The organism is Arthrobacter sp. CMU6 (assembly GCF_059090205.1).
Window position 1 is genome coordinate 1 of sequence record NZ_JBNHFL010000011.1, and the last position, 54,916, is coordinate 54,916.

The 54,916-nt window shown below is 65.7% G+C and carries 57 protein-coding genes and 1 pseudogene (1 of these 58 cut by a window edge); 21 read left to right on the forward strand and 37 right to left on the reverse strand.

All coding sequences use genetic code 11. The annotated features are described in order from the left end of the window. Positions 1-207: 207 nt before the first annotated feature. The 6 genes from pdxS to AC5RWD_RS09475 all read right to left on the reverse strand — a co-directional run bounded on the left by pdxS (position 208) and on the right by AC5RWD_RS09475 (position 8,708). The gene (gene pdxS / locus AC5RWD_RS09450) at positions 208-1,134 is read right to left on the reverse strand and encodes a pyridoxal 5'-phosphate synthase lyase subunit PdxS (RefSeq protein WP_494019769.1); all 927 of its coding nucleotides are present in this window, start codon (positions 1,132-1,134) and stop codon (positions 208-210) included. A 138-nt stretch (positions 1,135-1,272) separates the two neighbouring features. Continuing rightward, positions 1,273-1,893 carry a phosphatidylinositol phosphate synthase gene (gene pgsA, locus AC5RWD_RS09455; RefSeq protein ID WP_494019770.1) on the reverse strand — a complete coding sequence of 207 codons (621 nt, stop codon included), beginning with the start codon at positions 1,891-1,893 and terminating at the stop codon, positions 1,273-1,275. Then, a complete protein-coding gene (locus tag AC5RWD_RS09460; protein ID WP_494019771.1) occupies positions 1,883-2,470 on the reverse strand; it encodes an HIT family protein in 588 nt (195 codons plus the stop codon). Before AC5RWD_RS09460 ends, pgsA begins: the two co-directional genes overlap by 11 nt. Before the next feature lie 19 nt (positions 2,471-2,489). Beyond that, positions 2,490-4,454, reverse strand: coding sequence for a threonine--tRNA ligase (thrS, locus tag AC5RWD_RS09465; protein ID WP_494019879.1), 1,965 nt, complete (start codon positions 4,452-4,454; stop codon positions 2,490-2,492). A gap of 265 nt (positions 4,455-4,719) precedes the next feature. Next, a complete protein-coding gene (locus AC5RWD_RS09470) occupies positions 4,720-8,346 on the reverse strand; it encodes a DNA polymerase III subunit alpha (RefSeq protein ID WP_494019772.1) in 3,627 nt (1,208 codons plus the stop codon). After that, positions 8,343-8,708 (reverse strand): DUF6504 family protein, encoded by a 366-nt coding sequence (locus tag AC5RWD_RS09475; protein WP_494019773.1) that lies wholly within the window; start codon positions 8,706-8,708, stop codon positions 8,343-8,345. The genes AC5RWD_RS09470 and AC5RWD_RS09475 overlap by 4 nt, the downstream gene beginning before the upstream one ends. A 143-nt stretch (positions 8,709-8,851) precedes the next feature. Between AC5RWD_RS09475 and AC5RWD_RS09480 the strand changes: the two genes are divergently transcribed. Then, positions 8,852-9,238: a hypothetical protein gene (locus tag AC5RWD_RS09480; protein WP_494019774.1), complete on the forward strand. Its 387-nt coding sequence runs from the start codon at positions 8,852-8,854 to the stop codon at positions 9,236-9,238. A gap of 119 nt (positions 9,239-9,357) precedes the next feature. On the opposite strand, the gene AC5RWD_RS09485 is transcribed toward AC5RWD_RS09480, so the two are convergent. After that, positions 9,358-9,684: a chorismate mutase gene (locus AC5RWD_RS09485; protein WP_102972334.1), complete on the reverse strand. Its 327-nt coding sequence runs from the start codon at positions 9,682-9,684 to the stop codon at positions 9,358-9,360. A gap of 14 nt (positions 9,685-9,698) precedes the next feature. Between AC5RWD_RS09485 and AC5RWD_RS09490 the strand changes: the two genes are divergently transcribed. Continuing rightward, entirely contained in the window at positions 9,699-10,121 is a 423-nt protein-coding gene (locus AC5RWD_RS09490) for a VOC family protein (RefSeq protein WP_494019775.1), read from the forward strand. Between the two features lie 76 nt (positions 10,122-10,197). Here AC5RWD_RS09490 and AC5RWD_RS09495 read toward each other — a convergent pair whose 3' ends face one another. Then, complete coding sequence (locus tag AC5RWD_RS09495; RefSeq protein ID WP_494019776.1) at positions 10,198-10,947, reverse strand: SOS response-associated peptidase; 750 nt, start codon at positions 10,945-10,947, stop codon at positions 10,198-10,200. A 102-nt stretch (positions 10,948-11,049) separates the two neighbouring features. Between AC5RWD_RS09495 and AC5RWD_RS09500 the strand changes: the two genes are divergently transcribed. Further along, complete coding sequence (locus tag AC5RWD_RS09500; protein ID WP_078028863.1) at positions 11,050-11,307, forward strand: mycoredoxin; 258 nt, start codon at positions 11,050-11,052, stop codon at positions 11,305-11,307. Between the two features lie 110 nt (positions 11,308-11,417). Here AC5RWD_RS09500 and AC5RWD_RS09505 read toward each other — a convergent pair whose 3' ends face one another. Beyond that, entirely contained in the window at positions 11,418-11,669 is a 252-nt protein-coding gene (locus tag AC5RWD_RS09505; RefSeq protein ID WP_494019777.1) for a hypothetical protein, read from the reverse strand. Between the two features lie 160 nt (positions 11,670-11,829). On the opposite strand from AC5RWD_RS09505, the gene AC5RWD_RS09510 reads away from it, so the two are divergent. Next, a complete protein-coding gene (locus AC5RWD_RS09510) occupies positions 11,830-12,192 on the forward strand; it encodes a VOC family protein (RefSeq protein ID WP_314192090.1) in 363 nt (120 codons plus the stop codon). A gap of 5 nt (positions 12,193-12,197) precedes the next feature. Here AC5RWD_RS09510 and AC5RWD_RS09515 read toward each other — a convergent pair whose 3' ends face one another. Further along, the gene (locus AC5RWD_RS09515; RefSeq protein ID WP_494019778.1) at positions 12,198-12,947 is read right to left on the reverse strand and encodes a lipoate--protein ligase family protein; all 750 of its coding nucleotides are present in this window, start codon (positions 12,945-12,947) and stop codon (positions 12,198-12,200) included. Positions 12,948-12,963: 16 nt separating this feature from the next. Here AC5RWD_RS09515 and AC5RWD_RS09520 point away from each other — a divergent pair, with 16 nt between their 5' ends. Continuing rightward, the gene (locus AC5RWD_RS09520; protein WP_494019779.1) at positions 12,964-13,347 is read left to right on the forward strand and encodes a DUF2177 family protein; all 384 of its coding nucleotides are present in this window, start codon (positions 12,964-12,966) and stop codon (positions 13,345-13,347) included. A 22-nt stretch (positions 13,348-13,369) separates the two neighbouring features. On the opposite strand, the gene AC5RWD_RS09525 is transcribed toward AC5RWD_RS09520, so the two are convergent. Next, positions 13,370-14,173, reverse strand: a complete 804-nt coding sequence (locus tag AC5RWD_RS09525; RefSeq protein ID WP_494019780.1) for a thioesterase family protein — start codon at positions 14,171-14,173, stop codon at positions 13,370-13,372. A 764-nt stretch (positions 14,174-14,937) separates the two neighbouring features. On the opposite strand from AC5RWD_RS09525, the gene AC5RWD_RS09530 reads away from it, so the two are divergent. Continuing rightward, a complete protein-coding gene (locus AC5RWD_RS09530) occupies positions 14,938-15,645 on the forward strand; it encodes an endonuclease/exonuclease/phosphatase family protein (RefSeq protein ID WP_494019781.1) in 708 nt (235 codons plus the stop codon). Positions 15,646-15,667: 22 nt separating this feature from the next. Here AC5RWD_RS09530 and AC5RWD_RS09535 read toward each other — a convergent pair whose 3' ends face one another. The 4 genes from AC5RWD_RS09535 to AC5RWD_RS09550 all read right to left on the reverse strand — a co-directional run bounded on the left by AC5RWD_RS09535 (position 15,668) and on the right by AC5RWD_RS09550 (position 18,755). Beyond that, positions 15,668-17,518 carry a DUF5671 domain-containing protein gene (locus AC5RWD_RS09535; RefSeq protein WP_494019782.1) on the reverse strand — a complete coding sequence of 617 codons (1,851 nt, stop codon included), beginning with the start codon at positions 17,516-17,518 and terminating at the stop codon, positions 15,668-15,670. 85 nt (positions 17,519-17,603) lie between these two features. Continuing rightward, positions 17,604-17,795 carry a DUF1918 domain-containing protein gene (locus AC5RWD_RS09540; protein WP_494019783.1) on the reverse strand — a complete coding sequence of 64 codons (192 nt, stop codon included), beginning with the start codon at positions 17,793-17,795 and terminating at the stop codon, positions 17,604-17,606. An 83-nt stretch (positions 17,796-17,878) separates the two neighbouring features. After that, positions 17,879-18,229, reverse strand: a complete 351-nt coding sequence (locus tag AC5RWD_RS09545; RefSeq protein WP_494019784.1) for a TraR/DksA family transcriptional regulator — start codon at positions 18,227-18,229, stop codon at positions 17,879-17,881. Next, positions 18,219-18,755: an NUDIX domain-containing protein gene (locus AC5RWD_RS09550; protein WP_494019785.1), complete on the reverse strand. Its 537-nt coding sequence runs from the start codon at positions 18,753-18,755 to the stop codon at positions 18,219-18,221. The genes AC5RWD_RS09545 and AC5RWD_RS09550 overlap by 11 nt, the downstream gene beginning before the upstream one ends. A 14-nt stretch (positions 18,756-18,769) precedes the next feature. Here AC5RWD_RS09550 and AC5RWD_RS09555 point away from each other — a divergent pair, with 14 nt between their 5' ends. After that, on the forward strand, positions 18,770-19,270 hold the full coding sequence (locus tag AC5RWD_RS09555) for a metallophosphoesterase family protein (RefSeq protein WP_494019786.1): 501 nt from the start codon (positions 18,770-18,772) through the stop codon (positions 19,268-19,270). 114 nt (positions 19,271-19,384) lie between these two features. Here the strand turns inward: AC5RWD_RS09555 and AC5RWD_RS09560 are convergent, their stop codons facing one another. The 3 genes from AC5RWD_RS09560 to AC5RWD_RS09570 all read right to left on the reverse strand — a co-directional run bounded on the left by AC5RWD_RS09560 (position 19,385) and on the right by AC5RWD_RS09570 (position 20,379). Further along, a complete protein-coding gene (locus AC5RWD_RS09560) occupies positions 19,385-19,561 on the reverse strand; it encodes a CsbD family protein (protein WP_003800599.1) in 177 nt (58 codons plus the stop codon). A 96-nt stretch (positions 19,562-19,657) separates the two neighbouring features. Beyond that, positions 19,658-20,098: a DUF1810 domain-containing protein gene (locus AC5RWD_RS09565; RefSeq protein WP_494019787.1), complete on the reverse strand. Its 441-nt coding sequence runs from the start codon at positions 20,096-20,098 to the stop codon at positions 19,658-19,660. Positions 20,099-20,106: 8 nt separating this feature from the next. Continuing rightward, positions 20,107-20,379 carry a hypothetical protein gene (locus AC5RWD_RS09570; RefSeq protein ID WP_494019788.1) on the reverse strand — a complete coding sequence of 91 codons (273 nt, stop codon included), beginning with the start codon at positions 20,377-20,379 and terminating at the stop codon, positions 20,107-20,109. 403 nt (positions 20,380-20,782) lie between these two features. Here AC5RWD_RS09570 and AC5RWD_RS09575 point away from each other — a divergent pair, with 403 nt between their 5' ends. Continuing rightward, complete coding sequence (locus AC5RWD_RS09575; protein WP_494019789.1) at positions 20,783-22,153, forward strand: ammonium transporter; 1,371 nt, start codon at positions 20,783-20,785, stop codon at positions 22,151-22,153. 28 nt (positions 22,154-22,181) lie between these two features. Here the strand turns inward: AC5RWD_RS09575 and AC5RWD_RS09580 are convergent, their stop codons facing one another. Continuing rightward, on the reverse strand, positions 22,182-22,853 hold the full coding sequence (locus tag AC5RWD_RS09580) for a DNA alkylation repair protein (RefSeq protein ID WP_494019790.1): 672 nt from the start codon (positions 22,851-22,853) through the stop codon (positions 22,182-22,184). Between the two features lie 247 nt (positions 22,854-23,100). After that, a complete protein-coding gene (locus AC5RWD_RS09585) occupies positions 23,101-23,355 on the reverse strand; it encodes a hypothetical protein (protein WP_494019791.1) in 255 nt (84 codons plus the stop codon). Positions 23,356-23,573: 218 nt separating this feature from the next. Between AC5RWD_RS09585 and AC5RWD_RS09590 the strand changes: the two genes are divergently transcribed. The 4 genes from AC5RWD_RS09590 to AC5RWD_RS09605 all read left to right on the forward strand — a co-directional run bounded on the left by AC5RWD_RS09590 (position 23,574) and on the right by AC5RWD_RS09605 (position 26,916). Continuing rightward, positions 23,574-24,467, forward strand: coding sequence for a ribonuclease Z (locus AC5RWD_RS09590; RefSeq protein ID WP_494019792.1), 894 nt, complete (start codon positions 23,574-23,576; stop codon positions 24,465-24,467). A gap of 45 nt (positions 24,468-24,512) precedes the next feature. Next, positions 24,513-25,637 (forward strand): 23S rRNA (uracil(747)-C(5))-methyltransferase RlmC, encoded by a 1,125-nt coding sequence (rlmC, locus tag AC5RWD_RS09595; RefSeq protein ID WP_494019793.1) that lies wholly within the window; start codon positions 24,513-24,515, stop codon positions 25,635-25,637. A 145-nt stretch (positions 25,638-25,782) separates the two neighbouring features. After that, entirely contained in the window at positions 25,783-26,169 is a 387-nt protein-coding gene (locus tag AC5RWD_RS09600) for an Hpt domain-containing protein (protein WP_494019794.1), read from the forward strand. A 126-nt stretch (positions 26,170-26,295) separates the two neighbouring features. After that, positions 26,296-26,916, forward strand: a complete 621-nt coding sequence (locus tag AC5RWD_RS09605) for a DoxX family protein (protein ID WP_494019795.1) — start codon at positions 26,296-26,298, stop codon at positions 26,914-26,916. Positions 26,917-26,923: 7 nt separating this feature from the next. On the opposite strand, the gene AC5RWD_RS09610 is transcribed toward AC5RWD_RS09605, so the two are convergent. The 3 genes from AC5RWD_RS09610 to AC5RWD_RS09620 all read right to left on the reverse strand — a co-directional run bounded on the left by AC5RWD_RS09610 (position 26,924) and on the right by AC5RWD_RS09620 (position 29,339). Next, a complete protein-coding gene (locus AC5RWD_RS09610; RefSeq protein ID WP_494019796.1) occupies positions 26,924-27,898 on the reverse strand; it encodes a dienelactone hydrolase family protein in 975 nt (324 codons plus the stop codon). Positions 27,899-27,978: 80 nt separating this feature from the next. Next, positions 27,979-28,491, reverse strand: a complete 513-nt coding sequence (locus tag AC5RWD_RS09615) for a mycothiol transferase (protein ID WP_494019797.1) — start codon at positions 28,489-28,491, stop codon at positions 27,979-27,981. Positions 28,492-28,499: 8 nt separating this feature from the next. After that, a complete protein-coding gene (locus tag AC5RWD_RS09620; RefSeq protein ID WP_494019798.1) occupies positions 28,500-29,339 on the reverse strand; it encodes an aldo/keto reductase in 840 nt (279 codons plus the stop codon). 360 nt (positions 29,340-29,699) lie between these two features. Here AC5RWD_RS09620 and AC5RWD_RS09625 point away from each other — a divergent pair, with 360 nt between their 5' ends. Then, positions 29,700-30,227, forward strand: a complete 528-nt coding sequence (locus AC5RWD_RS09625; RefSeq protein WP_494019799.1) for a DUF2087 domain-containing protein — start codon at positions 29,700-29,702, stop codon at positions 30,225-30,227. Between the two features lie 2 nt (positions 30,228-30,229). Here AC5RWD_RS09625 and AC5RWD_RS09630 read toward each other — a convergent pair whose 3' ends face one another. After that, entirely contained in the window at positions 30,230-30,655 is a 426-nt protein-coding gene (locus tag AC5RWD_RS09630; RefSeq protein WP_494019800.1) for a ChaB family protein, read from the reverse strand. Between the two features lie 1,009 nt (positions 30,656-31,664). Here AC5RWD_RS09630 and AC5RWD_RS09635 point away from each other — a divergent pair. Then, a complete protein-coding gene (locus tag AC5RWD_RS09635) occupies positions 31,665-35,069 on the forward strand; it encodes an Ig-like domain-containing protein (protein ID WP_494019801.1) in 3,405 nt (1,134 codons plus the stop codon). 90 nt (positions 35,070-35,159) lie between these two features. Further along, positions 35,160-35,978, forward strand: coding sequence for a hypothetical protein (locus AC5RWD_RS09640; protein WP_494019802.1), 819 nt, complete (start codon positions 35,160-35,162; stop codon positions 35,976-35,978). A 56-nt stretch (positions 35,979-36,034) separates the two neighbouring features. Here the strand turns inward: AC5RWD_RS09640 and AC5RWD_RS09645 are convergent, their stop codons facing one another. Together AC5RWD_RS09645 and AC5RWD_RS09650 are read right to left on the reverse strand one after the other, a co-directional pair. Next, positions 36,035-36,601, reverse strand: coding sequence for a hypothetical protein (locus AC5RWD_RS09645; RefSeq protein ID WP_494019803.1), 567 nt, complete (start codon positions 36,599-36,601; stop codon positions 36,035-36,037). A gap of 33 nt (positions 36,602-36,634) precedes the next feature. Continuing rightward, positions 36,635-37,471, reverse strand: a complete 837-nt coding sequence (locus AC5RWD_RS09650; protein WP_494019804.1) for a hypothetical protein — start codon at positions 37,469-37,471, stop codon at positions 36,635-36,637. A 367-nt stretch (positions 37,472-37,838) separates the two neighbouring features. On the opposite strand from AC5RWD_RS09650, the gene AC5RWD_RS09655 reads away from it, so the two are divergent. The 3 genes from AC5RWD_RS09655 to AC5RWD_RS09665 are packed head-to-tail and all read left to right on the forward strand — an operon-like array spanning position 37,839 to position 39,877. Next, complete coding sequence (locus AC5RWD_RS09655) at positions 37,839-38,531, forward strand: MSMEG_4193 family putative phosphomutase (protein WP_494019805.1); 693 nt, start codon at positions 37,839-37,841, stop codon at positions 38,529-38,531. Positions 38,532-38,555: 24 nt separating this feature from the next. Then, a complete protein-coding gene (locus tag AC5RWD_RS09660) occupies positions 38,556-39,110 on the forward strand; it encodes a DUF3090 domain-containing protein (RefSeq protein WP_494019806.1) in 555 nt (184 codons plus the stop codon). Beyond that, positions 39,110-39,877 (forward strand): SCO1664 family protein, encoded by a 768-nt coding sequence (locus tag AC5RWD_RS09665; protein WP_494019807.1) that lies wholly within the window; start codon positions 39,110-39,112, stop codon positions 39,875-39,877. Before AC5RWD_RS09660 ends, AC5RWD_RS09665 begins: the two co-directional genes overlap by 1 nt. Before the next feature lie 105 nt (positions 39,878-39,982). On the opposite strand, the gene AC5RWD_RS09670 is transcribed toward AC5RWD_RS09665, so the two are convergent. Both AC5RWD_RS09670 and AC5RWD_RS09675 read right to left on the reverse strand, forming a co-directional pair. After that, positions 39,983-40,816 carry an aldo/keto reductase gene (locus AC5RWD_RS09670; protein WP_494019808.1) on the reverse strand — a complete coding sequence of 278 codons (834 nt, stop codon included), beginning with the start codon at positions 40,814-40,816 and terminating at the stop codon, positions 39,983-39,985. A gap of 245 nt (positions 40,817-41,061) precedes the next feature. Continuing rightward, positions 41,062-41,172: pseudogene (locus AC5RWD_RS09675) on the reverse strand (NAD-dependent dehydratase); the annotation flags it as partial. Positions 41,173-41,478: 306 nt separating this feature from the next. Here AC5RWD_RS09675 and AC5RWD_RS09680 point away from each other — a divergent pair. Continuing rightward, positions 41,479-42,066 (forward strand): RBBP9/YdeN family alpha/beta hydrolase, encoded by a 588-nt coding sequence (locus AC5RWD_RS09680; RefSeq protein ID WP_494019809.1) that lies wholly within the window; start codon positions 41,479-41,481, stop codon positions 42,064-42,066. A 135-nt stretch (positions 42,067-42,201) separates the two neighbouring features. Here the strand turns inward: AC5RWD_RS09680 and AC5RWD_RS09685 are convergent, their stop codons facing one another. The 8 genes from AC5RWD_RS09685 to AC5RWD_RS09720 all read right to left on the reverse strand — a co-directional run bounded on the left by AC5RWD_RS09685 (position 42,202) and on the right by AC5RWD_RS09720 (position 51,582). After that, a complete protein-coding gene (locus tag AC5RWD_RS09685) occupies positions 42,202-43,248 on the reverse strand; it encodes an MsnO8 family LLM class oxidoreductase (RefSeq protein WP_494019810.1) in 1,047 nt (348 codons plus the stop codon). A gap of 328 nt (positions 43,249-43,576) precedes the next feature. After that, positions 43,577-44,551, reverse strand: coding sequence for a class 1b ribonucleoside-diphosphate reductase subunit beta (gene nrdF, locus AC5RWD_RS09690; protein ID WP_494019811.1), 975 nt, complete (start codon positions 44,549-44,551; stop codon positions 43,577-43,579). A 96-nt stretch (positions 44,552-44,647) separates the two neighbouring features. Then, positions 44,648-46,804, reverse strand: a complete 2,157-nt coding sequence (gene nrdE / locus AC5RWD_RS09695) for a class 1b ribonucleoside-diphosphate reductase subunit alpha (protein ID WP_494019812.1) — start codon at positions 46,802-46,804, stop codon at positions 44,648-44,650. A gap of 26 nt (positions 46,805-46,830) precedes the next feature. Beyond that, a complete protein-coding gene (nrdI, locus tag AC5RWD_RS09700) occupies positions 46,831-47,337 on the reverse strand; it encodes a class Ib ribonucleoside-diphosphate reductase assembly flavoprotein NrdI (protein ID WP_494019813.1) in 507 nt (168 codons plus the stop codon). A gap of 55 nt (positions 47,338-47,392) precedes the next feature. Continuing rightward, positions 47,393-47,638, reverse strand: coding sequence for a glutaredoxin-like protein NrdH (gene nrdH / locus AC5RWD_RS09705; protein ID WP_076802586.1), 246 nt, complete (start codon positions 47,636-47,638; stop codon positions 47,393-47,395). Positions 47,639-48,137: 499 nt separating this feature from the next. After that, complete coding sequence (locus AC5RWD_RS09710; RefSeq protein WP_494019880.1) at positions 48,138-49,412, reverse strand: class I SAM-dependent methyltransferase; 1,275 nt, start codon at positions 49,410-49,412, stop codon at positions 48,138-48,140. Between the two features lie 80 nt (positions 49,413-49,492). Further along, positions 49,493-50,218, reverse strand: a complete 726-nt coding sequence (locus tag AC5RWD_RS09715) for a DUF1365 domain-containing protein (RefSeq protein WP_494019814.1) — start codon at positions 50,216-50,218, stop codon at positions 49,493-49,495. Then, positions 50,215-51,582, reverse strand: a complete 1,368-nt coding sequence (locus AC5RWD_RS09720) for an NAD(P)/FAD-dependent oxidoreductase (protein WP_494019815.1) — start codon at positions 51,580-51,582, stop codon at positions 50,215-50,217. Before AC5RWD_RS09720 ends, AC5RWD_RS09715 begins: the two co-directional genes overlap by 4 nt. A gap of 125 nt (positions 51,583-51,707) precedes the next feature. On the opposite strand from AC5RWD_RS09720, the gene AC5RWD_RS09725 reads away from it, so the two are divergent. Both AC5RWD_RS09725 and AC5RWD_RS09730 read left to right on the forward strand, forming a co-directional pair. Beyond that, on the forward strand, positions 51,708-52,625 hold the full coding sequence (locus AC5RWD_RS09725) for a LysR family transcriptional regulator (protein WP_494019816.1): 918 nt from the start codon (positions 51,708-51,710) through the stop codon (positions 52,623-52,625). A 45-nt stretch (positions 52,626-52,670) separates the two neighbouring features. After that, positions 52,671-53,180 (forward strand): DUF2004 domain-containing protein, encoded by a 510-nt coding sequence (locus AC5RWD_RS09730; protein WP_494019817.1) that lies wholly within the window; start codon positions 52,671-52,673, stop codon positions 53,178-53,180. A gap of 102 nt (positions 53,181-53,282) precedes the next feature. Here the strand turns inward: AC5RWD_RS09730 and metE are convergent, their stop codons facing one another. Then, positions 53,283-54,916: the 3' portion of a 5-methyltetrahydropteroyltriglutamate--homocysteine S-methyltransferase gene (gene metE / locus AC5RWD_RS09735; RefSeq protein WP_494019818.1), read on the reverse strand. It continues 712 nt past the right edge of the window; the window shows 1,634 of its 2,346 coding nt (coding positions 713-2,346); its start codon lies off the right edge, out of view — the gene reads right to left on this strand; its stop codon occupies positions 53,283-53,285.

Genomic DNA, 54,916 nt, shown 5'->3' on the forward strand with positions numbered 1-54,916 from the left:
CCGGCCAACCCTCAACCTCGAGACCCCAGCCAACCGGCTCAACCAGCTGCTACAAGCGGCATAACCCCCCGCGTTGCACCGACCAGTTGATTTTGCCGGCGTTAACCCCCATTATCTGGACAAAACTCCAAGAGTTGGGGGAAAGTACGACGACGGCCGGTCACCTGGGAAGGTGACCGGCCGTCGTCGTTAATGCAGAAGCGCGTATTACCAGCCGCGCTCGGCGAGGCGGTGCGGCTGCGGGATCTCGTCCACGTTGATGCCGACCATGGCCTCACCCAGGCCGCGGGAGGCCTTGGCGATGACGTCCGGGTCATCGAAGAAGGTGGTGGCCTTCACGACGGCGGCGGCGCGCTGGGCCGGGTTGCCGGACTTGAAGATGCCCGAGCCGACGAACACGCCGTCCGCGCCGAGCTGCATCATCATCGCGGCGTCGGCGGGGGTGGCGATGCCGCCGGCGGTGAACAGCACCACCGGGAGCTTGCCGGTGGCGGCAATTTCCTTGACCAGTTCGTACGGGGCCTGCAGTTCCTTGGCCGCGACGTACAGCTCGTCCTCGGGCAGCGCGGCAAGCTTCTTGATCTCGGCGCGGATCTGGCGCATGTGCGTGGTGGCGTTCGAGACGTCGCCGGTGCCGGCCTCGCCCTTGGAACGGATCATGGCCGCGCCCTCGTTGATGCGGCGCAGCGCCTCACCGAGGTTGGTGGCACCGCAGACGAAGGGAACGGTGAAGTTCCACTTGTCGATGTGGTTCGTGTAGTCGGCCGGGGTCAGGACCTCGGACTCGTCGATGTAGTCGACACCGAGGGACTGCAGGACCTGGGCCTCGACGAAGTGCCCGATGCGGGCCTTGGCCATGACCGGGATGGACACGGCGTCGATGATCTGGTCGATCATGTCGGGATCGGACATGCGGGACACGCCGCCCTGGGCGCGGATGTCGGCGGGGACGCGCTCGAGAGCCATAACGGCAACGGCACCGGCATCTTCGGCGATGCGGGCCTGCTCGACGTTGACGACGTCCATGATGACGCCGCCTTTGAGCATCTCTGCCATGCCGCGCTTGACGCGGTTGCTGCCCGTCACGCTGTTGGCGGACGAGCCGGCTTCGTTGCTTACATCAGGTGTAGACACAAAAACCCCTATGGGTAGCTAGATGACCTTCGCCGGCAGTGCAGGCGGAACGGACATGCCGTTTTTGCACACACCGGATTACCGGATCCATTGACCGGGCAGTCCTAATACTAGTCCCACGGCGGCGGCCCGGCTTAATCAGGTCTGTTCGGAGTCTTCCAGCGACTGGACGCGCACGGCCAGGATGCGCTGCACCACCGTGACGAGGCTTGCCGCGGCCAGCAGCACAAGGGTCGCCAACAGCACCACGGACGGCAGCCCGGCACCGGTGAGGCCGGTGATCACCAGGACTGAAACCAGCCGTTCAGCACGTTCGGCAATGCCCACGTTGGCCTGGAAGCCTAGGGATTCGGCCTTCGCCCGGACATAAGAGACCACCATGCCAAGAACCAGGCAGACGATGGCGGCAATGGCTATGGGGGCATCCGCACCGCCGGTGAAAAACCAGATGGCGAGGCCGGCAAAGAGGGCACCGTCAGCCAGTCGGTCCAGACTGGAGTCCAGAAAGTTGCCCCAGCGGCCGCCGAGGTTCTGCATCCTGGCCATGATGCCGTCGATGACGTCGGAGAAGATGAACGCCGTGATGAACACGGTTCCCCAAAACAGCTGGCCCAGCGGGTAGAACACCAGGGCGCCCACCACCACCCCGGCAGTTCCTACGATGGTGATGGCGTCCGGCGAGACGCCGATTTTCAGCAGCCAGCGTGCAAGCGGGGTAAACAGCGCGGTGAAGAACCCGCGGGCATGCCTATTCAGCATACGTCTCCCCGGGCCAGGCATCGGCAACCTGCTGGCGGACCTCGTGGAGCGTCTGGGTGATCGCCTTGGTCTGGGCGATGATCGGGAAGAAATTTCCGTCCCCGCCCCAGCGCGGAACGATGTGCTGATGCAGGTGGCCTGCGATGCCGGCCCCGCCCACAACGCCCTGGTTCATGCCCAGGTTGAAGCCGCCAGGATTCGCCACCTTCCGCAGCACGCGCATGGCGGTCTGCGTCAGGTCGGCGAATTCGGCGGTCTCCTCGACCGTCAGGTCCGTGTAATCGGGGACGTGGCGGTACGGGCACACCAGCAGGTGGCCGGGGTTGTAGGGGAACAGGTTGAGCACCACGTAGCTCGTGCGCCCCCGGTACACGATGAGCGACTCCTCATCGGTGCGGGCGGGCGCGATGCAGAACGGGCAGTCGTCCTGGTTCTTGAACTGGTGCTGCCCGCCCTTGATGTAGGCCATGCGGTGCGGAGTCCACAGCCGCTGGAAGGCATCCGGAACGCCGGCGAGGCCAAAATCGTCGGTCACTTCCGCGTCGCCCGGATAGCCCGACCCTGTGTTGTCCTGCACGTGTTCCCCTTCGCCGCGGCTAGCTGGTCCGGTTGCGGACGGCGTCCACGATCCGCTGGACGGCCTCGGCCACGGGCACGCCGTTGTCCTGGCTGCCGTCCCGGAACCGGAAGGACACCGCGCCCGCCTCGGCGTCCTCACCGCCGGCAATGAGCACGAACGGGATCTTGTCCTTGCTGGCCGTGCGGATCTTCTTCGGGAAACGGTCCGAGGAGATGTCCACTTCAGCGCGGATGCCGGCGGCCTTGAGCTTGTCGACGACGTCGAACATGTAGTCGTTGAAGGCCTCCGCGACAGGGATGCCCACCACCTGCACGGGAGCGAGCCAGGCCGGGAAGGCGCCGGCATAGTGCTCGGTGAGGACGCCCATGAACCGCTCCACCGAACCGAAGAGGGCACGGTGGATCATGACGGGACGCTGGCGGGTGCCGTCGGCGGCCTGGAACTCAAGTTCGAAGCGCTCAGGCAGATTGAAGTCGAGCTGGATCGTGGACATCTGCCAGGTGCGGCCCAGGGCATCCTTCGCCTGGACCGAGATCTTGGGCCCGTAGAACGCCGCTCCGCCCGGGTCCGGAACGAGCTCCAGCCCGGAGGCCTCGGCAACTTCGGCCAGGGTGCGGGTGGCTTCCTCCCAGGTGGCGTCGTCGCCGACGAATTTGTCCTCATTCTTGGTGGACAGCTCGAGGTAGAAGTCATCCAGGCCGTAGTCCTTGAGCAGGCCGAGGACGAAGTTCAGCGTGGTGGTGAGCTCGTCCTTCATCTGCTCGCGGGTGCAGTAGATGTGGGCGTCGTCCTGTGTCATGCCCCGCACGCGGGTCAGGCCGTGGACCACGCCGGACTTTTCGTAGCGGTAGACCGAGCCGAATTCGAAGAGCCGCAGCGGCAGTTCGCGGTAGGACCGGCCGCGCGAGCGGAAGATGAGGTTGTGCATCGGGCAGTTCATCGGCTTCAGGTAGTAGTCCTGGCCGGGCTTGCGGACGGTGCCGTCCTCGTTGTGCTCCGCGTCAATGTGCATCGCGGGGAACATGCCGTCCCGGTACCAGTCCAGGTGGCCGGATACCTCGTACAGGTGCCCCTTGGTGATGTGCGGGGTGTAGACGAACTCGTAGCCGGCGTCCACGTGCCGCTGCCGGGAGTAGTCCTCCATGGCCTTGCGGATGATGCCGCCCTTGGGGTGGAAGACGGGCAGGCCGGATCCCAGCTCGTCGGGGAAGGAGAACAGGTCCAGTTCGGCGCCGAGCTTGCGGTGGTCGCGGCGCTCGGCCTCGGCGATGCGTTCCTGGTACGCCTTCAGGGCATCCTTGGTGGGCCACGCGGTGCCGTAGATGCGCTGCAGCTGCTGGTTGTTCTGGTTGCCCAGCCAGTACGCGGCAGAGGACCGGGTTAGGGCAAAGGCGTTGGAGATGAGCTTGGTGTTGGGCAGGTGCGGGCCGCGGCACAGGTCGCACCAGATGCTGTCCCCGCTCTTGCGGTCGACGTTGTCGTAGATGGTGATGTCGCCGGCGCCCACTTCGACGTTGACGCCCTCGCCGGCGTCGGCGGCGTCGTTCTTTTTGCCGAGCAGTTCAAGCTTGTACGGCTCGTTCTTCATGGCCTCGCGGGCCTCGTCCTCCGAGACGACGCGGCGGACGAACTTCTGGTTCTGGTTGACGATCTTGAGCATCATCTTTTCCAGCTGGCGCAGGTCCTCCGGAGTGAAGGGCTCCTGGACGTCGAAGTCGAAGTAGAACCCGTCAGTGATGTAGGGGCCGATGCCAAGCTTGGCGTCCGGTCGCAGCTGCTGCACGGCCTGGGCCATGACGTGGGCGGTGGAGTGGCGCAGCACATTGAGCCCGTCGGGGGAATCGATGGTGACGCCTTCAACCTCGGCCCCCTCGGGAAGGGGCTGGTCCAGGTCCTTGAGTTCGCCGTCGACCCGGGCCACAACGACATCGCGGCGCTCAAAGAAGAGTTCCGCGCCGGTGGTCCCGGTAGTCACCTTCATTTCTTCGCCATCGACGATGAGGGTGATCTGCTGGGCATCTGACACGGGTGTCTCCTATTCAAGGTTCAGGCTTCGTAGCTTGTGGCGTACGGGGACCACAGCCAGCCTCGTCAATGTTATCTGTTGCTGAAGTGGCGAGCCAAAGCGCCACGGCGGCGTCCTACGAGAACAACGGGAACAATTGGGAAAGGGATGGGAACAATTGGGAAAGGGATGGGAACAATTGGGAAAGGGATGGGAACAAATGGAATAGGGATGGGGCGGGTCAGCTTCCCAGGCCGGTGATGGCCAGGTTCCTGCCGATGCCTTCCAGCGGTCCCGGCTGCATGAACTCCTGTTCGATGCCTCCCGGTCCGCCGTCCCCGGACCCAGGGTTTCCAGGCTCGGGGTTTTCCGCCCCGCCGTCCCCCAAGCCGCCGTTCCCCGGGTCAGCGGTCACACGGTCAGGGAACGGCAGGGTGTCCACCCGGCTGAGGTCCCACGCCATGCTGGCGCTGAGGCTGATGCCGCGCGGACCGGTGCGCCGGGTGGTTCCCCTGATAAGCAGCAGCCGGGTGCCGAACAGCAGCGGGCCGGCGTGCTCCTGCGCCTCGTGGAAGAACACGGAATCCACGCAGCCGGTGCCGTCATCGATGCTGATGAAGACCACACGCCTGCCGCCGCGCATGGGCGGGGTCTGGGTGGCGATGCGGACACCCGCAACCAGCACCTCCGTGCCGTTACGCAGGCCCAGCAGCTTGTCCGCGGTGGTGACGCCAAGCCGGTCCAGGAGCGGCCGGTGGCTGGACATCAGGTGTTCACTGACATCGACAGCCATCAGGTCAAGTTCCGCCCTGACGTTCTCCACCATGGTGGGCTCCGGCAGCCCGGCCTTGACGTTCCGCAGCTCGACGTCCCCAAGAGGCAGCGCGAGCTGCCCCTCAATGACGTCGGTGCCTTTCTTTGCCGGCTTGCCCTGTAGGCTCTGCAGGTGGTGGACAAGGTCTGCCCGGTTGGCTGTCCCGCCGGATTCCCGGTGCAGGGTGTCAAAGGCACCCAGTTGGGCGAGCCGCTTGATGCTGGGCTTGCTCAGCCTGGAGCGTGCCCTCAGATCCGCCAGCGAGTCATAGGGCTGGCCTGCGACGATCCGCTTCAGTTCGGCACCGGACAGCCCGAAGATGCCGTTGAGGCTCAGCCGGATGCCCAGCTTTCCCCGGTCCGGGCCTTCCGCGACACGCTCAACCCGGTATTCCGCCCCGCTGCGGTTGATGTCCAGCGGAAGAATTGGAATGCCCATGCGGCGTGCTTCGGCCACAAGGAGACGCTTGGGGTACATTCCGGGATCGTGCTCCCACAGGCCAGCGAGGAACGCTTCCGGATGGTGGGCCTTCAGCCAGGCCGACTGGTAGGTGGGCACGGCAAAGGCGGCGCCGTGGGCTTTGCAGAACCCGAAACTGGCGAACGATTTCAGGGTTCCCCAGACTTTGTCCACGACGTCCGGTTTGTATCCCCTTGCTTTTGCCTCGCGGCGGAAAAACTCCTCAACCTGCCCTTCCAGTACGTCGTTGCTCAACGCCCTGCGGAACTCGTCGGCTTTTGCCAGCCCGCAGCCGGTCATCACGTCAAAGGTCCGCAGGATCTGCTCATGGAAGACCGTCACCCCGTGGGTTTCCTGAAGTACCGGCTTCAGGTCAGGGTGAGGGTAGCTCTCTGGCGCGAAGCCGTGCCTGTGTTCCAGGAAGGGCCGGACCATGTCCGATTTCATGGGCCCGGGGCGGAACAGTGAGATGTCGATGATGAGGTCGTTGAATTCGCGCGGGGCCATCTTGCCCACCAGTTCCCGCTGGCCCGGTGATTCAATCTGGAAGCACCCCAGCGTGTGGGTGCTTCTGATCAGCTCATACGTCGGCTCATCATCCAGGGGCACGGCATTGAGGTCGATCAGGCCGTCCTCGGCGATGTAGTCCGGACCGCTGCCGTCTGCAGCCACGGGGTGGGCTCCGGCTGCCACCACTTCGGCCTTGGAGGGATGGATGCGGATGATCTCCCGCACGGCAAAGGCCATGGCGCTTTGCATCCTGACTCCCAGGACATCCAGCTTCAGCATGCCCATGGGGTCCATGTCGTGTTTGTCGAACTGGCTCATGGGCAGGCCAAGGCCGCTGGGCTGGACGGGGGTCCGGTCCAGCAGGGTGGCATCACCGAGGATCACCCCGCAGGGGTGCATGGAGATGTGGCGCGGAAGCCGGTCCAGCCGTTCTGTGAGGTCCACCAGCAGGTCCAGCTGCTGGTTTTCCGAGAAGTTCCGCTGCTCCACCCGTCCGGCGAACTCGCGGAGTTCCGGCTTTTCCTCCAGCGCCTCCCGGAACTTCCGAGCCGAAAAGCGCCACAGCTGTTTGGCAATCTCGCCGACATCGCCGTCGTCCATTCCCAAAGCCATGCCGGCGTCCCGCACCGCACCGCGTGCGCGGTAGCCGTTCTGCATGCTCATCAGCGTGACGCGCTGGGGGCCGAACCGGTCAAAGATCTTCCGGTAGACGTTGTGCCGCTCAGCGCTTTCAACATCGATGTCGATGTCAGGCAGCGTTGACCGGTCCCCGGAGAGGAACCGTTCGAAGATCAGGTCATGCTGGAGGGGGTTCACCTGGCTGATGTCGATCAGGTAGTTCACCAGGCTGGAAGCCCCCGATCCCCGGGCTGCCGCCCTCACACCCATGTCCAGGATCATGCGGGAAACCTCGGCCACTGTGAGAAAGTAGGAGGCAAAGCCGAGGCGGGCAATGATCTTGAGCTCATGCTGCAGCCGTGCACGCATGTCCGCTTCCGCCTTCCCGGCGATGCCGGGGAAACGCCGCGCAATTCCCGCCTCGCAGCGCTGGGCCAGTTCTGCCAGCGGATCCCCCCCAATGCCGATGACGGCGGCCTCGGGCACCACCGGCTGCTTCCAGCCCATGTCAGAGACGGGATCCATGCGGCAACGGTCCGCGAGCGCTTCAGTCTGGGCGAGGAGCACCTGGAGATCCGCGGACCCGTAGCCGGCGGCATGGATGACTTCCTTGCCCAGTTCCTCCATTTGGTCCGGGGTTTTCAGCCAGCCCTGCCCGTTGGGCTGAAGCAGCGGCGCGGCGGAGAGTTCGGGAAGCGACTTCAGGGTGCGGGCCGAGTCCAGGACATCGGCGGTGGCCGCACCATCCTCCTCGCAGTAACGGACCGCATTGGTGAGCACGGCCGGGACGCCGTGCTCCTGCGCGAGCTTGAGCATGCGGACAGCATGGGCCGTGCTTAACGGCTCACCAGGTGCACTGAGGTGGGTGACGATCTCTGCCACGACGCTTCCGGCCGGCATGGCGTCCAGCCAGCCCTTGAAGAGGGTGCGGGGCCGTAGGTACCGCCGCCCTCCCAGTGCAATGCCGACGTCGGAATCCGGGCCCAACAGCACGGTGAGTACCGGTTTAAGTGTTTCCGGATCCAGGACGCGGGAGGCGAGTTCGGCCCTGGTGACGGCAACGGGCACCGCTCCCCCGGCCTTGCCCGTGGTGCGGGCATGCGCGTCGGAGATCAGCCGGCACAGCGCCTTGTATCCCGCTCCGTTGTTATGGCCATGCGCGAGGACAACCACCCGCCCGGTGACGCGGGATGCCGAAAACCGGGTCTTGGAAACCCGTGCATGAGCCGCCCCGGCACCGTGGTCTCCCTCATCGTCGAAGACTGCCAGGTCGACGCCGACCACGGGGTCAATACCGGCAGCCATGCATGCCTTGAGGTGTTTAACCGAGCCGTACAGGCCGTCGCGGTCCATGCATCCGAGGGCAGTTGCCCCATGGGCTGCTGCTGCATGGGCGAGTTCATCCGGCCAGGAGACGCCGTAGTGGGCGCTGAAGGCGGTGGAAACGTGGAGGTGAGTGAAGCTCATGCTGATTTGTGCTGGAGTGCGTCTTTGGTCCGGAGGGCGTCGTGGATCCGGAGCAGCCGCCAGCGCCCGCTGCCGGTATGCCGGACCAGGTCAAGGGTTAGAGGTTCAACCGGTTCTGCAGGCGGGGTTTCCGGTGGGCTGCTTCTGCCTGACGGCAGGACCTGCACCCGCCAGATCTCATGGTCCACTAGCCCGGGGCCGCTTCCCAGCGGAGCACGCCGTTCTTCAGCCCACCACTGGCGGCGTTCATACCAGCGCAGGGGTTCAGCGCAAACCCGGTATTCCCTTCCGCCCCACCGAAGCTCTGCCGGCTCACCGGTAGGTGCGCAGACGACGTCAACAGACTCGCTGAACGTTCCCATGGGCGCCTCCGGATACCAATCTCGTCCTGCAGAAAATACACAGCCATTCGAATATGTATTCGAATAGTTCCAGTCTACGCCGAGCCGGAGACAAAACCTAGATGGGTGTGGACGGACGGCGGCTCACAGGGCAGGATGGTCCCATGAGTTCCAATGACGCGCTCCTGAAGCAGGTAAGCATCGCCGCCAAAGAAAGCACATTGGTGGCCAAGTTCGATATCGACGGCAACATTCCAGCATCGGGCGCCTTTGTTGTGGGGCTCGTTGCGGCCACTCCGGATTATTCACATCAACGGAGGCTGGGTATCGAGTTCATGAACGGCGAGGCGGTCTCGATCTACTCCTTCAGCCACGACGGCACGGAGGAGAACTTCGACATCAGCAGCGTTGAGCACTCGGGCAACACCATCACGGGCAATTTCCCCATGAGCACGGTACTTGGGCTGGACAAGAGCCACCTCATGTCCGCGTTCAGCGAGGCAGACGGGCGGGAATTCCAGTCCGGCGTGCCCGTCGAGGAGAAGCTTTAGAGGGGCAGCGCCGGCGCGAGCGGCACCGGGCACCCGCCCGGATCAGCCGGTCCTGGATCCCGGCGTGCCTGGCACCAGCCCCGCGCGCCTGACAACAGCCCGGCGCGTCTGACAACGGCTCAGCTGTTGTCGTTGTGGATTTTCATCTCAAGCTCGATGAACTTCGAGATCATGGCCCGGTACGTGCTTTCCACGATGTCCGGGTCTATTTCTTTTTTCTCGGCGGCCGAGCGCACATGCTCGATGACCCGCTCCACGCGTCCCGGCGCCCGCACCTCGGCGTCGTCACCCTTCAAGGTTCCCGCGATGCGAATCAGCCGCTCGCGGCGGGCGATCAGCGTGACGATCTGCTCGTCCACCTCGTCCACCGCAACGCGCACGGCGGCGAGCTGTTCCCGGTCAGCCTGGGCGTTTTTCTCGTCTCCGTGATTTGTGGGCATGATCATGACAGTATCGAACCATGCAGCCCAGAGTCGATTTTATTTCCTTGGGAGTGCGCAGCGTGGCCGCCTCCCGGCGGTTCTATGTGGACGGCCTGGGCTGGCCGGTCCACCGTGAGGTTCCCGACGAGGTGGTCTTCATCCAGGCCAACCACGGCCTGATTCTCTCCCTGTGGGATGCCGGACAAATGCAGGCCGAGGCCGCCGTCGATGCTCCCGCCGCAGTTCCCTGCATTACGCTCAGCCACAACGTCGGCAGCTCCGGGGAGGTGGACCAGGTGATGGCCCAGGCAGAGTCTGCCGGCGCCGTCGTCGTGGTCCCTCCCAAGACGCAGCCCTGGGGCGGCTACACCGGATACTTCGCCGATCCGGACGGCTTCCGCTGGGAGATTGCGTTCAACCCCACCTGGAGAGTGGACGACGGCGGCCAGGTCACCGTCTGAACGCAGGCCCGGCTCTGGTTCCGGCCGGGTCCGCCTAGCCCCGGCCCGCCTGTCCCCGGTCCGCAGAAGGCAAAACTCAGAAGAGTGCCTCCACGGGTTCGATGAGCTCCGGAGAGTTGTTGCGGACGTTACCCACCGCCTTGCCCACGGAATCCACCCGCCAGCCGGCTGCCACGTCCTTCACGCCGGACCGGACGAGGTCCACCAGGCCGGCGGCGTCGTCCACCTGGGGGTCAAGCCAGGCCGCCATGGTGTCGCGGCTCATGGGCAGCGGGACGCGGTCGTGGAGCGCTGTCAGTTCGGCGAAAACCGTGCCTTCAGTTCCCGCTGGCGGCGAGTCCGCCGTCATGATGGACATCGAGAGCATCCACCGGGCGGGTTCACCCTGGGGCACGGACGGGTCCTTCCACCACTCGTACAGTCCTGCGAAGGCGATGGCGGACTCGTCCCGGGGATGCACGTAATACGGCTGTTTGCTGCGGCCCTCCCCCTGTTTCCACTCGTAGTACCCGTCGGCCGGTACCGCGCAGCGCCTCGACTGCACAGCCTTGCGGAACGCCGGCTTCTCAAGGACCGACTCGCTCCTGGCATTGATCATCTTCGCCCCGATGGCCGGGCTTTTAGCCCAGGACGGCACCAGCCCCCAGCGCGCGACGTGCAGCTGGCGGACCGTGCCGCCGTCGATAAGCCGTTCCAGGACAATGGGTGCGCCATCGGTGGGCGCAACGTTCCACGACGGCGGGATTTCGGTTTCGTTCTCAAGTTCGGCATCGAATTCGGCCAGCAGATCCCCCACTGCCCGGGCCATGACGTAACGTCCACACATGGCACCAGCATGCCATTGCAACAGAGGCTGGGGAATACCGGCGTCCGGGTTACGGTTGTGGGGAAGGAAACCGACAGGACCACATCTATCCGAGGAGAGCCCGTGGACTTTACCCCCGAAGACGGCACCATCACCATGTTCTCGACCACCTGGTGCGGCTACTGCAACCGGCTGAAGAAGCAGCTGGACGCCCAGGGCATCGGCTACACCGAGATCAACATCGAAGAGGTCGACGGCACGGCGGAGCTCGTGGAGCAGATCAACGGCGGCAACCGCACGGTCCCCACCGTCCTCTTCCCTGACGGCACCGCTGCCACGAACCCCTCCGCTGCAGAGGTCAAGAGCAGGCTCGCCGCCTAAGGCTGACGCCGCAGTAGTTTCAACAGTGAAGGCACCGGAGACCGGTGCCTTCACTGTTTCCATGCACTTGTTGCTTCCAGGGCTGGCGGCTGTTTTAGGCCCCCGGCGGATCAGACCTTTTCGCCGATCCGGTCCTCTACCGGCCTGGGAGCGTGGGTTTCCTTGCGGCGGGGCTCCTTGCGGCGGGCCAGGAAGGCCCACAGCCTGGTGTCGTCCGCGTGGGTCCGGGGTTCCGGATGGTCCACAGGCAGCGGGTTTCCGTGCGCAGCTTCCGGCGGCGCCGGTTCCCGGTGCGCTTCAGGCTTTCGGACGGTATCCTTTCGGGTGTCCCAGCCGAAATCCGCCCGCGATGAATAGCACATCACCGACCTCCTTTTCAGCGGCTGTCCCTTAATCGTCCTCCCCTCTGCGTTTGAAATCGACAGGTCGGGGTACGAAAAATCCGGGCCCGGCGCCGCTTCCGCGATTGCCGGTCCGGGGCGTTACAGTTCGAGTTCCTTTCCCGCGTTCCAAAGGATTGCTGTGAATCCAGTTTCCCCGCAGATCGGCACCGTCTTTGTTCCCGTCAGCGATATTGAGGAAGCGCGCGACTGGTATTGCGGCATGTTGGGCGTGCCCGCCGATGACAAGGTCCTCCTGGACCATCTGTACATACTCCCCATGGAGGGGGCCGGCCTCGTCCTGGACAGCAGGATCTACTCCCCCGGCGCGGTTTTCCAGGTCCCGGCGTTCCACTTCAACACCGCCGACATCCATGCGGCCCACGCGTTCATGAAAACCCGGGGCGTGGAACTCACCGACGTCAACGACGACCAGTGGTTCAACTTCCGGGACCCGGACGGAAACGTTCTCATGATCTGCCAGATCCCCCCGGCCACCGAATAGCAGCGCTAGGGGCGGAGGCTGCCAAAGTCCGCCTGGCCCATCGTGGCGTACTCCGCGTACGTGCTGACCACAGCGTCCTCGATGGCCTGCACGTCAAGGCCGGGGACAAGGTCATCGACGGCGCCGGCGGTCGCGGGATCCCAGTCCAGCCCCAGGGCCGCGTAGCTGGCCGTGAGCACCTCGCGGATGGGTGCCGAGTTCTCCACCACGACGACGGAGCTGAACAGCCAGGCGCCGGACACCACGCGCTGGGCCGTGCCCACCAGTTTGATGCGGTGCGCGGGAGCAGCGGGTGCGAAGCCGTGGACGCTGTATTCACCGGGACAGTACTCCCCGGGGATCTCGCCGACGGCGGCGTGCACGCCCACGTTCCGGAGCGCCCCCGCCAGCATCTCTCCGAAAAAGGCGAACCGGCCTTTGGCTCCGGCGATCGCATCGCCGTGCGGCTCCACGTGGTCGATGATCAGAGTGCCCTCGTGGTACGCCGCGGCGCGGCCTCCCGCCTTGCGGATCAGCGGCTCGAACCCCAGCTCGCGGCAGGCCTGGGCGGCGGCGCCGAAGCCGGGCAGGCGGGTGTCGCGCTGGCCGAAGGCAACAGTCGGTGCGGGCCGGTACAGCCGAAGGGTGGGTCCGATATCCCCGGCCCGGGCTTTGCCGAGCAGCTCGATCCCAAAATCAAGGTCCCGGACCGCGCCAAGGGACTGCTCCTGCCGGACGAGGGTCAGAGTCCGTGAGTCAGCCCCGGCCTGCTGCATGTTGCTAAGCTCCCTTATGGTCGTATTGCAATTTCTGGTAGTCGCCGCTGCCTTCGCCGTGATCGACGCCGTGTGGCTCAAGCTCATGAACCCGTTCTACCGCAGCCACATCGGTGAATTGCTGGCCGACCGGCCCCATCTAGGGTACGCCGTGGCGTTCTATTTGATTTACATCGCGGGCATCGTTTTCTTCGCCCTGCGGCCGGCGCTCGACGGCGGCACCTGGCTGACCGCCGTCGGCCATGGGGCAGCGCTGGGCGCGTTTGCCTACGCGACCTACGACCTCACCAACGCCGCGACGCTCAAGAAATGGCCGCTGCAGCTCATCGTCGTTGACATGGCGTGGGGCGCACTGCTGACCGCCCTCGCCACGCTGGCCGGCTGGCTGGTCTTCCACTAGGGCGTCCTATTGGACCTGACGGTCAGGTTTTCCGCAGCGTGAGGATCTGTTCCGCCCGCCCGAAGGGGCCGGACAGGTCGTGGAGCACGGTCGAGGTGAGGCCGATCCCGTCAGCACCGAAGGACACCGCGTTGTCCAGTCCCAGCCACTCGCCCTCCGGCCGCCGGTACATGTGGATTTGGAGGTCCAGGTTCGGGAAGGCGTAGCTGTCAGCGCCGGGGGGCACGCGTGCGGCAATGCCGTTGGCGGTGTCCACGAGCCCCATGAGCCTTGCCACGTCCGTGCTGTCGTTTCCGTCCGTCAGCGGATGGTCCGTGCGCAACCACACCTTCCCGGCGCCCGGCCGGTGCCCCTCCGCCACCCTCATTTCCAGGGAACGGATATATCCTCCCGGCCAGATGTCCGCGCCGTCATAGGGCTTGCATTCCTCCGGTGCGGGGATGGGGCCGTCCTCGACGGCGGCCACCGCCGACGTGTCGCTGGTGACCATGCGCCAGGCTGTCGCCCTGATGGCCACGCGTCCGGCCGCCACCAGTTCAGCCTGCAGCAGTTCGATGGTGCGTCCCGGGCGCAGCGTCGTGGTGACGATTTCAAATTCACCGCCGGGGATAAGTCCCAGGATTTCGTAGCTGAGCCTGGCCATCCGCATGTCGTCCCGGGGTTCGTGCCGGTCCAGCCGGTCGGCCAGGAGTCCCGACGCCGGGGCCATGTGCTGCTCATGGGCGTTCCAGGCCCCCTGGGCATGGATGGTAGAGCGGAAGCGGCCGCCGCCCAGGTCCTGGTAGTAGAAGTCGCCGTCGGCGAGTTCCGGGAGTTCAGCAGTCAACGTTGACTCCTTCAAAAGCGTGATCGGTTAATCTCCGTTCACTCTATCGCTTCCGGCAAACGGCGCCGTCCCAGGCCTCGCGGGCCGGAATCCTTCACAGCTTCCTCAAATGCCCGGCTCACGGCCGGCATAAGTCCAGCCCCTACAAATGATGCATGACCTCACAGCAGAACTCCCCCACCGAAGACATCCAGCCCGGCTCAGCAGGGCACCCCGGTGAGCCCGGCCCGCCCGGCAAACCCGTAAGCGCTGCACGGCCAGGCCGACGCGCCGGGCCATCCTCGCCGGCGCCCTCGCGCCGACGCTTTCCGCCGGCGGCGCCACCGCCTGGGCGCTGGACAGGTTTTGGTCCAGCACGTGGAAATCTCCGATGTGTCCGCCTACGAGGCAGCACCGAGGGCGACTGCCTGGACTCGATCGAAGCGGGCAAGCAGTACACGGTGTACACCGGCGGCACGGCGCAGGTGGAGTCCGGACTGAGTGGCGAAGGCTCGCTCAACGGTGCCGCGGAGCTTGGCACGGTCACGGCGGGAGAGTACCACCCAGGGACACGGCCCCGGCGGAAGGTAGCAGGGGGCAGGTAGCGAGCAGCGGGTAGCAAGCGGCAGGCCGGGACGCAGCATCGCGTGGAAACAGGCATGCGTCCGGCGCGGCGTATTTTTTGCCCCGCCGGACGCGCGCTTAATATCCGCACCTCCATATGATGATCTGGATAGACTCGGAGACTGGTCCTTCTAGCAGCCCTCGGAAGAGGTGTTCCACTGATGCGCGTTATTAGCTACAACCTCCGCAAGCACAAGGCGAGTGGCGAACTGGTGAACCTGGCCCGCAACTTTGGGATAGACGTCCTTTGCCTTCAGGAGTGTGACTCATCCGATCTGCCTGACACGCTCGGGCCGCTCCACCTGGCCGACTACACCAAGGGCAACAGGCTGGGCCTGGCCATTTACTACCGGACTGACCGGTTCACGGCCCTGGAAACCAAGGCCTTCGCCTTGAAGAAGTCCATGCACGACCGCGTGATGGCACCGGCCCACGAGCGGCTGATCGGCACCCGGATGGTGGACAACGAGACCGATCATGAGCTGGTGGTGGGTTCGTTCCACGCTGCCCCGCTCACCGCATCAAACTCGCTGCGGCGCAAGCAGATCCACGCGGCGCATGCCGAGCTACTGAGCATGGGCACCGGGCTCATGACGCTGATGGTGGGTGACTTCAACTATCCGTTCTTCACCAAGAGCCTTGACACGCACATGAAGAACTCCGGTTACGCCCTGTCCCTGAGCAACCGCCGGACCTACACCCGGTACAAGGTGTTCAAAGGCCACTTCGACTTTGCCACGTCACTGGGCCTGGACATTGAAAGCGTGGAAACGCTCCCCCGGGGGAAGTCGGATCACCTGCCCATCCTCGTGACGGCCGAATACGGCGCTGACCGTGCTCCGATCAAGGGGCAGCCCGTTTCCTCCTGAGGGTTCGGTGGCGCGTCCTTAGTTATGGGACCGTGTGGTCCATGACAGGAATGACGTCGATCCGCCCGTCCGGTCCGACGACGACCAGCACCCGCTCAGCCCGCACGCCTTCCAGGGCCGCAACAAGCCGTCCGGGATCCGGCGGCGGTCCGGCATCCGGTGCCCTCCCTGCAGAGGCGGCGGCAGCACCGCCGTCGGACGCCGGGTACGGTCCCGCCGCTGGGCCCGACCGCAGCCACACCGTCACATCGGCCCCGGTGGTTTTACGGATGGCGCCTAAGAGCGGCACGGGATCGGAGCCGGTCACCAGGACCACCTGCCCAATGGTGCGTCCCGCGTTCCGCACCGGGCCGACTTCCTGCAGCGGGCCGACTTCCTGCAGCGGGCCAACGTCCGGCGGCATCGTTGCCCGTTCCCGGCGCCAGACGCCGTGGTGGTAGGCGGCAACAAGCGCGGTGGCGGTCAGGAGTCCGAGCGGCGCCCGGATCCGGCCCAGCAGGTTTCCCGCGCGCTCCGGGTCCAGCAGATACTCAAAGGCCTGGTACCCGACCACCAGCAGGGCGATCAACGCCACCACTGCGCTGATCCCGAAGATAGCCACGAGGTAGATGCGCCGTCCGGTGGCGGTGGGGGAAGGCAGGCCGTCGGCCCCCTCTGTGCTGCCGCCACCCGCCGAGGCGCTGCGCTCCGCCGGCTGCCACGCCCTCACCCAGAGTGCCCCTCCCACGGCCAGGGCACTGATGCCGCCCAGCAGCAGCGTGCGCGTACCTGTTCCCGCGTGAGTTGCTTCGGCGAAGCCCAGGGCCGCGTTGACAACAACTCCCACACCAGAGGCCGCGGCGATCAGTGCCACCCCGGATGCGAGCAGCAGCCCCGTCTGCCGCATTTTCTCCGACCGCCCGGCCGTGAGTACCGAGTGGTAGCGCCAGACGAGGGCTCCGACAGCTGCCGCGGCCAGCGCAGCGCCCAGGGGATCGACGAGCCGGAACATCCCGTCGGAGCGGTCCAGTACCACCCGCAGCAGGACGAACCCCACCGTGATGGCTCCGGCCACTGCTGTAAGGCAGCCGCCAAGCACGCCGAAGACTGCCGCGGCCACGTTGGCCAGCGGAGAGGCCAGGCGCTGCGCCTCCCCCCGGACCCAATGCCACCACCACACCACGAACCCGCCGCATGCCCAGACGAGCGACTGCAGCACGGAAACCCACCAGCGCGACCCCACGTCCTGTGTACCTGCCAGCGCCCGCAGCGCCACGTCAAGCAGACTGCCGAAGGCGGTCGCAGCACCGCCGGCAAATATCAGCAGCCCCAATACCGACCCTGCGAGCGCCGGGACGGTGTCTAGTCGGCGCGGCCCCTTGCCCTGGTGCTGCCACATCCACCGATGCCACGCCCAGACGGCCGCCCACACCACGCCCGTAGCCAGGGAAGAACGCCATTCCGTTCCTTCACCCGCCCCGCCCGCACCCGCTGCGGCAGATGCGGCGCGGGCCAGCAGCCCGACCAGCTGGGACGCAGTGGCGAGCAACGCCGTGACGGAGGTGACGAGGGCAACGGTGTAGACGCCCGCGACGTAAAGCCCCCAGGTAACGGCGGAGCGCTCCGCCGCCTCGGCCACCCGGCGCCACACGAGCCACCACAGGACAACGGCCATGCCACCGCCAACCAGGCCGAATGCGAGGGACCGGGCGAGGCTGCCGACGTCGTTCGCGGCCAGCCCTGTGCCGGCGACAAGCAGCCGCTCAAGCAGGCCGGCCAGGCCGGAAGCGCCAACCAGTACGAGGACGAAGAGGAGCACAAACACCACCAGCCGCCGCACGGTTGGCACCGCCGGCGATGATGATCCGCGGGTGTCCTGCCGGGCAGTAGTCACGGCTTTGGCGCCGGAACCGGACAGATGATGCCAAAGACTGAACTCAGGGTCCGGTCGGGCCGTGGCGGTGCGGTCATCCGGGCAGCTAGGTGGCGGTGTGGTGCTCGACGGTGAAGTCGCCGCCGGGGTACAGGATGGTCTCGTGGCCATCGTCGAAACGGACGTGGTACGGCGGCGCTCCGTTCGGGCCCCGGACCTCCAGAATCTCACCGTGCCGGTCCGAGGACTCCACGGTCCTGCCCCGGATGATGATGCGGTCTCCCTGGGTTGCCTGCATGGCAATCACCTCCCAGCCCTAGAGTACGATGCTCTTCCCTTTGGCGGAACAGCTCCGCGGTATCCCCCGCAGGGGAGCCGGGATCAGGCCCGGCCGCCCGTGTGGCGGATGCAGAAGGGGGTCCAGGGACGGGCCTCCAGCCGCCCTTCGGCGATCTGCTCGCCGCACACCGTGCAGATGCCGTAAGTGCCGGCGTCGATCCGCCCAAGGGCGGCGTCCACCTCCGCCAGTCCGGACCGGCTTTGGTCCAGGAGTGCCGATGCCTGCGAAAGTTCAAAGGCGATGGTTGCCCCTTCGGGGTCATGCTCGTCGTCGACGTTTGAGTTGTGCCGGGCGGCATTGGCAGAGGCTATGTCTGCGCGCAGGGCCGGCAGGAGGGCGAGCTTTCTGGCCCTTTCCTCCTCCAGCAGCTGCCGGAACTTGTCAGTGTCCATGGTTGGAGCCGTCCAGCAGCCTGCCGCGCAGCTCCGGCCAGGAGGCGGCAAAGGAAGGATGCAGCTCAATCCCGGCCACCTCTTCGACAGGAATCCACCGCAGCTCGATGCTCTCCGGGTCGTTGATGGCTGGTTCGAAGGGTTCCAGCACCCGCACGGCCACGGTGGTGTAGGTCCAGTAGCCGACGTCGAACACGGATGTGAAGAGCACTTTGACGCTGTGTTCGGGGACGGCCGCCTCCTCGTGGGCCTCACGCAGTGCCCCCGTCACGGCGTCCTCGCCCTGGTGCAGCGCTCCCCCGGGAAGCCCCCAGGTTCCGCCGTGGTGGCTCCACGTGGCGCGGTGCTGCAGCAGGACGCCCTTCTCCGCATCATGGACCAGCAGGCCGGCCGATCCAAAGCGCCCCCAGAACCGTCCGTGGTCGCCCTCCACCCAGGCATCGCCCGGGTCGCGGGGGCCAAGGGGACGGCGGGGATCACCGGGTGAGGGCGGAACGATTTTCTCCATCATCCCAGTCTGCCCCATGGGAAGATGCTTCGATGAGCCTGCGCCTGGTCCTTGTTGCCGATACCCACGTCCCGAAGCGCGCCAGGGCACTGCCTGAGCAAGTGTGGGCCGCCGTAGACGCCGCTGACGTGGTGTTCCACGCGGGCGACTGGGTCAGCCCGGATCTGCTCGACCAGTTCGAACAGCGCAGCACGCGCCTCGTCGGCGTTTACGGCAACAACGACGGCGATGAGCTGCGGCGGCGCTTACCCGAGACTGCCAGTGTGACGCTGGACGGTGTCCGGTTCAGCATGATCCACGAGACCGGTCAGGCGAAGGGCCGGGAGCAGCGCTGCGAGGCACTCTTTCCGGATGCCGACGTGCTGGTTTTCGGCCACTCGCACATTCCGTGGGACACAGTGGCGCCGGGCGGGCTGCGCCTGCTCAACCCCGGATCCCCCACCGACCGCCGCCGGCAACCTGTGTGCACCTACATGACCGCCGTCGTCGACGATGGCAGTTTGTCTGACGTGCAACTGGTGGAGGTCAGCTGACTGGCCACGCAGGACCGGCCGCACAGGAAAGGGAGCCCTGCCGCGGTTTCCCGGGCGGGACTCCCATCAGATCTCCGCTACCTGCGGAGGGTCAGGCATGGTGATCCTGTTTGGTCAGTCCTTCTTGAAGGCGTCTTTGACCTTTTCACCGGCCTGTTTCAGATCGGCCTTGGCCTGGTCAGTCTTGCCCTCGGCCTCCAGGCCCGGGTCGTCGCTGGCCTTGCCTGCACCTTCCTTGGCCTTGCCGCCAAGTTTTTCTGCTGCATTGTCGATTTTGTCGTCCAGACCCATGCCACTGTCCTTCCGTCTGCGCGGCCCGCGGGTTGCAGGCCGGCTCGTGCTCCCAGTCTAGGTCGGGCACCTATCCGGGTGAAGGGCAGCTACCACTTACCAGTGCGGGCCTGCCAGCAGCCGGTCAGTGGCGGCATCGGCTTCCCCGCCAAAGTAGTGATCCAGAACGCGCCGGAACACCTGTTCATCCGGCGCCGCCCGCAGGAACAGGGTCATGGAGGACTGGAGCTTCCGGGAATCGATACCGCCAAAAATCTCCGCCGCGCCGCGGTTGGCCACATTGTCCACCGCCGTGGCACACTCGATCAGCCGCGGTCCCAGTACGGGATGCTGCAGGTACGCCCGGGCTTCTTCAAGGGATGCGATGGCGTACCTTCTGGACGTCGCGCTTTGCCCCAGGCCGGCAATCTGGGGAAAGACGAACCACATCCAGTGGCTCCGTTTGCTGCCTACGCGGAGCTCGTCCAGGGCCTGCGGGTAAGTGGCGCCGTCATTTTGCGCGGTGACGAACCGTTCCAGGTCATGGGGGTCATTCATGACGGTGCCTAGCTGGAAACGTCCCGTTCGATATCCTCGGCGAGGTCGTCAACGTCTTCGGGCCGCATGCTGATGCCGGCGCCGTCCAGGCGTTCCTTGAGGACGTGGCTCACGTCGTCCTCTACATGGCCCAGCCGGATCTCGTCGCGCACCTCCTCGGCGATGTCATCGACGGTATGGGGACTGTCCGTCCCGCCCGCAGCATCTGCGGCTTCGGCCGCCACATCCGCATGCGGATTCTCAGTGAAGTAGTCATCGCCGGTAGCTGCAGATTCAGTCATATCCCATGGTGGCGGCCCCGCTCAGATCCGGTCAACACTTCCGGCAGGAAACCATCCGGCGCAGGGCAACGGCGCCCGGCACGGACCCGGACGCGGATATGTTTCATTCATGTGTTGGTAACGCGGCCTGCCAGCGGCTGCCTTCACGGCGGCGCACCGGATTCGTCCCGCGGTTCCGGCCGAAAGGCTGCAGTGTCAGCAGGAAAGCACACCCGCCAATAGGTGCCGTTAACAATTCCGAAACACGGCAGTCACGCGGGCTTTACGTACACGCGATTTTTGAAACCCCTGTGTAACTTGCCACGCCCAGTACCGAAACAAAAGCCCCCGAGTATCGATAAGGGGCGTGGCGCCGGCATCAGCGGTCCACGGAAAGGATGAGTTTCCTGGGAAGGGAAAGCGCGTGGAAATCACTGCGGCGAACGTTTGGATGATGGTGTCGGCGGCACTGGTGCTGCTCATGACCCCGGCACTGGGCCTCTTTTATGGCGGCATGACCCGCGCGAAGGCCTCCCTCAACATGATCATGATGAGCTTCGTGTCCGCCGGTATGGTGGGCGTGGTCTGGGTGCTCTGGGGCTACTCCATGAGCACCGGGGAAGGCGTTCTCGGCCTGTTCGGCAACCCGTTCGCCAGTTTCGGCTTGAGCGGGCTGATGGGCACTCCTGACCTGATCAAGGCTGGCTTTGCCGGAACCTTTGCGATCCTCACGGTGGCCCTCATCAGCGGCGCGATCGCCGACCGCGCCAAATTCACCGCCTGGATTCTTTTCGTGCCGCTCTGGATCACGGCCGTCTACTGCCCGCTCGCCTTCATGATCTGGGGCGGCGGCCTCATGAGCCAGGGCGGGGCAGTGACCGCCGTCTTCGGACAGGTCATCGACTTTGCCGGCGGCGCCGTCGTCGAAATCAGCTCCGGCATCGCCGCCCTGGTGCTGGCCGTGATCGTCGGCAAGCGCTACGGTTTCGGTAAGGACCCGGGACACCGCCCGCACAACGTCCCGTTCATCATGCTCGGCGCCGGACTTCTCTGGTTTGGCTGGTTCGGCTTCAACGCCGGTGCCGCCACCACGGCAGAGCAGGCCGGCCTGATCTGGGTCAACACCCTGGTTACGCCGTGCGCCGCAATGCTGAGCTGGCTCCTCACAGAGAAGATCCGCCACGGCCACCCCACGTCCCTGGGCGCAGCGTCCGGTGCCGTCGCCGGCCTGGTGGCCATCACGCCGTCGTGCGCCAACATCAGCCCGGTGGCCGCCATCGGGCTGGGCCTGGTGTCCGGCGTCGCCTCGGCGCTGTTCGTCGAACTGAAGTTCAAGTATGGCTTCGACGACTCCCTGGACGTCGTCGGCGTCCACCTGGGCTCCGGCCTGGTCGGCACCCTCGCCCTCGGCTTCATCGCCCTCCCCGTCAACGGCGAAGGCGGCGGGCTCTTCTACGGCGGCGGCGTCCAGCAGCTCATCGCCCAGACGGTTGCCGTTCTCATCACGCTCGCGCTTTCCGGGCTGATGACCGCAGTCATCGGCCTCGCGATCCACAAGACCATCGGCTTCCGGGTCAGCCATGAGGCCGAAGTTGCCGGCGTGGACCGGTCCGAGCATGCCGAGAGCGCTTATGAATTCGGCAGCATGGGGCACAGCCAATTCCACCCGCTCAGCCAGCACATCCAGGCAGCTCCGTCCGTTCTCCCGGCCGGCACACCTGCCGGCCCGGCCGGTGACGACGCCGTTTCCCCCGAGGCGGCAGAGGAACTGCAGGCGGCGCCGGTTTCCGTATAGTGCATCCGCGGGAGCTGCGACCCGTTTGCTAGTGGCGGAAGGTGATCCGGAGCTCCGGCCTTCGCTGTGCAACGGCGTCCAGCACGGCGTCAACGGCCTCCTGGTCAGGGCTGCTCTCCTGGCCTGTCCAGCCAGGGGTTGTCCCGGCCTGCCGTGCCTCCGCAGCAATCCTGGCGCGGCGGACAAAGCCATCCCAGTCACCGCCGCCCGCCCGGAGTGCCCGCAGCGGCGCCATCAGCGACGCGCGGCGGAGCCAGACGTCCGGGTCCCCCGCCCACCGGTCCAGCACCGCGTCCGCACGCGCTCGCGGCTGTCCAGTCAAACCCTCCACCAGCGGACCGACGACGTCCATGGCGAACGGATCGACTAGCGACGGCATTTGTGCGTCCCGCACAAAGCCCTCAATGCGCGTCAGGTCGGAGTTGGTCAGCAGCTCCACCTTGGACTGCAGGAGGACGACGGCGGCCAGGCGCCGCTCGTAAACAGGCACCTCCCACAGTTCGGAACTTAGGGCGGTGACCTCATCGTGGGTCAGTCCGGCATGGCGGCGGAGAGCGTCACGTACCGTTCCCCGCACAGCACCCACCGACGCGCCGTAGAACCGCATGCTGCTGCCGAACCGGTGACGCATTTCCTCCGCCCGGTACCACGACGCCTCGCGCTGCAGGGTGTCATCCACGAATTCGCCGGCAGCACTCACCCGCTCATTCTTTCCGTCCGGGCGGCGGGCAGTCCAACTCCCGCCCCTCGGGCCCCGGTCCTCGTGGTGACGTTCCGGATTTTCTGCCTCGTTCCCGCCACGGCAGTACCCAGGGTGCACCGGGAACTCAAGAACGACGGCGGAAGTCAGTGTTGAGCACCGGGGGTTTCGCGTTGGGCGGGCACCCCCGACTCTGAACGCGTTTTACAGCTGTTCACGTCGTGGGATGCATGGGCCCGAACCCAGTTCAGACCGACGCCGGATAGCTGGCAAGGATGTAATCCGCACCTGCCGGCCCCTTCATGCGGAGGCCGTTCGGTTCGGGGTTAATGCGCCCTTGCATGCCTTTCCAGAAGGTCTCCTCCGCGTGTGGCACGGTGCCGGTGACATGGCACCAGCTGGTGTACAGGCCATAAAGGGGGTCCGGCCCCAGGGTAACGCCGGAGCCGTCGTCGGAGGTGGTGGCCTCCATGAGGAACTGGTCGAACTGTAGATCGGGCAAGGTGAGCTCTTTTCGCACGCGTGCAAGGCACCGCCGTTTTGCTGCAGCGGTTACGTTCCGGGCCAGCACGGGGCATCGAAACGGGTGGTTCACTCTGTATTCGTGGCCGCTTTCCCGGTGGATGGGTGGCGGGCTCGTTGAATATCGATGGCTGCGAGCGCGGCCGTCCCGGGGGCCACGCGCCTGCTGGGCGCCGCGCCTGTGAGACACTCGGTGGCATGCGCGAATTCGTCGTCCTGGGAACCGCATCGCAAGTGCCGACACGGACGCGCAACCATAACGGATACCTGCTGCGGTGGGACGGCGAGGGCCTCCTCTTCGACCCTGGCGAGGGCACCCAGCGGCAGATGATCCATGCAGGGGTTTCTGCCAGCCAGATCACCCGCATCTGCCTGACCCATGTCCACGGTGACCACTGCTACGGGCTCCCTGGCGTCCTGTCCCGCATGGCCCTGGACGGCGTGAAGCACCCGGTGCATCTGCACTATCCGGCGTCCGGCGAGGACGTTGTCCGGGCGCTCGTCTCTGTGGCCTCAACCGGCGTCGACCTTCGCCTGCAACCCCACTCGGGTGCCGGGTCAATCGCCCAGGGCCTCGAGGTGCGGCCCTTGCGTCACCGCATTGAGACCTATGGCTACCGGCTGACCGAGCCGGACGGCCGGACCATGCTGCCGGAGCGTCTGGCGGCGGCGGGCATTGCGGGCCCGGACGCGGGCCGTCTGCAGCGGGAAGGCGTACTGCAGGGTGTGCGGCTTGAGGATGTCAGCATCCCGCGCGCCGGCCAGCGCTTCGCCTTCATCATGGACACCGCCCCGTGCGAGGGCGCCGAGGGCTTGGCCGACGGCGTCGACCTCCTCATCACGGAATCAACGTTCAGCGACGACGACGCCGCCTTGGCGGCGCAGTACGCGCACCTCACCGCCGGGCAGGCCGGGGATTTGGCCGCCAATGGCGGAGCCGGAACCCTGGTCCTCACACACTTTTCCTCCCGGTACGCCGACGTGAATATCCTGGCCGGGCAGGCGCGGGCCCGCGCAGGAGGGACCGCCGTCGTGCCTGCAAAGGACCTGGACCGGATCAGCTTTCCCAAACGGCAGCGGCCGCCGTCCTGACCCGCGGCCAGACCAAGGCCACAGAAAAAGTAGAATTAACGGGACATGCAATGTTCCTACTTCGATGCCGCCCGCTGCCTCTCCTGCGCCCACATGGGCCGGCCCTACCACGAGCAGCTCGCCGGCAAGCAGCTGCACTGCCAGACCCTTCTCTCCGGCCACACGTCCATAGAGTGGCTGCCGCCGGTGGCGAGCCGCGAGTCCGGCTTCCGCAACAAGGCAAAAATGGTGGTGGGTGGAACGGCCAAGAACCCTACCATCGGGATCCTTGACGCCGAGGGCCGCGGCGTTGACCTGCGTGAATGCGGCGTCTGCTCCCCCGGGCTCCTCGCCTGCTTTCCCGTTGTGGCGGCCTTCATCAGCCGGGCCCACCTGACGCCCTACGATGTGCCGCGGCGCAGCGGTGAGCTCAAGCACCTCATCATCACCGAATCACCCGACGGCGAGATCATGCTGCGTCTGGTCCTGCGGTCGGAAAAGCTGGTGCCGCGCATCCGGCAGCACCTCCCCGCCCTCCTGGCGGCCCTCCCGCAGGTGAAGGTTGTCTCGATCAATCTGCATCCGGAACACAAGGCAGTCCTGGAAGGCGACCGCGAGATGCTGCTCACCGCGCAGTCCACGCTGCGGATGCGTGTCAATGACCTCGATCTCCACCTCCGGCCGCAGAGTTTTTTCCAGACGAACAGCGAGATGGCGGCGGCCCTGTACCGGCAGGGGCGGGAGTGGGTCAACGAACTGGAGCCGGCGTCGGTCTGGGACTTGTACTGCGGCGTCGGCGGCTTTGCCCTGCACGTCGCTGACCCGTCCCGCGACGTCACCGGCATCGAAACCAGCCGCGAAGCCATCGTTTCGGCCAAGCTCAGCAGCGACGAGGCCGGCCTGCAGCGCATGAACTTCCAGGCGGGCGACGCCACGGCCTTTGCGGTGGCCGCCGACGAGGCGCCCGAACTGGTAATCGTCAATCCCCCGCGGCGCGGCATCGGCAAGGAATTGTGCGGCTGGCTGGAATCGTCTTCCGTGCAGCATGTGGTGTACTCCAGCTGCAATGCGCAGTCCCTGGCCCGCGACCTTGCCGCGCTCCCCTCGTTCACCGCCCGGCGGGCACGGGTGCTGGACATGTTTCCGCAGACCTCGCACTACGAAGTCATGGTGCTGCTCGAGCGGTCCTAACCGGTCCGCATTCTTGATCTGAACATCGGCAAAAGTTTCTCCCGTCTTGAGGTCACCGCGGGAAAGTGTCCGGTAAGCCGCGCAGCACCGTCGCGGCACAGACCGATGGGCGGGGCATGCAGGGGACAGCAGCAGGCGGCGCAAAGTGACCGGCCCAGACGACGTCCCCGTCCTGGACACCGGTCCGCTGCGGATCCTTGCCGCCGAAGTGGGCCCCGCTTTCGCGGAGGCCTTCATCGATGACTACCTGCAGATGCTGCCGGAGCGGGCGTCGAAGATCCTCCGCGCCCTGGCCGGCGGTGACCCGCGGATGGCCGCTGACGCCGTCGTCAGCCTGCGGGCGACGTCAGCCATGGCCGGCGCCCTGCGGCTGGAGCGGTGCTGCAAGGAACTGGAATCACGCATCCGGCGCGGGCAGCGGCTGGAGCCCGATGCGGTCAGGGCCGTGCTGTACGCGAACATCCGGCTGCTGGTGCGCGAGGCCGGACGCCAGGGGCACCTCCCGCAGGCACGGCCCAAGGGCCAGGACTAAAAGACGGCGGCGGCGCACCCACCTGACCAAAATCCCGAATCTCCCAGCCTCCCGCGGACGTAGAATCGTCGGACAAGATCGCCTGAAGAACAGCCCATCCGGCTGAACGTTTACAGGAGGATTCGCATGAGCCGCACGAGCACCAGTCCAGCCACCCCGGTCGCCGCCACAGCAGCACAAACCATCTTCCGTGTGGGATTGGGCAGTGTCCTCATTGCGCACGGCACGCAGAAGCTCTTCGGCTGGTTCGGTGGCGGCGGGATCGAGGGCACCAGCAAGGGCATGCACGCCATGGGGTTCCGGCCCGCGAAGCCCAGCGCCGTCCTTGCCGGCGTCGGCGAAGCAGGCGCCGGCCTGGCCTTGGCGCTGGGATTCGCCACCCCGGCTGCCGGGGCAGCTGCTGCCACCACCATGGGTGTTGCGGCCAGCGTGCACGCCCCCAACGGGTTCTTCGCCACCGAAGGCGGCCTGGAATACCCGGCCGTCCTGGGACTTGCGGCGGCATCCTTCACGATCGGCGGGCCGGGCAGCTTCTCCCTCGACTCCGTCACCGGCCACGTCCTGGACCGTCCCTGGATGCGGGCGATGGCCCTGGCCGTCATTCCCACGGCCATCGCCATCCAGGTGTACCGCCGGCAGAAGACCCTGGCCCACGACGCGTCCGGCCCGGACACAGGCAGCCCGTCAGGCCCGGACACAGCGAGCGCCGCGAGCCCGGACAACACCGGCCAGGCAACCGGGAGTTAACCCACCGTCAGACGTACTTCTTGAACCAGGCCAGCGTGTCGTTCCAGGCGGCAGTTGCCTGCTGTTCGTTGTAGCGTTCGCCGGTGTCGTTGTGGAAGGCGTGGTCGACGCCGGGATAAACCTTGAGCTGGTTGCGCACGCCCGTACCCGCCAGGGCATCCCGGAGTTGGGGCATGGGCCCGGTGATCCGGTCGTCCTGTTCTGCGTAGACACCGAACACCGCAGGCTTGATGGACGGCACCTTGTCCAGGTCGGGGGCCGGCCCATAGAAGGCCGACGTCGCCTTGAGGCCGGTGATCTCCACCGCCGACTGCCAGGTGATGCCCCCGCCGAAGCAGTAGCCGGTCATGGCAATGCGGCCCTGCTCCACGAAGTCCTGCTTCTGCAGGTAGTCGAATCCCGCCGCAAAGTCCGCAACGTGGCGCTGGGCGCCAGCCTGCGTCAAGGCGCCCGGAACGGCATCGCGGTCCAGGCTTGCGGTACCGCCTTCCCTGCTCAGCAGGTCGATCGCCAGGGCCGCGTAACCTTCCTTCGCGAAACGCCGGGCCACGTCCTGGATATGGGGTGTCAGCCCGCGGTTCTCGTGACAGACCAGCACAGCGGGGCCGGGCTTGCCGCCCTCGGGCCTGGCGAGGTAACCACTGATCTCGGTGCCGCCGGACGAAAACTTCACCGTCGACGTCGTAATTCCGGCTGCCCCCTCGGGAACGGACAGCGGGCTCTTCGCCCCCGGAACGGCGCCCCCTGAGGCGGTGCCCGTGGCGGAGCCGGACGTCGGCGTGGGAGTGGGCATGGGATCGGTGCTGCGCGGAACTTCCTGGGGCGTGCATCCGACCAGGAGCATCGCGGCGGACGCGGCAGCCATGCTGCCGGTGATGAACGCGACCCGACGGGTGAAGGTGTGCTGGCTCATGGCCCCGGCACGGTAGTCGTCGAAAAATTCCTCGATCAGGTACTTCTCAAACTTGCCAAGCTGGGTCATCACGGCCTCCTGGAGTTTTGCCGCTTATCCTCCTCCGAACGCCAATGCCAGGCAAGGCACCGGCTGCAACCCATTGCCGGCTAGGCCTGTGCGCCGCCTTCCAGGCCCTTGGCATAGGCGGCCTGCCCTGCATGCTGAAGGCAGTCCGCAATGGTGCTGACCAGCCGCACGCCGAACGTGACCGGCGGGTCCCAGCGGGTATCCACGACGCGGTCAAGGTCAGCGTCGCCGAGCGTGCCCAGAACCTCCGCGGTCTGCCGGTGGACCGCCCCGTAGTACTCAGCCAGCAGCTCCCGCGGTGCCCGCACGGCGTCGACCTCATCCGACGAATGGCCGTAGCCGGTGTCCCGTTCGGGGAGCGGCAGACCAAACCTGCCGGCATAGCCCTGCGAGGTCCAGACCTGTGGCAGCCCGGCCGCGGAGGCAACCTGCGCGTCCTCTACCCGGCTGAGGTGCCAGATCAGCCAGGCTATGGAGTTGCCGTTGCCTACGGGCCGGCGGACCAGGCTCTCCTCGTCGAGCCCTTCGAGCGTGTCATCCACGATTTCGCGGATCCGGCCAAAGGCATCCAGCAGCAGGTCGTTGGAATTCATGGGTCCCCTTACATTTGGCTGTGGGCGGCGACGGCAGGATCCGAACCGATGCGGGCACCGGCTTCGAGGGCGGTGATGGCGTCAAGCTCGGCAGGTGCCAGGATGACGCCGACGGCCGCCAGGTTGTCCCGCATGCGGCCACTGTTGGCTGACTTGGGAATAACTATGGTGCCCTGGGGGAGGTGCCAGGCCAGCACCACCTGAGCAGGGGTGACGCCGTACTTGTCGGCGGCGGTTGTCACGGCCGCTGCGTCCAGGTCGGCACCCTGGCCCAGGGGGCTGTACGCTTCCACGGCAATGCCCAGGGAGCGGCTCTTTGCCGCCAGTTCGGGCTGCTGGAACGTGGGGTGCAGCTCGAACTGGTTGACGGCCGGAACAACGTCCGCCGAGCGGAGGAGCGTGTCCAGGTGGTCCGCCAGGAAGTTTGATACTCCGATCGCACGGATCTCACCGCTGGCGTGCAGCTTCTCCATCGCTTTCCAGGCGTCGGTGAACAGGTTCCGGGATGGCACCGGCCAGTGGATCAGGTACAGGTCAACGTAGTCCATTCCCAGTTCACGGCGGCTGTTCTGGAAGGCTTCGTGGGCTGTGCCCTGCTCGCCGTTGCGCAGCTTGGTGGTGAGGAAGATGTACTCGCGGGGGATCCCGGAGGCAGCGATCGCGGCGCCGACGGCGGCCTCGTTGCCGTACGCCGCCGCGGTGTCGATGTGGCGGTAGCCGGCTTCCAGGGCGTCCTCCACGATGCGCTGGGTCTCTTCCGGGGGAACCTGGAAGACACCGAAGCCAAGCTGCGGGATCTGGACACCATTGTTCAGGGTGACATTCGGTACGGCGTGGTGTGGCGTCATCAGGCTCTTCCGTTGCTGGGGCGGGTCATCCCAAGTATGCCTGCCTTCGGGCCGGCGGCCGAGCGCCCTGAGGGTGAGCGGGCCACCTGGACCATTGGTATGACTTCGGGAAGCCATGCGCCCAACACGGCCAGCGCAATAGCCCAGGTTGTTTCCTGCCGTTTCGGGCCCGCTCACGGTTCGTGTCCCCGTGACCATTTCACATCACGACGGCGACCGGCGCCACCGCTTTTGCGCGCTTCACCCCACCGGGCAGCTGAGCCTTCCGGCCTGAACCGCCCGGGACTAGGATTTTGCCTGTCGTACCCGGGAACGCTGACCGGCACCGGTCCGGCCGGCAAGAGCTAAGGGGGAAGCGCGGTGAGCAGGGAGACCAGGCAGAGCGGGCCGCATTGGCGGCGGGTGATGGCGGCCCTGGCCAACCGTGATGCCCGGACCGCCTACGCACAGATAGTGCTGGGGGCGGCCCCCGATGATGTGTCTTCCGGTCCGTCCGGCCAGCGTCGCGGCCGGGCCATCGCCGCCCTGCTCGACGCAGGGCTGGTCGAACGGACCGCCGGCAATCAACTGGAGGCATCCGAGTCGGTCTTCCGCGAACTTCTCACGCAGCAGCCCAGACGCCAGCCGCAGACGGGAGTGGCGCGGTTCATGCGTCTTGGGGGCCGGATCGACAGATATCCGTCCAGCCAGGCGGAGCGGCGCGAACTCCTGGCCTGGATTGCCGGGGAAAGCTTCGAGCCGGGCGAGGAGCTCACCGAACGAAAGGTCAATGAAAGGCTCCTGAGCTACACCGACGATGTGGTGCTGCTGCGCCGCTACATGATCGATTTCGGCGTGCTGGAGCGGACGCCGTCGGGATCCTCCTACTTCCGCCCGAAAGACGGGTAGACTCAGCCGCCCCGCGCCTTCCGGGTGGCGGCATCGTTGGCCTTCTGGAGCGCCTCGACAAGTTCGGCCTTGCCCATCCTCGAACGCCCTTCGACGTTCAGTTCCCGGGCCAGTTTGTAGAGGTGCTCCTTCGAGGCGTTCGCGTCCACGCCGCCCGCGGTGGGCGCCGGGGAATCCAGTCCCTCCGCCGCGTGCTGGTCAGACGGGCCCCGCTTCTCTTTCGGTTCCCAGTGGTCGCCCACCTTCTCGTAGCTGTGCTTCAGCGCTGCGAAGGCTGTCCGCGCAGCCCGGCTCTCGTCATTGCCGTAGGACTCCAGCGCCGAGTCGTAGGTCTTGGCGAAAGTGTCCTGGGCTTTCTGCTCCGAACGCTGCAGCGTCGAGGGAAGCTCTTCCTTGCGGGCGTGATCGTTCCTGCCAGTCTTGGGCATGCCACCAACGCTCCTTCATCAACAGTCACACCATGCCGATGGAACCAATGCTAGGCATCCTCCGAAGCCAGATCGAGGTCCGGGATGTCCAGCAGGCCCAAATCTTCCAGCACCGTTTCGTCCTCATAGGTGTTCGCAATGCACCGGACCAGGGCAGGCGGTACGCGGAAATGCGTGTCGATCGTCAGGATCCCCTGCCCGGCGAGTGCCTCCAGCGTGCATGGCCGCGGCCTTCAACGAATCAACCCTGGCCCTTTCCTCCGGTGACGCACCTGACCGGGCGTCCAGCACAGTATCCTTCTGCGGCGGATCCTCCGAGGCCGCAGCCAGCAGAATCGAGGCCACCGTTGCGGCAACGAGGACTTCCCACGGCTGCTCAGGGTCATAGCCCAGCACTGAGGCCGCAAGGAACTGGTCGACGAAGAACACCAGTTCCTCCAGCCGGTCCTGGGTGTTGCCGGCCTGTCAGACGCTGACGCGTTTATTCGCCAACCGGGCAGCTTGGGAAAACCTTGCAGGCAGCCTACTGTCCCCCTCAAACAGGGGGTTGAAACGGACGCACACTCTCAGGTTTCGCACGTATTTCATAATGTGCCGGGCACACACTGGCCTTGTCACTGAAGCACAGGTAGCCGCGAACCTTAGCTTCAGATCGCCGGGTCCGGAACGCATTCCCCCCCCCTTGCACCGGACCCGGCGGACGACTCCTACGGGCAGTTGATCCGAGGAGCTGCACTGGAAACCCGTAGGCTTCGTGCTCCGGCGGGGCTCGTGCAGCCTTTCGCGCCGCGCTGCCCCCTCATCTTGCTGCCCCCTCATCTTGGGGGGGTGGGAACCAAGTACTTGCGGGCCGGCCCCACTTTTTCCTAGGGATCGCCACCGACAGTGGGATGGTCCTGAAGCGGCAGGTTGGGGAGACCCCGGCTCAGGACAACCGGGGCCCGCCGCATTCCCCAGCTGCAACGGGCACGGTGCCCAGTGAAACCACGGTCTGAAGCAGGTCTCAAACATGCGCGATCAACAAAAAGCTGGGGCGTTGGCTCGCGCCTCGGCTTCAAAGCTGTCCTCTCCGCGCCCGTTCCGGCAACGCCGACGCGCCTGGAGTGCACTCCTGTCGGCGGCACTTGCATTCGGCGGACTGTCCGTCAGCGGCGTCGGTGTCGCGGACGTCGGGACAATTGCCCACGATACGCTTCGGACCGGATGGGATAGCAGCGAGAGCACGCTCTCGCCGTCGTCCGTCTCGTCCGCGAACTTCGGCAAACTGTTCTCCACGGCGGTGGACGGACAAGTCTACGCCCAGCCACTCGTGGTCGGCGGCACCGTGATTGCCGCGACGGAGAACAATGCTGTTTACGGGCTGGACGGCGCCACGGGGGCGACGAGGTGGCAGCGTTCTGTCGGGCCTGCATGGCCGGCGTCAACCGTGAGCTGCGGCGACCTTACGCCCAACATTGGAATCACCTCCACTCCGGTCTTCGACCCGGCGACCAACAGCGTTTTCCTGCTGGCGAAGACGAACGACGGGGCGAGCCCGCAACTTCCGCATTGGTACATGCACTCGCTCGATCCGGCGACCGGGTTGGAGAGGGCCGGGTTCCCTGTGCTCATCAGCGGTGCCCCCACCAACGACCCGACCCGCCCTTTCAACGCGATGACCGCCATGCAGCGGCCCGGACTGCTGCTCATGAACGGGGTGGTGTACGCGGGCTTCGCCAGCCACTGCGACTACACCCCCTTCGTCGGCTACGTCATCGGCGTGTCGACCAGCGGCCAGCAGACGACGATGTGGGCCACGGAGTCAGGGAACGCCAACGCGGAAGGCGGCATCTGGCAGTCCGGCGGAGGACTGGTATCCGACGGTCCCGGGCAAATCCTGTTCGCCACCGGGAACGGCATCTCCCCGCAGGCTGGCCCGGGCAACACGCCTCCCAGCACCCTCGCGGAATCGGTGGTCAGACTCCAGGTTGGAAGCGATGGCAATCTGAGCCCCACCGACTTCTTCAGCCCCGCCAACAACCTCAAGCTGGACCAGAACGACACCGATCTGGGTTCCGGGGCGCCGGTTGCCATCCCTGACGGCTATGGCACGGCCGAGCACCCGCACCTGCTGGTCCAAGTCGGCAAGGACGGCCACGTCTACCTGCTGGACCGGGACAATCTGGGCGGCATGGCCCAGGGGCCGGACGGAACCGATGCGGTCCTTGACGCCGCCGGACCGTACAACGGGGTGTGGGGACGGCCAGCGTTTCTCGGGACGGCTGATGGCGGGTATCTCTACACCGTCGAGAACAGGGGCTTTCTGCGCGCATTCAAGCTTGCCCCGAGCAGCACGGGCGGAATCAGGCTCGCCTCTGTCGGAACCTCCGCGGGCACATTCGGGTACACGTCCGGCGCGCCGGCGGTGACTTCTTCCGGCACGGACGGGTCATCGGCCCTGGTGTGGGCCGTCTACTCCACCGGAGGAACCGGGGTCAATGCGGAACTGAGGGCCTACCGCGCCCTCCCGGACAGCACCGGGTCCCTTCAGCAAGTGTTCAGCGCCCCGATAGGCACGGCAGCCAAATTCTCCTCGGTGGCCACTGACAACGGCCGGGTGTACGTCGGCACGCGCGACGGCCGCGTGCATGGCTTCGGTGCCCCGACAACTGCAGCTGTGGGTGCGACGGACACCGACCTGGGCGAGGCCGAAGTGGGCGCCACCCAGACCGGCAATGTCACTGTCTCCGCCACCCGGGCAGTGACGGTCAGCTCCGTCACAACAGAGGCACCGTTCGGGATCGGAACTTCGAGCAGCCTGACTGGGACGCTGCAGACGGGCGATAGCCTCACCGTCCCGGTAGCCTTCTCGCCGACAGCACCCGGGCAGGCTGACGGCGCGCTGACCGTCACGACGGCCGACGGTGAGACCGTGCGCCTGGGTATCCACGGCGTCGGCACACGAGACGGCCTGGGCGCCACCCCGGCCGCGCTCCAGTTCACCAACGTGCCGACTCTGACGAGCAGCCGGCAAACCGTCAACATCGTCAACACCGGTGCGACCGTCGTCGAGATCACCGGCGTAACCCTGCCGGCCAACGCGGAGCTTAGCGTCGACGCCACCATGCTGCCGGCCGTGGGCCAGCAGATCCAACCGCTCGCATCGGTTCCGGTGTCGGTGACTTTCAGCCCCGCGACAGCAGACCCGGTGACCGATTCGCTGGTCATCGCCAGCGACCTGGGTTCCGTGACCGTGCCGCTTACCGCAACGGCCGTTTCCGGTGCGGCACGCCTGGAGATGCCGTCCACGCTGGACTTCGGGGACGTCCCCGTCGGAACATCGGCCACGGCTGACTTCACAATCAGCAACACCGGCAACATCCCGATGACGGTCACCAAGGCGAAGGCTCCGCAGGGCGTCTTCTCGACCAACGCCCCCATCTCCGAGGGCCTCACGATCCCCCCTGGTGAGTCCGCCTTCCAGAGCGTGACCTTCACGCCGACGGCTCTCGGGCAGGCCGGCACTCAGGACACCTTCTACCTGATCACCGCGGATGACGGCCAAGGCGAGCTGAAGGTCATGCTCGCCGGCAACGGCACCGACGACCCAATCGCGGTCAAGGCACAATCGATTGGCGCCGGCCGCCCCGCGTCCTCCCTCGGACGGGCGCTGACCGCACAGTACGCCGTTGCGGATGGAAAGTGCCAGGACTTCGTCAGCGGGGTGATCTGCTGGTCGCCAGCGACGGGTGCACATGAGGTCCATGCCGCGACCTATACCAGCTACAAAGCCGCGGGCGGCGCCGCGGGCATGTTCGGATTTCCAACTACCGACGTGATGGCCACGCCGGACGGGGTAGGCCGGTACAACCACTTCTCCGGTTCGGGCGGAGCCTCCATCTACTGGTCCCCCAAGACAGGCGCACACGAGATCCACGGCGCGATCCGGACCAAATGGGCGTCCCTAGGCTCTGAAAAGGGCCTGCTCGGCTACCCCACCACCGACGAGATGACCACGCCGGACGGGGTGGGCCGGTACACCCACTTCTCCGGTTCGGGCGGAGCCTCCATCTACTGGTCCCCCAAAACAGGCGCGCACGAGATCCACGGCGCGATCCGGACCAAATGGGCGTCCCTAGGCTCTGAGAGTGGCCCGCTCGGCTACCCCACCACCGACGAGAAGGCCACGCCCGATCGGGTCGGCCGGTACACCCACTTCTCCGGTTCGGGCGGAGCCTCCATCTACTGGTCCCCCAAGACCGGCGTACATGAGATCCACGGTGCGATCCGGACCAAATGGGCATCTTTGGGCTGGGAGAAGGGCCGCCTCGGCTATCCGATCACGGACGAGTACACGGTCCCTGTGGGAAGGGAATCGGATTTCCGCGGCGGTCGGCTGGTCTGGACGGCTCGGACAGGAGTAGTCAGCGGATAGCCATGCGCCCAGCGACGGGCGTCCTTGCGGCTCATGGGTCCCGTCCGCGCTCGACGCATTCCCGACGGATCGCGATAAACTGGATCGATCATGGTCGGTGCCCTGCTCCGTCGTCTGGCCTGGTTCGTCGTTCTGGCGACCCTCCTCTCGGCTTGCTCGCCCGCTCTCCGGCTCGACGAGGCCTCCGCGACCGATCGACCGATCCAGACGTCCTTGGCGCCGCTGCCCACACGCGGTGACGTTCCCCCTCCTCACCTGACCCCGTCCCCCACCGCGACATCGGTTCCTACACCGGCACCGGTGCCCCGGGTGTTCGCCCTCAACCTTTACCAGGAGGGGGACTTCGTTCCCCAGTACACCTTTGAGTGGTGTGTGGCGGCCAGCATCCAGATCATGCACAATCTCATCGACGACACGGGGGCCGACATCTGGGCCGACCGGGTTCAGCAGGGCGAGCTGTGGGAGGCTGCCCGGGCACGGTCTACCAACTCGTTCAACGGTGCCAACCCCTTGGGTTGGGCCAAGGTGCTGACCAAGGTCGGGATGGGGCCCTACGCCGTTGTCAGCATTGCCGACTATAAGGAAGCGCTGCGGACTGCGGCGCGCGCCATCGCCGACACGGGCCGGCCGGTCGGGCTGGTCATGTGGCGCGGCCGGCACGTCTGGGTGATGAGCGGCTTCACGTCACTCGGCGACCCCGACCGGTTCCCAAAGTTCTCGGTCACCGGCATCCGCGTCCAGGATCCGCTCTACCCGTACGGCGACCAGCGGTGGGGACCGTCCCCCGCGCCCAACGCCCTGCTCACCCCCGAGCAGTTGGCGACGCAGTTCGTCGTCCGCGAGCCGCGGCGCTGGAGCAGCAATCTGCCGACCGGCTACATGCTGGTGCTTCCGCTCGCCAAAACCTGATCGGAAGAACGCGGATCGGGCCGTGGCGTCCGGCGCTGCCAGTCACACGGGGGTGGTCAGCCTCCCCTGCGCCCCTTGACGCTGGCCTTTATGTCCTCCAGCGCGGCCAAATCGTCGCCGTTGGGTTCGCTCCGGACGATGGCGAGCGTCTCCAGCATGTAGCCCAGGTCGACCGACGTAATCGTGTAGGTGTAGGAACTGACGGTGATCGTGCCCCTGTATTGGGGATCCTCCAGGTTCGTGAGCGCAGCGATCAGCGCTCCCGACTCCTCCACGATCGGCCGGCTGGCGTCCAGCTGCCAGTCATCATCCTCCCGGCCCAGAAACGTGGAGTACCGCGGCAACACCAGTGACCACGGAGGACGACGCGGCGGCGTACCCCTGCCCGGGGCTTCCTCGAAATACCCTGTGCCCTGCTCAAACCGCATTCCCCACGGCGCCAGAACGAACCGGCCACTGCCATCGAGGCTGACCTCCCAGAACCCGCCCGGAAAGTATCTGAATGAGCCCGTCTCACCCTCCGGCCCGGAAGCACTCCTGAACCTGGTGGCAAAATCCCCCGCGACAAAGCCGGGATCCGCATGGGCCAAGAGCCCAATCAGCTGCTGATGACTGGGGATCATGGAACTCCTCGCCTTCTCTTCACATCATCCCGATTATGACTCCAGCGGCGCCGGCGGGGTGAGTCCCTTGAACGGCTCCAGCCGCCTCTTGAACTGATGCCTGTCGGCATCCGCGAGGAGCCCATTCGCCCCATAGCCCAATGTGATTGTGTTCGGCTGCCAGAACGAACCGTCAGCCGGTCGAAGTTGTTCCTCAAACCGGCCCTCCTTGTCCTGCGACAAGTCCTGAAACATGAATGACAGCCATTGCCCAGCCTGGCCCTGCGCTGCACCGGAAACCAGCACCTGCGTTTCCGGTGTCGGCCCGCCCAGTTCACGGATTCGGTCCTCAACCGACCAGAGGTCGAAGGTATCCAGTGCGGGCGGCGAATACCCGTATCTGGCGCTGACGTCGCCGATGATTCGGATCACCCGCTGTTTGTCGCTCCAGGCTTGAGGCACGCTGGTGCTTTGGGATCCGGGGCTGTTCACCGCGGTCAGGAGCGACTGCCCCCCGAAGGAGTTTTCCACCGGTTTATGGAAGATACTGGAGCCAGGCTGCTCATTCTCGGGCACCCACTCGATCCCGAATTCGACGCTGAGTGCTGTCTTGATCTCGGAAATCATGCTCCGGCCGGCCGCGTAGCCTTCCTCCGGCGTGGGACCCCGAAGGATTTCCTGGGGGTCGACGCCGGCAGCACCTGGGTAGTCGCGCCAATATACCGTTCGCTCGGTGCCGTCGGCATTCATTGCCACAGTGGTCCGTCCAACAGACTCGCTGATCACGTGGTGGGCGATGGCTGCGACCGGAACCGCTGCTGTAACCCCGGCCAGCGCAATCGCGCCACCAAGCCACCACCGACGCCGCCGTACCGGCTGGCTGCGAGTCATCCCAGCACCCCCATACTGTTCCTGGATCGAGGCTACAGGTGACCGGCCATTAGGGCCATCACGCTGCTATGCGGGGATCAGGGTGTAAGGCCTGGCCGACTGTGAGACCCAAGGGCACTTGGCGAAAAGCGCCAGATACGGACCACCGTGATTCCGCGGTACTGGTGGACTACCGCCCATGTCGGCTGACTGACCTAGTTCGCGAAATTGATGGGCAATGTGAAGTCCCACGCCATCACGACGGCTACCTTCTCGGGCAGCATGGGCGTCACCCGATGCCGTTTCATACACCGCTAATGATTACGTGGCCGGCAACGTCCAAAGCGTGGGTAAACACTGCCGTCCAGCGGGTGGTTAGGCTGGGTGGATGGCGACAGTTATTCTCGTGCGGCACGGCCGCACCACAGCCAATGCCACTGGACTGCTGGCCGGTCGGGCCGCCGGTGTCAACCTGGACCAAGTCGGGCGCGAGCAGGCGGCTTTCACCGGAGAGCGCCTCGCGGCAGTGCCCGTAGTTGGGGTGGTATCGAGCCCTCTGGAGCGTTGTCAGCAGACCGCCCGGCTCATCCTCGATCGCCAGGCTGGCACTCCGTACGCGCCGTTGGAGCCCGATCTTGTCGAATGCGATTACGGCCAGTGGCAGGGCCGTACGCTCAGTGATCTCGCAACCGAAGATCTGTGGTCGGTTGTGCAGTCGCAGCCGGCCGCCGTCGTCTTTCCCGGCGGTGAATCCCTGGCCGCGATGCAGGCTCGAGCGGTAGCAGCCATTCGCCGCCACGATGCAGCCTTCGAAGCCGAGTACGGGCCAGGAGCCGTGTGGGTGGCGGTGAGTCACGGTGACGTCATCAAATCAATCCTTGCCGACGCGCTTGGCATGCACCTCGACCTGTTCCAGCGTATTAACGTGAGCCCTGCCTCCATATCAATCGTCCGCTACAGCGCCACTCGGCCAAGCGTTTACGCGACCAACACCGAGGCCGGGGATCTGTCCTGGCTGTCGAACAGCACCCACTCTGTCGACGCACCGGTGGGCGGCGGTGCAGGGCAACAGGCGCCATGAAGCGCCTGTGCCTAAAATGCTCTTATGCCTACACGTGTTCATGAGTTCGACTGGCCTGATCGGGTCGTCGTCGGCACCATTGGCCTTCCGGGGGCACGGACGTTCTACCTGCAGGTGCGGGCAGGGAGTCAGATCGTAAGTATCGCCATGGAGAAGCAGCAGTCGGCCCTGCTCGCTGAGAAAATCGACGAAATCCTCGACCAGCTTCTCAACGTCGAGGGCAACCCTCACAGCGTTCCCACCACTACTCCCATTGAATTGGTTGACAATGACCAGCTCGAGGCCGTTCAGGAGCAGTTTCGGACCGGCGCCATGAGTTTAGGTTGGGACCCGACGACGGCGCAGGTTGTGATAGAGGCCTACCCGATCACCGATGTCGACGCGGATGACGACGACGAATCGCTTGATGAGGATGACGCCGACGTGCCCGAAATGCTGCTGGTGCGGATGCCGGTTGGCACCGCCCGCGCATTCGCCAAGCGCACACGAGAAGTGGTGGGCGCCGGGCGTCCCGCCTGCCCGCTGTGCGGTTATCCCGTGGACGTCGATGGGCACGTCTGCACCCTGCCCGAGGTCTGATGCTGGCACCCGACCTTCTGACTGCCGGGCTCACGCTGACCGGGCGCATCACGACGGCGTCGAACGCCACCTTCCTGGGCACCATCGGCGACACCGCGGTCGTCTACAAGCCGATCGCCGGGGAGAAACCGCTGTGGGATTTTCCCGACGGCTTCCTCGCCCACCGGGAGGTCGCCGCCTACCTGGTTTCAGAGGTCCTCGGCTGGAATGTGGTGCCACGCACCTGGCTGCGCGATGGTCCCTTGGGCAAGGGAATGGTCCAGCTGTGGCAGGAGACTGACCCCGACCAGAACGCGGTGGATCTCGTTGCGGCGGACGACGTACCGAACAGCGGGTGGAAACACGTCCTCGAGGGTCAGGATGAGAAGGGGCGGGTGGTCGCCCTCATACACGAGGACACGCCAGAGCTCAGACGCATGGCGGTGTTCGACGTCGTCGTCAACAACGCTGACCGCAAAGGCGATCACATTCTTGCCATGTCATCCGGACACCGGCACGGCGTGGACCATGGGCTCACCTTTCACCGTGACCACAAGCTGCGCACCGTGCTCTGGGGGTGGCTGGGAGACACACTGACCGACAAGGAAAGCGACGGCATCGATCGTGTCATCGAAGGACTGCGCGGTGAGCTGGGCCGAAACCTGGCGAACTTGCTCAGCGCCGAAGAAGTCGCTTCACTCGCCGCGCGCTGCACACGGTTGCGTTTGGCAGGGCGATTCCCGGCTCCAAGCGGCGAGATGCCCTCGGTGCCCTGGCCGCTGTTTTAAGGATGTTTGAACTGAGGTACGCCCATCACGTCCATGGCTGGTTCTCCTGACGTGGTGTGTATGGACGGGGCATGTGCGCCCGGAATGGAATTGCGAAGGCGCCGCCTAGATCACCTCAAGCACGCGCTTGCGGGTGGGCGGGGGATGGGAGCGATCGAGATCAGCCAAGTCGCGGGGCGTGAGCCGAACGTCGAGTGCATGGTGGCATTCCCGGACATGCTGGGGGCTTGAGGCCTTCGGAATCGCCAGGACGAGCGGCTGCCTGAGCACCCAGGCGAGGGCGATCTGTGCGGGGCTGACACCGTGTTCGGTTGCGATGCGTACCAGCACGGGATCGTCCAGCATTCGGCCCTGCTCCAGGGGCGAGTACGCCATCACCGGGATGCCCCGCCCGATGCACCCGGGCAGCAGATCGAACTCAATGCCCCGGCGGGTCAGGTTGTACACCACCTGGTCGGTCGCGACCTTCTGTCCGCCGGGCAGGCGCAGAAGGTCTTCCATGTCCGCCACGTCGAGGTTGCTGACGCCCCAGTGCCGGATCTTTCCGGCGCGCTGCAGGGATTCGAAGGCTTCGAGGGTTTCGGCCAAGGGAACAATGCCCCGCCAATGCAGCAGATATAGGTCGATGCTGTCCGTTCCAAGGCGCCGCAGACTGCCCTCGCAAGCGGCGACGGTTCCGCGCAGCGTGGCGTGATGCGGCAGGACCTTGGTGACCAGGAACGCCTCATTGCGGCGTGCTGCCAGCGCCCTGCCAACGAGTTCCTCGGCGGCGCCGTTGCCATACATCTCGGCGGTATCGACCACGGACAGCCCAAGGTCCAGGGCCATCTGGATCGCAGCCGTCTCCCGGGCGGCGCTGCCGGGGTCCTCACCCATTCCCCACGTTCCGATCCCGAGCACCGGAACAGCTTCACCGGACGGAAGAAGTATCTCGCGCATCGTAACTCCCGTCAGAAAATGCCCGTTCCCGCAGTGAGATGAATGCCCGCCGGTTGATACTGCCGGATGGTCGGGTGGTGCTGCTGGCAGCACGGCCGGTGACCCTGCCCGGCAGCAACGTGTTTGTTCAATCTACTCCCCCGGATCAGGGCACGATAGGTACCCTAAGTCCGGGATCGGCGCCGTGCGGCTTCTGAGGTCCCGGTGATTCCCGGCTGCTCCATGTGCCGCTTTCCCCGAATGGGTTAAGCCACCGTCGCCAGGGCTGCAGCGATGGGCAGGCTGCCGTCACGGAACCCGATAGTCCGGCCGACTGCGGCGGGCAGCTCCAGGACGGCCGCAGCGACGGCTGCAACCACCATCAAGAAGGCCATCTTCACCCCGGCACCTGCCGGAGACAGGCGTCCGCCGAAGAGTGGGTGCCGGAGCTCCGCAAGACCGTCCGCCAGGAGCGGCACGTGGCTTGGAGCGTTCTGATGCACCGGGCCGATGAAGTCCGCGCAGTCGCACTCTAGCTGGCCTTGGGCTCTGGAGGATATAACATCGGACGCCGGGGTACCGGGTAGTCCTGACATCGACAATCCGGAGGTCAAGGAAGTAGCAATAACTTTCTTTTCACTATCAACGGCGACGGCCCGGCTGACCCTATAGAGTCTGTGGCTATGACCGAAACAGCCAGTAACGTCCCGGTTCGATCCGTCCGGCGCGTCCTCATCGTGCACGGGTACGAATCTTCGCCGGATGCCAACTGGTTTCCTTGGCTTCAAAGCGTCCTCGAAACTGAAGGCGTAGCAGTCACAGTGGTCCCTCTCCCCGACCCAGACGCTCCTGACAAGGCAGCATGGGAGGAGGCTGTCAGCGCGGCACTGGGAATGCCCGATGCGAAAACCGTAGTTGTGGCACACTCCCTCGGTGTAGTCACTGTCCTACGTGTACTAGCGGCCCTGGAGGAGCCGTGGGAGCTGGGCGGTCTCGTGTTGGTGGCAGGCTTCGCTGAACCACTGGAAGCACTGCCGGAACTCGATGGCTTCCTCGCAACTGACGTTGAGGTTGAACGGGTAGTAACAAACATTAGGGCACGAACAGTGCTCCGCTCCGACACGGATCCTTTCGTGCCGCCGGCAGCATCCGATGACCTCGCCAGGCGCCTGGACGCACGGCTGCAGGTCCACCCGGGTGCAGGACACTTCATGGCAGACGACGGCGTCACAAGGCTCCCGGCTCTGCTTGACGCGATTCGGATCAAGTAGGGCAACCGTGCAGTAGTCCCCCTGCACGGCGCCGAGCAGTAGCTCCTCCACCGCAGGCCATTAATAGGACCGGGCCAGGCCGGATTGGCTGCTCGCGCCCGGGAGGCCGCTAGGTGGTGTCAAGTCAGGTGGGCGTCAATGGGATGCCGCGAATCCACGGACGTCGCCCGTGCTGCGGCGCTCGTCTTGGGCGAAGAGCCCGGCCAGGATCCGATCGGATTCCGCCTGTGCCGCGACGTCGAAGGCTCCGCCTGTGATCAGCAACTCGTCAGCTCCGGAGGTCGCGAGCAGGTGCTGGACTTGGGTCCGCACCTCGGAGGCCGTGCCGTAGAGCGATGTGGACAGGCTCTTTTCGACCGCTTCCTTTTCCCGGAGAGTCAGCCCGGCCCACTCGGTCGGACCCACGGGCGCCAAGGCAGCGAATTCGCCGGTGGTCCTGGAACGGGCCAGCGCGACGGCTTCGGGCAGAAGCAGTTCCCTCGCCGCCTGGCGGGTGGCGGCCACTGCTACGTCGGCGGAAACCAGGATGAAGGGCCGCTCGAACCAGCGTGATGGACGGAACTGTGAGCGGTACCTTTCCAGCGCCGGGAGTGTGCCGTTCTGATCCCTCCGGAACACGGCTGGCCCGCCCAGCACCACCGCCAGGCCGGCACGGGCTGCAATATCGATTCCCGAACCGGTGGCCAGTACGAATACCGGTGTGGCCGAATCGTTCCGCGGCCGGGCAGTGATTGGCGCCGCTCCCGACAGGTAAGCAAGCAGTTCGGCCAGCTGGTCTTCAAACCGCTCCGCCTCCTGTTTCCCGGCGCCCAGCGCATTCCGCACTGCCGGGGTGAAACCGACAGACCGGCCAACACCCAAGTCGATCCGCGCGGGATGCAGAGCCTCCAGCGTGGCCGCCTGTTCGGCCACCACGAGTGGTTGGTGGTTGGGAAGCATGACGCCTCCTGAACCGACCCGGATGGAGTGCGTCCGGGCGGCAACGGCAGCCATCAGCACGGCCGGAACGGAACCGGCAATGCCTGGCACCGCGTGGTGCTCTGCGACCCAGAAGCGGTGGTAACCCCATTCCTCGGCCCGCTGGGCCCGTTCCAGCACCCGGTTCAGGGCGTCCGCAGCAGGAAACCCGTCCCGGGCGTTGGCACGGTCGAGAATGGAAATCCGGGGAAGGGGAAGGGCCATACTGCTGGAACCACTCCGGGCGAGGAAGAATTCCGCTCCGGAAGGCTTTCAACCACGGTCGACAGCCGGGTTCAGCTCAACTGGCCCGCAGAGACAGACGACTCCGAGCCGGAGCGGGACGCTTTGGAACTCGCTTGGGTTCCTCTGTTCGTGGGGGCGCGGCATGGTGGCGGGTAGCTGGGTGCGCGAACACGTGTTCGGAGCGCCTGGGAGAACTAATCGCCAGATTTACCATCGCCCGTTCTGGGTGGAACAAAACGGCCCGGGCCATCTGCTTGCAAGCCTTCGAAGCAGATGGCCCGCCCGGCACATCGATCTCACAAGAGAACTAGAAGTCCCAGTCCTCATCCTCGGTATTGACGGCCTTGCCGATCACGTACGAGGAGCCGGACCCCGAGAAGAAGTCGTGGTTCTCGTCGGCGTTCGGCGACAGGGCCGACAGGATGGCCGGGTTCACGTCAGTGACGGACGCCGGGAACATGGCCTCGTAGCCCAGGTTCATCAGCGCCTTGTTGGCGTTGTAGTGCAGGAACTTCTTGACGTCCTCGGCCAGGCCGACGCCGTCGTAGAGGTCATGGGTGTACTGGACTTCGTTCTCATACAGCTCGAAGAGCAGCTCGAAGGTGTAGTCCTTGATCTCCTGACGGCGGGCCTCGGAAACAGTCTCCAGCCCGCGCTGGAACTTGTAGCCGATGTAGTAGCCGTGCACCGCCTCGTCGCGGATGATCAGGCGGATCAGGTCAGCCGTGTTGGTCAGCTTGGCGCGCGAGGACCAGTACATCGGCAGGTAGAAGCCGGAGTAGAACAGGAAGCTTTCCAGCAGCGTGGAGGCCACCTTGCGCTTCAGGGGGTCATCGCCCTGGTAGTAGTCCATGACGATCTGGGCCTTCTTCTGAAGGTTCTCGTTCTCGGTGGACCAGCGGAACGCCTCGTCGATCTCCTTGGTGGAGGCCAGCGTGGAGAAGATGGACGAGTAGCTCTTGGCGTGCACGGACTCCATGAAGGCGATGTTTGTGTACACGGCCTCTTCATGCGGTGTGAGCGCGTCCGGAATGAGCGAGACGGCGCCGACGGTGCCCTGGATGGTGTCCAGCAGGGTCAGGCCGGTGAACACGCGCATGGTCAGCTGCTGCTCCGCCGGGGTGAGCGTGTGCCACGACTGGACGTCGTTGGACAGCGGCACCTTCTCCGGCAGCCAGAAGTTGTTGACGAGGCGGTTCCAGACCTCCACGTCCTTGTCGTCCTGGATGCGGTTCCAGTTGATGGCCTCGACGTGGCTCAGCAGCTTGACCTTCTCGGTCATGTCATCCCCTAAAAAGTTGGGTGGGTTCTTACTTCAAGCGTACGACGGCGGGCGGGCGCCCGCCGTCGTACTCTCACGATTTAGTTGAAACTGAAACTACAGGGCGCAGCTGACGCAGCCCTCAACCTCAGTTCCTTCCAGCGCGAGCTGGCGGAGGCGGATGTAGTAGAGCGTCTTGATGCCCTTGCGCCAGGCGTAGATCTGGGCCTTGTTGATGTCGCGGGTGGTGGCGGTGTCCTTGAAGAACAGCGTCAGGGACAGGCCCTGGTCCACGTGCTGGGTGGCAGCGGCGTAGGTGTCGATGATCTTCTCGTAGCCGATCTCGTACGCATCCTGGTAGTAGTCCAGGTTGTCGTTCGTCAGGTACGGCGCCGGGTAGTAGACGCGGCCGATCTTGCCTTCCTTGCGGATCTCAATCTTCGCCGCCACCGGGTGGATGGAGGACGTCGAGTTGTTGATGTAGCTGATCGAGCCCGTCGGCGGCACGGCCTGGAGGTTCTGGTTGTAGATGCCGTGCTCCATGACGGAAGCCTTCAGCGCCCGCCAGTCATCCTGGGTGGGGATGGGGGTGCCGGCGAACAGCTCACGGACCCGCTCCGTCTCAGGAGCCCACTCCTGCTCCGTGTACTTGTCGAAGAACTCACCGCTGGCGTACTTGGACTTCTCGAAGCCGCCGAACTTCTGGCCCGTTTCGATGGCGAGGTTGTTGGAGGCCCGCAGGGCGTGGAACAGCACCGTGTAGAAGTAGATGTTGGTGAAGTCCAGGCCCTCTTCGGAACCGTAGTGGACCCGCTCACGCGCCAGGTAGCCGTGCAGGTTCATCTGGCCAAGACCGATGGCGTGTGACTTGGCATTGCCCTCGGCGACGGAAGGCACGGAGTTGATGTAGGACATGTCCGACACTGCGCTGAGGGCACGGATAGCCGTCTCGATCGAGGCACCAAAGTCCGGGGAGTCCATGGTCTTGGCGATGTTCATCGAACCGAGATTGCAGGAGATGTCCTTGCCGACGGTCTGGTACGTGAGGTCCTCGTTGTAGAGGGACGGCGTGGAGACCTGCAGAATCTCCGAGCAGAGGTTGCTCATGGTGATCTTGCCGTCGATCGGATTTGCCCGGTTTACGGTGTCCTCGAACATGATGTACGGGTAACCGGACTCGAACTGGATCTCCGCGAGGGTCTGGAAGAACTCGCGCGCGCTGATCTTGGTCTTCTTGATCCGGGCGTCGTCCACCATCTCGTAGTACTTCTCGGTCACGGACACGTCCGAGAACGGCACGCCGTAGACCCGTTCGACGTCGTACGGCGAGAACAGGTACATGTCCTCGTTCTTCTTGGCCAGCTCGAACGTGATGTCCGGGATGACGACGCCGAGGGAGAGGGTCTTGATGCGGATCTTCTCGTCCGCGTTCTCACGCTTGGTGTCAAGGAACCGGTGAATGTCCGGGTGGTGGGCGTGCAGGTAGACAGCACCGGCGCCCTGGCGGGCACCCAGCTGGTTGGCGTAGGAGAAGCTGTCTTCGAGGAGCTTCATGACCGGAATGACGCCGGAGGACTGGTTTTCGATCTGCTTGATCGGCGCCCCGTGCTCGCGGATGTTGGTCAGCGAAAGCGCCACGCCGCCGCCGCGCTTGGACAGCTGCAGCGCGGAGTTGATGCCACGGGCGATCGACTCCATGTTGTCTTCGATGCGCAGGAGGAAGCAGGAGACGAGCTCGCCGCGCTGGGCCTTCCCGGCGTTCAGGAACGTGGGAGTTGCCGGCTGGAAGCGGCCGTCAATGATCTCGTCCACCAGGCGGGCGGCGAGTTCCTCGTTGCCGCGGGCCAGGTGCAGCGCCACCATGCAGACGCGGTCCTCGTAGCGCTCAAGGTAGCGCTTGCCGTCGAACGTCTTCAGCGTGTAGGACGTGTAGAACTTGAAGGCGCCCAGGAAGGTCTCGAAGCGGAACTTCTTCTTGTAGGCGCGGTTGAACAGGTCACGGATGAAGTTCATCGTGTACTGGTCGAGGGTTTCGCGCTCGTAGTACTGGTTCTTCACCAGGTAGTCGAGCTTCTCCTCGAGGTCATGGAAGAAGACCGTGTTGTTGTTCACGTGCTGCAGGAAGTACTGGTGGGCAGCCTCGCGGTCAGCCTCGAACTGGATCTCTCCGTTCGGACCGTAGAGGTTCAGCATCGCGTTCAGCTCGTGGTAGCCCAGGCCTTTGTAGGCAGCAGGGAGCGCCGGCTTCTCCTGCTTTTCAACAGCCGTGTCCATGGACGCGTCCTTTCCTTCGGGCCTGGTTACTTCTGTGTCTGCGACAGTCGTGTCCAAAACTCTTCCAATCCTTCTTGTACACGGGAAACGTCTTCCGGCGTACCCATGAGTTCAAACCTGTATAGGTGGGGGACCTTGCATTTGGCGGCGATGATGTCGCCTGCCATGCAGTAGTTGTCCCCGAAATTCGTGTTTCCGGCCCCGATGACGCCGCGGAGCAGGCGCCGGTTGTCCGGGTTGTTCAGGAACCTGATGACCTGCTTCGGCACCGAACCCTCGCCGCCTGTGCCACCGTAGGTGGGGACCACGAGCACGAACGGCTCGCGGGCAACGAGGGGTTCGTCCTTCGCATGCAGGGGTATCCTGGCGGCGTCGGCACCGAGCTTGCCGATGAAGCGCCTGGTGTTCTCGGAGGCCGAGGAAAAGTAGATGAGGCGGCTGTGGGTCTGGTTCACGGGCGGTGTCTGACTGACGGGCGTCGTGTCCGCAGCAGGGGCTGCGGCCGGCGCATCGGCAAATGCCGGCGCGGCCATGCGAGTCACCTCATCTACTTGGGAATTCTCTGCCGGAAACGGCTGGGCGCGGCCTTTAGGCCACGGAAGCGGAGGCGCTGAGCGCCAGCTCTTCGATCTTGTCCGGGCGGAACCCGGACCAGTGGTCCTGGTCCGTCACGACCACCGGTGCCTGCATGTAGCCGAGCGACTTCAGGCGCTCAAGGGCGTCGGCGTCCTGGGAGATGTCCACGCTCTGGTAGGCGATGCCCTTCTTGTCCAGCGCCCGGTAGGTAGCGTTGCACTGTACACAGGCCGGCTTGGTGTAAACCGTAACGGTCATGGTTCCTGTCCCCTTTATTGAAATCACTGCTGCTGCACTCTTCTGAGACCTTGCTGGTGTCTCTGTCTTTAAATCTCTGGCATCGAAGCGGTGGACTCTGCCCGGACCTTACCGTCCAGTACTGGCTGCGCCGGTCTCCCGCTCAATCTGTATGTCGATACTACATGTAGTGCGCGGCCCCGGATGGGACCCCAAGATGATGTATTACAAGTATGTCATTTAATGCACTTTTAATCCACAGGCCGGGGCCCTCAAAATGTCCGGATTTCCGGCTTTTTGGCGGACGGAATCCACACCCTGTGGAGTACTTAGACACATTTAAACGCCAGCGTGTCGTCCCGTAGACGGCGTGTCGCGGCACCCGCGGCGGCCCCTTTTCAGTGGCCCGAAGCACAGCAGTGGGGGTCCCGAAGCATGCTTCAGGACCCCCACTGTGATTAAGCAAACGCCGGACCAGGGCACGCGCTTCCAGCGGGCTACGGTTGTGCCTCCCGGCGGACTACAGTTGCGCCTCCCGGCGGTCAAGGACGATCTGCTGCACGTCCAGGTATCCGGCCTGGAAGCCGGCCCGCGAGTAGCAGAGGTAGAACAGCCACATCCGCTGGAAGACCTCGTCGAACCCGAGCCCGCGCACTTCGGCCGCGCGCTGCAGGAACCGCTCCTCCCACAGTCTCAGGGTGGCGGCGTAGTGGTCGCCCATACCCCGGCGCTCACGGACCCGGAGGGTGGTGTGCCGTTCCGTGACGGTCTCGATCGCCCGCACTGACGGCAGGAACCCGCCCGGGAAGATGTACTTGTGCACCCAGGTGTAGGCGTTGCGGGTGGCGAGCATCCGCCCGTGCGGCATGGTGATGGCCTGGATGGCCACCTTGCCGCCGGGCGCCAGCACCCGGTCAATGGTCTGGAAGTAGACGGGCCAGTATTCGTAGCCCACCGCTTCGATCATCTCCACGGAGACGACGGCGTCGTACTCGCCTTCCACCGCGCGGTAGTCCTGCAGTCCCACCGTTACCTGCCCGGAGAACCCGGCGTCCGCGATCCGCTGCTGCGCGAGCGCCTGCTGCTCACTGGAGAGGGTGACCGTGTACACGGTGGCACCCCGGGCGGCCGCCCGCAGGGCCAGCTCGCCCCAGCCGGTGCCGATCTCAAGGACCCGGGTGCCCGCCCCCACGCCGGCCTTGTCCAGCAGCCTGTCGATCTTGGCCTGCTGCGCACCGGCCAGGGCATCCCAGCCCACCTCCGCCAGCTGGCCCGCCGAGGCCGGGAACAGCGCCGAGGAGTAGCTCATGGTGCTGTCCAGGAAGTTGGCGAACAGCTCGTTGGAAAGGTCGTAGTGCCGCGAGATGTTGCCGCGGGTGTTCTGCTCGGTGTTGCGCTCCTGCCTGGGCGCCCGCGGCAGGTACAGGCTCCGGAGTTTCTGCAGCGGCGCGGGGATGAGCGTGTCCACCGAGGAGGCAAAGACCTCGAGGACGCCGGCGAGGTCGGTTGCTTCCCAGTCCCCGGCCATGAAGGACTCCCCCAGCCCGATCAGCCCGTTGTCGCCGATCCGGACCGCGAAGTCCCCCGGACGCACCATGGTCATCACCCGGGCGTCGGGATTGCCGGTGCCCAGCACTGTCCCGTCAGGGTATTCCACCCGGAGCGGCAGGCGGCGGACCGCCGCCTGGAACAGCGAATCGGCGGCCCTGCCGGCCACCTGCGCCTTCATGCCCGCGGGCGGACGGGCGACGCCGGGCCACACGTCCGCGTCAATGGCCGCCGGCGCCGGCGGCACCCGGACGGCCCCGCCTGGCGGGTTTACCTGCTGCGAAGGGGCACTGTATGAAGGGTCGGTGTATGACGGATCTGTGAGCGTCACGAGACGGCCTCCTGTGCTCGGTGGTCGGGACGGCTGGCGATGGGCAACCCGCGTACCCAGAGCCTGATTCCCTGCCAGCGGATCTGCAGGACAACGCGGAGCGGCGCCAGCGGAACCGCGGCCGCCGCAGCCAGGATGCTGCGGGGCGTGGCCGGCCGCCGGGTGCCGGTCATCGTGGCCGTGAAGGGCTTACGTCCGGCGCGCTCCAGCACCACTGCCACGGCAAGTTTTCCACCGGGCTCCGGCAGGCTCATCCGGTAGCTGCCGTCCACCGCGTTGAACGGTGAGACGTAGAATTCCTTGCCCGTCCGGGCGCGGCCGGCGCCGTCCGGCTGCAGGAGGTAGCAGTGCCGTTCGCCGTAGGTGTTGTGGACCTCGGCGATGACAGCACGCAGGGCTCCGTCAGATCCGTGGCACCAGAAGATGCTGATCGGATTGAAAACGTGGCCCAGTACCCTGGCGCTGGCAAGCATGGTGACCCGGCCGCCGTCGGGCTCGTGGCCGTGCACGGCAAGGAAGCGATCCACGTTCTCGCGGATGCTCGCCGCGGGGTCCCCCAGATGGTCCTTCGGGTGGAAGCCGGCGAGGGGCCGCAGCCACCAGGGCAGCCGCGGCAGGTCATCGAGGTCCACGTACCAGCTGTAGCTGCGGTAGGTGAAGGCGTTCTTCAGCGGGTCCTGCCGCACATGGCGGATGCTGGTCCGGTAGATGGCCGCGGTCACGGCACTAGCTCCGCGGCCTGCCCCGCCTCTGCTGCAGCGGTCGCCGGCACTCCGGCGAAGGGATCCTCCCACTGGCGGCCCAGCTGGGCAGCAGCCCGCACACCGGAGGCGGCGCCGTCCTCGTGGAAACCCCAGCCGTGGTACGCCCCTGCGAAGGCCAGCCGGTGATCGCCCAGTTCCCCAAGGCGTTCCTGGGCTGCCAGGGATTCGGGCGTGTACTGGGGGTGCTCGTACACGAGGTCCTGCAGCACTGAGTCCGCATCGATCAGTTCCGATTCGCCGAGGCTCACGATGTAGCTGCCGCCGTCGTCGGGGGTAAGGCGCTGCAGCCGGGTCAGGTCGTAGCTGACCAGCACATGTCCGGGGCGGGCGGCGCAGGACGGCAGCCGGTAGTTCCAGGACGCGCGGGCGGCGCGGCTGCGCGGCAGCACCGCCGGGTCGCGGTGGAACTTGATGTGGTTGACGGAATACGGGATGTTCCCCAGAACCTGGACCTCGGCGGCGGTCGGGTCCGCCATCATGGCGAGTGCTTCGCGGGGGTGGGCGGCGATGACCGCGGCGTCGAAGTGCTCGGTTCCGGCCGCCGTCGTAATCTCCACTCCCGTGGGGATCCGGCGCACGGCAAGCACAGGGTTGGAGAGCCGGACATCGTGGAGACCTTCGACCACGCGGTCAACATAGCGCCGCGATCCGCCCTTCACGGTCTTCCACTGCGGCGAGCCCTTGATGCCGAGCATGCCGTGATGTTCGAGGAAGGTGAAGAGGTACCTGGCGGGATAGGCCAGGGCCGTGGCGGGGTCGCAGGACCAGACCGCGCTGACCACCGGCGCCATGAAGTGGGAGGTGAAGTAGTCGCTGAAGCGTTCGCGTTCAAGGAACTCCCCCAGCGTTTCCTCCGGTCCGCTGCCGTCCGCGGAGTTGGCCAGCAGCGCCCGGGCTCTCCGCCAGAACCGCAGGATCTCGGCAAGCATCAGCAGAAACCGGGGCCGGGTGAGGTTTGCAGGCCTGGCAAAGACACCCGAGGCGCCCTTGGCACCGGCGTACTCCAGGCCGCAGCCATCGCAGCGGATGCTCATGGTCATGTCCGAATTCTGCGTCTCCACGCCGAGCTCGGCGAACAGCCGGATCAGGTTCGGGTACGTGCGGTTGTTGTGCACAATGAAGCCGGTGTCCACAGCCAGGCTCCCCGACCCCTGCCGCACATCGTGCGTGTGGGCATGCCCGCCCGGCCGGGAATCCGCCTCGAAAAGGGTTACGTGGTCCCGGCGGCTGAGGACGTGCGCGGCCGCGAGGCCCGCGACCCCGCTTCCGACGACGGCGACGTGCCGTCCCCCGTCTCCACTACGTGCTGGGCTCGGTGACAATCCTTGCTCCTCTGCTGGACAGTTGCCGCTGATTTGGGTAGTCACGGGCTATTCGGAGCAGCCAGGCAAGGCGGATGGGTGAGGCGTCTTTTTCCGTCCCAAAGCACCCGGAGTAAGGTTGGCTGGTGGTCAACCCCGTGCATTTGAGGACGCTCCTTGAGGTGACGCGGCTGGGTTCGTTCGCGGCGGCGGCAACCCGGCTTGGCTACACCGCCTCGGCGGTGTCCCAGCAGATGTCCGCCCTGGAGCGGGATACCGGCGTCCGCCTGTTCGAGCGCTCCGCCCGCAGCGTCGTTCCCACCGACGCGGCAATGGTGATGGCGCGTCACGCGGCCAAAGTCCTCACCGACATCGAGGCGCTGATGGCTGCCGCATCCAAGACGCAGGACGCCACCACCCAGGAGCTCAGGCTGGGTATCTTCCCGAGCCTCGCCACCTACGTTCTGCCGCGGATCCTGCGCAGTCCGGCATGGAAGGACCTGGGCATCGACCTGAAAGTTTCCGTGGCGGAACCGGCCCAGACCATCCAGGGGCTGCGCACCGGAGGCGACACCGATGTGGCGCTCGTGTACCAGGTGGGGCAGTCCGGGCTCGCCTGGCCGCACACCATCAACCGGCAGTGGATCGGCGACGACAACTTCCGCGTGGTCCTGCCCGCCGGGTGGGGATTCCGCACAGAAGCGAAGGTGGCGGCGGACCATCTGTCGGACATGCCGTGGATCATGCACCATCCCGGCACGAGCGATGCCACCGTCATTGAACGGCTCTTCGCCGGCTGCAACCTCCACCCCCGCGTAGTGGCCTACAGCGACGACTTCCATGCCAGCCTTGAAATGGCGGCCGCCGGCCTGGGGGCAGCACTGGTGCCGGAACTTGCGCTGCTCCACCGGCCCGCCGGCGTCGTGGTGCTGGACGTGCCGGAGATCCGGCTGGCCCGCAACGTCTTCGCCCTGCTCATCAATGACAGGAAGACGGCCCGCGTGCAGCTGTTCGTGGACCTGCTCGCGGAAACGATGGGCAGCCTGGGGCAGTCAGTTAAATGATCCCCGATGCTGGAATGCTCTGCTTTTCGGGTCTATGTTGAAGATATGACCACCAAGGTAGCGAGCCAGCACTTCGGAGTAATCGAGCTGAACCACGGCAGGGACCATAACATTGCCGCGGAGCACGAGCTGGCCGGACAGCGCCTTGAGCTGGATTTGAACATCAACGCCCATGACCACTTCGACGAAGCGGCCATGCACAAGGTGGACTACCGGCTCCGGTATCTCCCCGAGCTCGTGGACGAGGTCAGGGAAATGATTGCCGAGGAGCTCGAGCAGGAGGGCACCAGCCCGCAGGAATACCTCCGCTTCCACTGCAACGCCATCAAGGACGAGCACCTGCAGAAGATCTTCGGCGTGAAGGACAAGAGCCAGCTCACCAACGCGGTGTTCCTCAAGGCCCTGAAACTCGGCCACGTGGGCATCTACCCTGGCCAGCCCGAGCGCTACTTTGTTCTGGATTTCACCCTGGGCGGGCACTTCACGGACGAAGTCCTGGTGGCATCGGCTGACGAGGACGGCGTCGTCGACGACGAGATCGTCTGGGAATCCTGAGGTTTCGGCCGGCTCAACCACCGGAGCTTTAGACGACGACGGCGCCCGTCACCTTTTCGGTGACGGGCGCCGGTTCGTGGCGCTTCTTGCTGCTTGTGCTTCTTACTGCTGGGCGCCTTCGAGCAGGCCGGCGCGGACCGTCTTGGTGGCCGCGACCAGGTTGCGCAGGGACGCTTCGGTCTCGGCGTAGCCACGGGTCTTCAGGCCACAGTCCGGGTTGACCCAGAGCTGGCGGGACGGAACGTGCTTCACGGCGGTGCTCAGCAGTTCGGTGACTTCCTGCTCGCCCGGGACGCGCGGCGAGTGGATGTCGTAAACGCCGGGTCCGACGCCGCGGCCGAAGCCGTGGGACTCGAGGTCGTGGACAACCTCCATGCGGGAGCGGGCGGCTTCGATCGAGGTCACATCGGCGTCCAGGCCGTCGATCGCGTCGATGATCACGCCGAACTCGGAGTAGCACAGGTGGGTGTGGATCTGCGTGGCGTCAGCTGCACCGGCGGTGGCCAGGCGGAAGGAGTTGACGGACCAGTCCAGGTAAGCGGGCTGGTCGGCCTTGCGCAGCGGCAGCAGTTCGCGCAGGGCGGGCTCGTCAACCTGGATGATCTTGATGCCGGCAGCTTCGAGGTCGGCGATTTCGTCGCGCAGCGCCAGGCCAACCTGGTTGGCGGTCTCGCCCAACGGCTGGTCGTCGCGGACGAAGGACCAGGCCAGGATGGTGACCGGACCGGTCAGCATCCCCTTCATGGGCTTGTTGGTCACCGACTGGGCGTACTTGGCCCATTCCACCGTGATCGGGGCGCTGCGGGTGACGTCGCCCCAGAGGATGGACGGACGGGTGCAGCGGGAGCCATAGGACTGGACCCAGCCGTGAACCGTGACGTCGAAGCCTTCCAGGTTCTCGGCGAAGTACTGGACCATGTCGTTGCGCTCGGGCTCGCCGTGCACCAGGACGTCGTAGCCGAGCTCTTCCTGCAGCTCAACAACGCGCTTGATCTCGTCCTTCATGAGCTGCTCGTACTGCGCGTCCGTCAGGTCGCCCTTGTTGTTGCGGGCGCGGGCCGAACGGATTTCCGAGGTCTGCGGGAAGGAACCGATGGTGGTGGTGGGCAGCGGCGGCAGGTGCAGGGCTGCTTCCTGGGCGGCTTCGCGGACCGAGTACTCGGAGCGGTTGAAGTCGGCCGGGGTCAGGGCCTCGGTGCGGGCCCGGACGTCGGCACGGCGGACGCCCTCGGCTTCGGCACGGGAGGCGATGACGCGGGTGGCCTCGTCGATGGCCGGCTGAACTGCGGCGGCGTCGGTCAGCAGGCCGGCGAGGGTAACAACCTCAACGGCCTTCTGGTCGGCGAACGCCAGCCAGCTGCGCAGCTGCTCGGACAGCTGGACCTCTTCCTCGACGTCGTGCGGGACGTGCTGGGTGGAGGTGGAAGTGCTGATGGCCAGCTTGGCGACGCTCTTCTGCAGCTCGGCGATCTTGTTCGCCGAGGCGGCAAGATCGTTGCGCCAGATGTTGTGGCCGTCCACGACGCCGGCGACGAGGGTCTTGGCGCCCAAGGCAGCCAGCGCTGCAGCGGAGGGAACCTCGCCCTTGAACACGTCGATGTGCAGGGCGTCAATGCCGGTGGCGGCGAGGGTGCCCAGCTGGCCGTTCAGTGCGCCGTAGGGCGTGGAGACGAATAGCTGCGGGCGGCTGGCTGCAGCGGTGAGGACCTCGTAGGCGCGGGCAACGGCGGCCTGGA

Excerpts from the sequence above, each read along its gene's own strand:
- nrdH (WP_076802586.1), bottom strand. The coding sequence starts at position 47,638 with ATGACCGTTACGGTTTACACCAAGCCGGCCTGTGTACAGTGCAACGCT.
- AC5RWD_RS09730 (WP_494019817.1), top strand. The coding sequence starts at position 52,671 with ATGACCACCAAGGTAGCGAGCCAGCACTTCGGAGTAATCGAGCTGAAC.
- AC5RWD_RS09495 (WP_494019776.1), bottom strand. The coding sequence starts at position 10,947 with ATGTGTGGACGTTACGTCATGGCCCGGGCAGTGGGGGATCTGCTGGCC.
- AC5RWD_RS09635 (WP_494019801.1), top strand. The coding sequence starts at position 31,665 with ATGCGCGATCAACAAAAAGCTGGGGCGTTGGCTCGCGCCTCGGCTTCA.
- AC5RWD_RS09555 (WP_494019786.1), top strand. The coding sequence starts at position 18,770 with ATGAGCCTGCGCCTGGTCCTTGTTGCCGATACCCACGTCCCGAAGCGC.
- pgsA (WP_494019770.1), bottom strand. The coding sequence starts at position 1,893 with ATGCTGAATAGGCATGCCCGCGGGTTCTTCACCGCGCTGTTTACCCCG.
- thrS (WP_494019879.1), bottom strand. The coding sequence starts at position 4,454 with ATGAAGGTGACTACCGGGACCACCGGCGCGGAACTCTTCTTTGAGCGC.
- AC5RWD_RS09665 (WP_494019807.1), top strand. The coding sequence starts at position 39,110 with ATGCTGGCACCCGACCTTCTGACTGCCGGGCTCACGCTGACCGGGCGC.
- AC5RWD_RS09655 (WP_494019805.1), top strand. The coding sequence starts at position 37,839 with ATGGCGACAGTTATTCTCGTGCGGCACGGCCGCACCACAGCCAATGCC.
- AC5RWD_RS09545 (WP_494019784.1), bottom strand. The coding sequence starts at position 18,229 with ATGGACACTGACAAGTTCCGGCAGCTGCTGGAGGAGGAAAGGGCCAGA.
- AC5RWD_RS09650 (WP_494019804.1), bottom strand. The coding sequence starts at position 37,471 with ATGACTCGCAGCCAGCCGGTACGGCGGCGTCGGTGGTGGCTTGGTGGC.
- AC5RWD_RS09630 (WP_494019800.1), bottom strand. The coding sequence starts at position 30,655 with ATGCCCAAGACTGGCAGGAACGATCACGCCCGCAAGGAAGAGCTTCCC.
- AC5RWD_RS09590 (WP_494019792.1), top strand. The coding sequence starts at position 23,574 with ATGCGCGAATTCGTCGTCCTGGGAACCGCATCGCAAGTGCCGACACGG.
- AC5RWD_RS09605 (WP_494019795.1), top strand. The coding sequence starts at position 26,296 with ATGAGCCGCACGAGCACCAGTCCAGCCACCCCGGTCGCCGCCACAGCA.
- nrdI (WP_494019813.1), bottom strand. The coding sequence starts at position 47,337 with ATGGCCGCGCCGGCATTTGCCGATGCGCCGGCCGCAGCCCCTGCTGCG.
- nrdE (WP_494019812.1), bottom strand. The coding sequence starts at position 46,804 with ATGGACACGGCTGTTGAAAAGCAGGAGAAGCCGGCGCTCCCTGCTGCC.
- AC5RWD_RS09565 (WP_494019787.1), bottom strand. The coding sequence starts at position 20,098 with ATGAATGACCCCCATGACCTGGAACGGTTCGTCACCGCGCAAAATGAC.
- AC5RWD_RS09620 (WP_494019798.1), bottom strand. The coding sequence starts at position 29,339 with ATGACGCCACACCACGCCGTACCGAATGTCACCCTGAACAATGGTGTC.
- AC5RWD_RS09505 (WP_494019777.1), bottom strand. The coding sequence starts at position 11,669 with ATGTGCTATTCATCGCGGGCGGATTTCGGCTGGGACACCCGAAAGGAT.
- AC5RWD_RS09610 (WP_494019796.1), bottom strand. The coding sequence starts at position 27,898 with ATGACCCAGCTTGGCAAGTTTGAGAAGTACCTGATCGAGGAATTTTTC.
- AC5RWD_RS09520 (WP_494019779.1), top strand. The coding sequence starts at position 12,964 with ATGGTCGTATTGCAATTTCTGGTAGTCGCCGCTGCCTTCGCCGTGATC.
- AC5RWD_RS09615 (WP_494019797.1), bottom strand. The coding sequence starts at position 28,491 with ATGAATTCCAACGACCTGCTGCTGGATGCCTTTGGCCGGATCCGCGAA.
- AC5RWD_RS09645 (WP_494019803.1), bottom strand. The coding sequence starts at position 36,601 with ATGATCCCCAGTCATCAGCAGCTGATTGGGCTCTTGGCCCATGCGGAT.
- AC5RWD_RS09490 (WP_494019775.1), top strand. The coding sequence starts at position 9,699 with ATGCAGCCCAGAGTCGATTTTATTTCCTTGGGAGTGCGCAGCGTGGCC.
- AC5RWD_RS09550 (WP_494019785.1), bottom strand. The coding sequence starts at position 18,755 with ATGGGGCAGACTGGGATGATGGAGAAAATCGTTCCGCCCTCACCCGGT.
- AC5RWD_RS09660 (WP_494019806.1), top strand. The coding sequence starts at position 38,556 with ATGCCTACACGTGTTCATGAGTTCGACTGGCCTGATCGGGTCGTCGTC.
- AC5RWD_RS09515 (WP_494019778.1), bottom strand. The coding sequence starts at position 12,947 with ATGCAGCAGGCCGGGGCTGACTCACGGACTCTGACCCTCGTCCGGCAG.
- AC5RWD_RS09570 (WP_494019788.1), bottom strand. The coding sequence starts at position 20,379 with ATGACTGAATCTGCAGCTACCGGCGATGACTACTTCACTGAGAATCCG.
- AC5RWD_RS09485 (WP_102972334.1), bottom strand. The coding sequence starts at position 9,684 with ATGATCATGCCCACAAATCACGGAGACGAGAAAAACGCCCAGGCTGAC.
- AC5RWD_RS09560 (WP_003800599.1), bottom strand. The coding sequence starts at position 19,561 with ATGGGTCTGGACGACAAAATCGACAATGCAGCAGAAAAACTTGGCGGC.
- rlmC (WP_494019793.1), top strand. The coding sequence starts at position 24,513 with ATGCAATGTTCCTACTTCGATGCCGCCCGCTGCCTCTCCTGCGCCCAC.
- AC5RWD_RS09475 (WP_494019773.1), bottom strand. The coding sequence starts at position 8,708 with ATGGGAACGTTCAGCGAGTCTGTTGACGTCGTCTGCGCACCTACCGGT.
- AC5RWD_RS09670 (WP_494019808.1), bottom strand. The coding sequence starts at position 40,816 with ATGCGCGAGATACTTCTTCCGTCCGGTGAAGCTGTTCCGGTGCTCGGG.
- AC5RWD_RS09540 (WP_494019783.1), bottom strand. The coding sequence starts at position 17,795 with ATGCAGGCAACCCAGGGAGACCGCATCATCATCCGGGGCAGGACCGTG.
- AC5RWD_RS09530 (WP_494019781.1), top strand. The coding sequence starts at position 14,938 with ATGCGCGTTATTAGCTACAACCTCCGCAAGCACAAGGCGAGTGGCGAA.
- AC5RWD_RS09480 (WP_494019774.1), top strand. The coding sequence starts at position 8,852 with ATGAGTTCCAATGACGCGCTCCTGAAGCAGGTAAGCATCGCCGCCAAA.
- AC5RWD_RS09685 (WP_494019810.1), bottom strand. The coding sequence starts at position 43,248 with ATGGCCCTTCCCCTTCCCCGGATTTCCATTCTCGACCGTGCCAACGCC.
- nrdF (WP_494019811.1), bottom strand. The coding sequence starts at position 44,551 with ATGACCGAGAAGGTCAAGCTGCTGAGCCACGTCGAGGCCATCAACTGG.
- AC5RWD_RS09470 (WP_494019772.1), bottom strand. The coding sequence starts at position 8,346 with ATGAGCTTCACTCACCTCCACGTTTCCACCGCCTTCAGCGCCCACTAC.
- AC5RWD_RS09680 (WP_494019809.1), top strand. The coding sequence starts at position 41,479 with ATGACCGAAACAGCCAGTAACGTCCCGGTTCGATCCGTCCGGCGCGTC.
- AC5RWD_RS09640 (WP_494019802.1), top strand. The coding sequence starts at position 35,160 with ATGGTCGGTGCCCTGCTCCGTCGTCTGGCCTGGTTCGTCGTTCTGGCG.